Origin of the sequence: Streptomyces zaomyceticus (assembly GCF_014656215.1) — a bacterium.
Lineage (GTDB): Bacteria > Actinomycetota > Actinomycetes > Streptomycetales > Streptomycetaceae > Streptomyces > Streptomyces zaomyceticus.
The window spans coordinates 57,672-115,342 of the sequence record NZ_BNBZ01000011.1; the positions used below are offsets into that span (position 1 = coordinate 57,672).

44 protein-coding genes and 1 riboswitch (1 of these 45 only partly in view) are annotated in these 57,671 nt (G+C 71.4%); of the genes, 32 read left to right on the forward strand and 12 right to left on the reverse strand.

Annotated features, from left to right (window positions below; all coding sequences use genetic code 11):
* Window positions 1–488: the 5' portion of a trypsin-like serine peptidase gene (locus tag IE311_RS16625; RefSeq protein ID WP_189832462.1), read on the reverse strand. Its footprint begins 691 nt before the window's first position; the window shows 488 of its 1,179 coding nt (coding positions 1–488); its start codon is at window positions 486–488; its stop codon lies beyond the left edge, outside the window.
* 595 nt (window positions 489–1,083) lie between these two features.
* Between IE311_RS16625 and IE311_RS16630 the strand changes: the two genes are divergently transcribed.
* The 5 genes from IE311_RS16630 (at window position 1,084) to IE311_RS16650 (ending at window position 9,698) form a co-directional block, all read left to right on the forward strand.
* Window positions 1,084–2,442, forward strand: a complete 1,359-nt coding sequence (locus IE311_RS16630; RefSeq protein ID WP_229901971.1) for a diaminobutyrate--2-oxoglutarate transaminase family protein — start codon at window positions 1,084–1,086, stop codon at window positions 2,440–2,442.
* Window positions 2,443–3,064: 622 nt separating this feature from the next.
* Window positions 3,065–4,942, forward strand: a complete 1,878-nt coding sequence (locus IE311_RS16635) for an IucA/IucC family protein (protein WP_189832585.1) — start codon at window positions 3,065–3,067, stop codon at window positions 4,940–4,942.
* A 55-nt stretch (window positions 4,943–4,997) separates the two neighbouring features.
* Window positions 4,998–5,684, forward strand: coding sequence for a GNAT family N-acetyltransferase (locus IE311_RS16640; protein ID WP_189832463.1), 687 nt, complete (start codon window positions 4,998–5,000; stop codon window positions 5,682–5,684).
* Between the two features lie 67 nt (window positions 5,685–5,751).
* Window positions 5,752–7,674, forward strand: coding sequence for an IucA/IucC family protein (locus tag IE311_RS16645; RefSeq protein ID WP_229901959.1), 1,923 nt, complete (start codon window positions 5,752–5,754; stop codon window positions 7,672–7,674).
* A gap of 50 nt (window positions 7,675–7,724) precedes the next feature.
* Complete coding sequence (locus IE311_RS16650) at window positions 7,725–9,698, forward strand: ATP-dependent DNA helicase (RefSeq protein ID WP_189832464.1); 1,974 nt, start codon at window positions 7,725–7,727, stop codon at window positions 9,696–9,698.
* 110 nt (window positions 9,699–9,808) lie between these two features.
* Here the strand turns inward: IE311_RS16650 and lexA are convergent, their stop codons facing one another.
* Window positions 9,809–10,597, reverse strand: coding sequence for a transcriptional repressor LexA (gene lexA / locus IE311_RS16655; RefSeq protein WP_030325322.1), 789 nt, complete (start codon window positions 10,595–10,597; stop codon window positions 9,809–9,811).
* 439 nt (window positions 10,598–11,036) lie between these two features.
* Between lexA and nrdR the strand changes: the two genes are divergently transcribed.
* Together nrdR and IE311_RS16665 are read left to right on the forward strand one after the other, a co-directional pair.
* On the forward strand, window positions 11,037–11,546 hold the full coding sequence (nrdR, locus tag IE311_RS16660; protein WP_189832465.1) for a transcriptional regulator NrdR: 510 nt from the start codon (window positions 11,037–11,039) through the stop codon (window positions 11,544–11,546).
* Between the two features lie 173 nt (window positions 11,547–11,719).
* Window positions 11,720–14,614 (forward strand): vitamin B12-dependent ribonucleotide reductase, encoded by a 2,895-nt coding sequence (locus tag IE311_RS16665; RefSeq protein WP_189832466.1) that lies wholly within the window; start codon window positions 11,720–11,722, stop codon window positions 14,612–14,614.
* Between the two features lie 166 nt (window positions 14,615–14,780).
* Here the strand turns inward: IE311_RS16665 and IE311_RS16670 are convergent, their stop codons facing one another.
* On the reverse strand, window positions 14,781–15,311 hold the full coding sequence (locus tag IE311_RS16670; RefSeq protein ID WP_189832467.1) for a TerD family protein: 531 nt from the start codon (window positions 15,309–15,311) through the stop codon (window positions 14,781–14,783).
* Window positions 15,312–15,453: 142 nt separating this feature from the next.
* On the opposite strand from IE311_RS16670, the gene IE311_RS16675 reads away from it, so the two are divergent.
* Window positions 15,454–16,284: an arylamine N-acetyltransferase family protein gene (locus tag IE311_RS16675; protein ID WP_229901960.1), complete on the forward strand. Its 831-nt coding sequence runs from the start codon at window positions 15,454–15,456 to the stop codon at window positions 16,282–16,284.
* A gap of 42 nt (window positions 16,285–16,326) precedes the next feature.
* Window positions 16,327–16,932 (forward strand): YdbC family protein, encoded by a 606-nt coding sequence (locus IE311_RS16680; protein ID WP_189832469.1) that lies wholly within the window; start codon window positions 16,327–16,329, stop codon window positions 16,930–16,932.
* A 39-nt stretch (window positions 16,933–16,971) separates the two neighbouring features.
* Here IE311_RS16680 and IE311_RS16685 read toward each other — a convergent pair whose 3' ends face one another.
* Window positions 16,972–17,601 carry a TetR/AcrR family transcriptional regulator gene (locus tag IE311_RS16685; protein ID WP_189832470.1) on the reverse strand — a complete coding sequence of 210 codons (630 nt, stop codon included), beginning with the start codon at window positions 17,599–17,601 and terminating at the stop codon, window positions 16,972–16,974.
* Window positions 17,602–17,695: 94 nt separating this feature from the next.
* On the opposite strand from IE311_RS16685, the gene IE311_RS16690 reads away from it, so the two are divergent.
* From IE311_RS16690 to IE311_RS16700, 3 genes are read left to right on the forward strand one after another with little or no spacing between them, the layout of a single operon-like run.
* Window positions 17,696–19,306, forward strand: coding sequence for an ABC-F family ATP-binding cassette domain-containing protein (locus IE311_RS16690; protein WP_189832471.1), 1,611 nt, complete (start codon window positions 17,696–17,698; stop codon window positions 19,304–19,306).
* 33 nt (window positions 19,307–19,339) lie between these two features.
* The gene (locus IE311_RS16695) at window positions 19,340–19,999 is read left to right on the forward strand and encodes a histidine phosphatase family protein (protein WP_189832472.1); all 660 of its coding nucleotides are present in this window, start codon (window positions 19,340–19,342) and stop codon (window positions 19,997–19,999) included.
* 12 nt (window positions 20,000–20,011) lie between these two features.
* A complete protein-coding gene (locus tag IE311_RS16700) occupies window positions 20,012–20,920 on the forward strand; it encodes an ADP-ribosylglycohydrolase family protein (protein WP_189832473.1) in 909 nt (302 codons plus the stop codon).
* A gap of 54 nt (window positions 20,921–20,974) precedes the next feature.
* On the opposite strand, the gene IE311_RS16705 is transcribed toward IE311_RS16700, so the two are convergent.
* Window positions 20,975–22,528, reverse strand: coding sequence for an MFS transporter (locus IE311_RS16705; protein ID WP_189832474.1), 1,554 nt, complete (start codon window positions 22,526–22,528; stop codon window positions 20,975–20,977).
* A 133-nt stretch (window positions 22,529–22,661) separates the two neighbouring features.
* On the opposite strand from IE311_RS16705, the gene IE311_RS16710 reads away from it, so the two are divergent.
* The 3 genes from IE311_RS16710 (at window position 22,662) to IE311_RS16720 (ending at window position 24,845) form a co-directional block, all read left to right on the forward strand.
* Complete coding sequence (locus IE311_RS16710) at window positions 22,662–23,279, forward strand: TetR/AcrR family transcriptional regulator (protein WP_189832475.1); 618 nt, start codon at window positions 22,662–22,664, stop codon at window positions 23,277–23,279.
* A gap of 128 nt (window positions 23,280–23,407) precedes the next feature.
* Window positions 23,408–24,118, forward strand: a complete 711-nt coding sequence (locus tag IE311_RS16715) for a ribonuclease HII (RefSeq protein ID WP_189832476.1) — start codon at window positions 23,408–23,410, stop codon at window positions 24,116–24,118.
* Window positions 24,119–24,224: 106 nt separating this feature from the next.
* Window positions 24,225–24,845, forward strand: a complete 621-nt coding sequence (locus tag IE311_RS16720; RefSeq protein WP_189832477.1) for a hypothetical protein — start codon at window positions 24,225–24,227, stop codon at window positions 24,843–24,845.
* 58 nt (window positions 24,846–24,903) lie between these two features.
* On the opposite strand, the gene IE311_RS16725 is transcribed toward IE311_RS16720, so the two are convergent.
* The gene (locus IE311_RS16725) at window positions 24,904–25,533 is read right to left on the reverse strand and encodes a hypothetical protein (RefSeq protein ID WP_189832478.1); all 630 of its coding nucleotides are present in this window, start codon (window positions 25,531–25,533) and stop codon (window positions 24,904–24,906) included.
* Between the two features lie 228 nt (window positions 25,534–25,761).
* Entirely contained in the window at window positions 25,762–27,945 is a 2,184-nt protein-coding gene (locus IE311_RS16730) for a RecQ family ATP-dependent DNA helicase (protein ID WP_189832479.1), read from the reverse strand.
* A 141-nt stretch (window positions 27,946–28,086) separates the two neighbouring features.
* Between IE311_RS16730 and IE311_RS16735 the strand changes: the two genes are divergently transcribed.
* The 7 genes from IE311_RS16735 to IE311_RS16765 all read left to right on the forward strand — a co-directional run bounded on the left by IE311_RS16735 (window position 28,087) and on the right by IE311_RS16765 (window position 38,511).
* The gene (locus tag IE311_RS16735; protein WP_189832480.1) at window positions 28,087–29,565 is read left to right on the forward strand and encodes a DUF4192 domain-containing protein; all 1,479 of its coding nucleotides are present in this window, start codon (window positions 28,087–28,089) and stop codon (window positions 29,563–29,565) included.
* A 115-nt stretch (window positions 29,566–29,680) separates the two neighbouring features.
* Window positions 29,681–31,759, forward strand: coding sequence for an amylo-alpha-1,6-glucosidase (locus IE311_RS16740; RefSeq protein WP_189832481.1), 2,079 nt, complete (start codon window positions 29,681–29,683; stop codon window positions 31,757–31,759).
* A gap of 109 nt (window positions 31,760–31,868) precedes the next feature.
* On the forward strand, window positions 31,869–32,684 hold the full coding sequence (locus IE311_RS16745; protein ID WP_189832482.1) for an NUDIX hydrolase: 816 nt from the start codon (window positions 31,869–31,871) through the stop codon (window positions 32,682–32,684).
* A 122-nt stretch (window positions 32,685–32,806) separates the two neighbouring features.
* Window positions 32,807–34,564, forward strand: coding sequence for an ABC transporter ATP-binding protein (locus IE311_RS16750; RefSeq protein ID WP_189832483.1), 1,758 nt, complete (start codon window positions 32,807–32,809; stop codon window positions 34,562–34,564).
* Between the two features lie 160 nt (window positions 34,565–34,724).
* On the forward strand, window positions 34,725–35,612 hold the full coding sequence (locus IE311_RS16755; protein WP_189832484.1) for a FadR/GntR family transcriptional regulator: 888 nt from the start codon (window positions 34,725–34,727) through the stop codon (window positions 35,610–35,612).
* 378 nt (window positions 35,613–35,990) lie between these two features.
* The gene (locus tag IE311_RS16760) at window positions 35,991–37,538 is read left to right on the forward strand and encodes an RNA polymerase sigma factor (protein WP_189832485.1); all 1,548 of its coding nucleotides are present in this window, start codon (window positions 35,991–35,993) and stop codon (window positions 37,536–37,538) included.
* 154 nt (window positions 37,539–37,692) lie between these two features.
* On the forward strand, window positions 37,693–38,511 hold the full coding sequence (locus IE311_RS16765) for a serine protease (RefSeq protein WP_189832486.1): 819 nt from the start codon (window positions 37,693–37,695) through the stop codon (window positions 38,509–38,511).
* Between the two features lie 173 nt (window positions 38,512–38,684).
* Here IE311_RS16765 and IE311_RS16770 read toward each other — a convergent pair whose 3' ends face one another.
* A complete protein-coding gene (locus tag IE311_RS16770) occupies window positions 38,685–38,915 on the reverse strand; it encodes a DUF7455 domain-containing protein (protein WP_189832487.1) in 231 nt (76 codons plus the stop codon).
* Window positions 38,916–39,348: 433 nt separating this feature from the next.
* On the opposite strand from IE311_RS16770, the gene IE311_RS16775 reads away from it, so the two are divergent.
* The 5 genes from IE311_RS16775 (at window position 39,349) to IE311_RS16795 (ending at window position 45,850) form a co-directional block, all read left to right on the forward strand.
* Window positions 39,349–41,466 carry a DNA gyrase/topoisomerase IV subunit B gene (locus IE311_RS16775; RefSeq protein ID WP_189832488.1) on the forward strand — a complete coding sequence of 706 codons (2,118 nt, stop codon included), beginning with the start codon at window positions 39,349–39,351 and terminating at the stop codon, window positions 41,464–41,466.
* Between the two features lie 190 nt (window positions 41,467–41,656).
* A complete protein-coding gene (locus IE311_RS16780; protein ID WP_373313883.1) occupies window positions 41,657–42,778 on the forward strand; it encodes a sensor histidine kinase in 1,122 nt (373 codons plus the stop codon).
* Window positions 42,775–43,677 carry a response regulator transcription factor gene (locus IE311_RS16785; RefSeq protein WP_229901961.1) on the forward strand — a complete coding sequence of 301 codons (903 nt, stop codon included), beginning with the start codon at window positions 42,775–42,777 and terminating at the stop codon, window positions 43,675–43,677. Before IE311_RS16780 ends, IE311_RS16785 begins: the two co-directional genes overlap by 4 nt.
* Window positions 43,678–43,775: 98 nt before the next feature.
* On the forward strand, window positions 43,776–44,261 hold the full coding sequence (locus IE311_RS16790; RefSeq protein ID WP_189832490.1) for a DUF485 domain-containing protein: 486 nt from the start codon (window positions 43,776–43,778) through the stop codon (window positions 44,259–44,261).
* The gene (locus IE311_RS16795) at window positions 44,258–45,850 is read left to right on the forward strand and encodes a solute symporter family protein (RefSeq protein ID WP_189832491.1); all 1,593 of its coding nucleotides are present in this window, start codon (window positions 44,258–44,260) and stop codon (window positions 45,848–45,850) included. Before IE311_RS16790 ends, IE311_RS16795 begins: the two co-directional genes overlap by 4 nt.
* Window positions 45,851–45,963: 113 nt before the next feature.
* On the opposite strand, the gene IE311_RS16800 is transcribed toward IE311_RS16795, so the two are convergent.
* Window positions 45,964–46,653, reverse strand: coding sequence for a DUF7342 family protein (locus IE311_RS16800; protein WP_189832492.1), 690 nt, complete (start codon window positions 46,651–46,653; stop codon window positions 45,964–45,966).
* On the reverse strand, window positions 46,650–48,374 hold the full coding sequence (locus IE311_RS16805) for a sensor histidine kinase (RefSeq protein WP_189832493.1): 1,725 nt from the start codon (window positions 48,372–48,374) through the stop codon (window positions 46,650–46,652). The genes IE311_RS16800 and IE311_RS16805 overlap by 4 nt, the downstream gene beginning before the upstream one ends.
* Before the next feature lie 123 nt (window positions 48,375–48,497).
* On the opposite strand from IE311_RS16805, the gene IE311_RS16810 reads away from it, so the two are divergent.
* Window positions 48,498–49,568 (forward strand): CobW family GTP-binding protein, encoded by a 1,071-nt coding sequence (locus IE311_RS16810; RefSeq protein WP_189832494.1) that lies wholly within the window; start codon window positions 48,498–48,500, stop codon window positions 49,566–49,568.
* Between the two features lie 173 nt (window positions 49,569–49,741).
* Here IE311_RS16810 and IE311_RS16815 read toward each other — a convergent pair whose 3' ends face one another.
* Window positions 49,742–52,201, reverse strand: a complete 2,460-nt coding sequence (locus IE311_RS16815; protein WP_189832495.1) for a DNA gyrase/topoisomerase IV subunit A — start codon at window positions 52,199–52,201, stop codon at window positions 49,742–49,744.
* A 181-nt stretch (window positions 52,202–52,382) separates the two neighbouring features.
* Between IE311_RS16815 and IE311_RS16820 the strand changes: the two genes are divergently transcribed.
* The 4 genes from IE311_RS16820 (at window position 52,383) to IE311_RS16835 (ending at window position 57,223) form a co-directional block, all read left to right on the forward strand.
* Entirely contained in the window at window positions 52,383–53,729 is a 1,347-nt protein-coding gene (locus IE311_RS16820) for a M16 family metallopeptidase (protein WP_189832496.1), read from the forward strand.
* Between the two features lie 26 nt (window positions 53,730–53,755).
* On the forward strand, window positions 53,756–55,123 hold the full coding sequence (locus IE311_RS16825) for a M16 family metallopeptidase (protein WP_189832588.1): 1,368 nt from the start codon (window positions 53,756–53,758) through the stop codon (window positions 55,121–55,123).
* Between the two features lie 243 nt (window positions 55,124–55,366).
* Window positions 55,367–55,532, forward strand: a riboswitch (cyclic di-AMP (ydaO/yuaA leader).
* A gap of 12 nt (window positions 55,533–55,544) precedes the next feature.
* The gene (locus tag IE311_RS16830; protein ID WP_189832497.1) at window positions 55,545–56,315 is read left to right on the forward strand and encodes a M23 family metallopeptidase; all 771 of its coding nucleotides are present in this window, start codon (window positions 55,545–55,547) and stop codon (window positions 56,313–56,315) included.
* 224 nt (window positions 56,316–56,539) lie between these two features.
* The gene (locus tag IE311_RS16835) at window positions 56,540–57,223 is read left to right on the forward strand and encodes a GntR family transcriptional regulator (RefSeq protein WP_189832498.1); all 684 of its coding nucleotides are present in this window, start codon (window positions 56,540–56,542) and stop codon (window positions 57,221–57,223) included.
* 154 nt (window positions 57,224–57,377) lie between these two features.
* Here IE311_RS16835 and IE311_RS16840 read toward each other — a convergent pair whose 3' ends face one another.
* Window positions 57,378–57,659: an HPr family phosphocarrier protein gene (locus IE311_RS16840; RefSeq protein WP_189832499.1), complete on the reverse strand. Its 282-nt coding sequence runs from the start codon at window positions 57,657–57,659 to the stop codon at window positions 57,378–57,380.
* Window positions 57,660–57,671 lie beyond the last annotated feature (12 nt).

Here is a 57,671-nt window from a genome sequence, read left to right on the forward strand (position 1 = left end):
GCCGAGCAGACCATCGAACCCTCGGGGCCGTCGAAGAAGACCTTCCCGGACTCCGGGGCGTTGTCGTGGTACTTCGCCCCCACCGCCTTCGCCCGCACCGGGTCCGGCGTCGGGTCGGTCACGCCCTTGTCGCCCGAGATGTCCTCTTCCTCGACCGGCTTGTCGGGACGCTCGGCGTCCCGCATCCGGTCCGGGTCCCAGAGGTCCTCGATGATCGGGTTGACGAAGTCCTTGGCCTCACGCAGCCACTTGTCGTGGTCCCAGTTCTTCCACTCGCCGTCGCGCCACTTGTCGATGTCGATCCCGTGTTCCTTCAGGCGGTCCTTCAGGTCCTCCGGAATCTTGATCTTGTCGGCCGGGTTCTGGGCGGTCGCGGGCGCGCTGGGCTTGTCTCCCGCGTTCTCCTCGCTCGGCCCGCAGGCCGTAACGGTGAGCGTCAGCGCCGCGACGGCGGAAGCAGCCGTCAGCAGCGGACGAATCGATCGCATCTCGTGATCCCCCTGGGACTACGTCAACTGGTGCATGGACAGCGGCCGTGCCCGTAAGGACAGCGGCCGACGGCCCCCACTATGCCGGTGCCGGAGGGGACGGTACGCGGCCGGTCGGCGGTTCCGGTCATGGTTCTTCCGTTGCCGTGACGTGATCCGGGACACGCCAAGTTCTTGCCTCCGGCCCGTGATCCCCGGCAGTTCGCGTCGTTGGTACGTACGGGGGACACAACGGTGGCGCTCAGGGCGGCCCTTGCGGCGGCTTGACGACGCCCCGATGTGCAACGCAACTGTTACAGCGGGAGGACACCGAGCCGTGGCCGTGACCGAATCAGCTCCGGCCGTCCCACCGGCCGCGCGGACGCAGACCCGGACGCCCGACGGGAGCCACAGCGGACCGCAGGACGGGACGACCACCGAGGCACACGACCCGACGGTCCGAGGCGCCCCGGACCGAGAAGTCCCGGACCGAGAGGCTCCGGACCGAGAGGCCCCGGACCGAGGGAGCCCGGAGCGATCGGATCCGGATCGAACCCGTCCGGAGCGACCGGGTTCGGACCAGGGCGGTGGCGGCGGCGGTGGCGGGTACGAGGGCATCCTGCGCCGTCAGTCCCTGCGCGAATCCGCCGCCCGCACCTACGCCCGCTCGCTGCCGATCGTCCCGGTGCGCGCGCGGGGACTGACCATCGAGGGCGCCGACGGCCGCCGCTACCTGGACTGCCTGTCCGGCGCCGGGACCCTCGCGCTCGGCCACAACCACCCCGTGGTCCTCGAAGCCATCAGGGAGGTCCTCGAATCGGGCGCACCGCTCCACGTCCTCGACCTCGCCACCCCCTTGAAGGACGCCTTCACCTCCGAGCTGTTCGCCACCCTGCCGGGCGAACTCGCCGAAAACGCCCGCATCCAGTTCTGCGGACCGGCCGGCACGGACGCCGTGGAGGCGGCCCTCAAACTCGTCCGCACCGCCACCGGCCGCAGCGGCCTCCTCGCCTTCACCGGCGCCTACCACGGCATGACGTCCGGCGCCCTCGACGCCTCCGGCGGGGCCACCGACGTCCGCGTCACCCGGCTGCCCTACCCGCAGCAGTACCGCTGCCCCTTCGGCGTGGGCGGCGCCCCCGGTGCCCAACTCGCCGCCCGCTGGACCGAGAACCTCCTCGACGACCCCAAGAGCGGCGTCACCACCCCCGCCGGCATGATCGTCGAAGCCGTCCAGGGCGAGGGCGGGGTCATCCCCGCCCCGGACGACTGGATGCGCCGGATGCGCCACATCACCGCCGAGCGTTCCATCCCCCTGGTCGTCGACGAGGTGCAGACCGGTGTCGGCCGCACCGGTGCCTTCTGGGCCGTCGAGCACAGCGGCGTCGTACCCGACGTGATGGTCCTCTCCAAGGCCATCGGCGGCTCCCTTCCCCTCGCCGTCATCGTCTACAGGTCCGAACTCGACGCCTGGGAACCCGGCGCCCACGCGGGCACCTTCCGCGGCAACCAGCTCGCCATGGCCGCGGGCACGGCCACCCTCGCGTACGTCCGCGAGAACAAGCTCGCCGAGCGGGCCGGCACGCTCGGCGACCGCATCCTCGGCCAACTCCGTGGCCTCGCAGCCGCCCACCCCTGCGTCGGCGACGTCCGCGGCCGCGGCCTCATGATCGGCGTCGAACTCGTCGACCCCGACGCCGCGGGACCGGACGACCTCGTACCCCCCGCCGCCCCCGCCCTGGCCCTCGCCGTCCAGCAGGAGTGCCTCGCTCGCGGACTCATCGTGGAACTCGGCGGCCGCCACTCCGCGGTGGTCCGGCTCCTGCCCCCGCTCACTCTCACCGACGAGCAGGCCACCGCCGTCCTGGACCGCTTCGCCGACGCCCTGGCCGCGGCCGAACGGGCCCACATCCCCCAGCTGCCCGCCGCCCGCCGGGCCACGGCCCCCCGGACCGCCCTCGGGCCGACCCACTGACCCGGACCGCCCCCGGCCCCACCCCAAGGAAGTCCCCGTGAACGCCACGCCCCCCTCTCCGGCGCCCGAGACCGAGGCCCCCCTCGCCGTCCAGCAGCTCGCCTCCCAGCTCCTCACCCCCGAGCCCCTCGCCCCCTCCCTCCTGCCTTCCGAGCCCCTCACCCCCGAGGCACACACCCCCGAGCCCCTCACCTCCGAGGCCCTCGCCACCGCCCTCCTCCCGCCCGACGCCCTCACCTCCGAGGGTTCCCCCTCGCAGGGAACCTCCCCCGAGGCCCCCGGCCACCCCACCCCCGGCCCCGAGGCACCAGCCACCGAATCCTTCAGCCGCCCGACCCCAGGCACCGAAGCCTTCAGCCGCTCCGCGCCCGGCATCCAAGCACCAGGCGCCCCCGCCACCGCCCCCGGCCCCACCACCCCCAGCGCCACGGCACCCCGCAGCGAGGTTCCCCACACCGAAGTCCCGGACCGCACCGCCTCCGGCAGCGCGTCTCTGCGCGCCACCGCCTCCGGCCGCACCACCCCCGGCGCCACGGAATTCGATGCCGCCGACCCCCGAGTCACCGACCTCCATGTCACCGGCCCCCATGCCACCACCCCCCATGTCTCGGGTCCCGAGGCCATCAACCCCGGTGTCACCAACCCCGCTTTCACCAACCCCGGTGTCACCAACCCCTCTGTCACCGGAACCGGGGCCGCCACAGCCGGTCCCGCCGACCCCACCGTCCCGCGGCAGCACGCCGGCCCCCTCGACCCCCGTCCGCACCGGCCGGTCACCGCAGTCGACCCGCTGGACGATGTGGACCCCCAGCGCGCCGCCGACGCGGCCGCCGTGGAGAACCTGCTCCGCTGCTGGGTCCGGGAGAAGAACCTGCCCACCCCCGGCTCCACCACCCTGCGCGTCCCCCTCGACGCCAGCGGCACCGCTCTCCTCGTCCCGGTCCTCTACTGGTCGCCCACCGGCTGGCACCGCTTCGGCGCCCCCGCCCTCGAAGGCCTCCCGGCCACGGCTCCCACCGTCGACGCCGTGACCGTGGCCGCCCTGCTCAGCCGGGAGACCGGCCGTCCCGAAGGCACCGAACTCGTCGGCCGGGTCGCCGATTCCGCCCGCCGTACCGCCGACTTCCTCACCGAGCGCCGCCACCGGCCCCAGCCGCACCCGGACGCCGACCTCTTCCTCGCCGCCGAACAGTCCCTGCTGCTCGGCCACCCCCTCCACCCCACACCGAAGAGCCGCGAAGGCCTCTCCGACGCCGAGGCCCGGCTCTACTCACCCGAACTGCACGGCTCCTTCCCGCTCCACTGGCTGGCCGTCGACTCCTCTCTCCTGGCGGCCGACTCCGCATGGACCGAACAGGGCCGTCCCGTCACCGCGGAGCAACTCGCCGCCGGTCTCGCCGAAGGCCTCCCGCTCCCGGCCGGCACCGTGCCCCTGCCCGCCCACCCCTGGCAGGCCCGCGAGCTCCTGCACCGCCCGGACATCCGCGCCCTCGTCGACGACGGTCTCCTCCACGACCTCGGTACCCACGGCAGTCCCTGGCACCCCACCTCCTCCGTCCGTACCGTGCACCGCCCCGGCGCGCGGGCCATGCTCAAGCTCTCCCTCGGACTGCGCATCACCAACTCGCGCCGAGAGAACCTCCGTAAGGAACTCCACCGAGGCGTCGAGGTCCACCGGCTGCTCCGCACCGGCCTCGTCGACGAGTGGCAGGCCGCCCACCCGTGCTTCGACATCGTCCGCGACCCTGCCTGGCTCGGTGTCGACGCCCCTGACGGCACCCCCGTCCCCGGACTCGACGTCATGATCCGCCACAACCCCTTCGGGCCGGGCGACGACGCCGTCTGCATCGCCTCCCTCACCACCCCCCGACCCTGGCCGGGCGCCTCCGTCATGCGCTCCCGCCTCGCCGACGTCATCGGCCGCCTCGCCGCCCGCACCGGCCGCCCCACCACGGCCGTCTCCGCCGAGTGGTTCCTCCGCTACCTCGACCAGGTCGTCCGCCCCGTTCTCTGGCTCGACGGACACGCCGGCATCGCCCTGGAGGCCCACCAGCAGAACACCCTGGTGCTCCTCGACCCCGACGGCTGGCCGGTCGGCGGACGCTACCGGGACAACCAGGGCTACTACTTCCGCGAGTCCCACCGGAGCGAACTGGAGAGCCGTCTCCCCGGCATCGGTGCCGAAAGCGACACCTTCGTCTCCGACCAGGTCACCGACGAGCGCTTCGCCTACTACCTCGGCATCAACAACGTCCTCGGCCTGATCGGCGCCTTCGGCGCCCAGCACCTCGCCGACGAGCGCGTCCTGCTCGCCGCCTTCCGCAGCTTCCTGACCTCCGCGACCAGCCTCGGCTCACCCCTGCCGCACCGCCTCCTGGAGGCCGCGACCCTCCGCAGCAAGGCCAACCTCCTCACCCGGCTGCACGGCATGGACGAACTCGTCGGCCCCGTCGACACCCAGTCCGTCTACGTCACCGTCACCAACCCCCTCCGCACCTGAGGCCGCCTTTCAAGAACCCACGCCCCTGCCGCACCGCCGAGAGGAGAGCGACACCGTGTCACCCCACCGCCCACCGGCCGACCCGCCCGGCGACGACACCCTCGACCTGAGGCTCGACGAGCTCGTCGCTCTCCTCGAAGGCGGCCACGCCGACGCCGAACTCCTCGACGGCGATCTCCTGGACTCCGTCGGCTCCTGGGCCCCGGCCGACACCCCCGTCGGCGTCTTCCGGCTCGTCCCCGTCCGGCTCGAACGGGATCTGGCCCTCCTCACCCGGTGGATGAACGACCCCGCCGTGGCAGCCTTCTGGGAACTGTCCGGACCCGAGACCGTGACCGCAGAACACCTCCGCGCCCAGATCGAGGGAGACGGCCGGAGCGTGCCGTGCCTCGGCGTGCTCGACGCCATGCCCATGAGCTACTTCGAGATCTACCGCGCCGACCTCGACCCGCTCGCCCGGCACTACCCGGCGCGTCCCCACGACACCGGTATCCATCTGCTGATCGGAGGCGTCACCGACCGGGGGCGCGGCGTCGGCGCCACACTTCTGCGCGCCGTCGCCGATCTCGTCCTCGACCACCGTCCCCGCTGTACCCGCGTCGTCGCCGAACCCGACATCCGTAACACCCCCTCCGTCTCGGCCTTCCTCAGCGGCGGCTTCCGCTATGCGGCGGAAGTCGACCTCCCTGACAAACAAGCGGCGATCATGATGCGTGACCGCGCTCTCCGTCACGCTCTGTGAACAACCCTCTGCCTTCTATACACCGCTCGACCCACAGCGGTTCCCACTTCGAGGAGTCCTCGTGTCGATGTCCCCTGCACCCCACGACTCCGCTCAGCCCGTACCTCCTGCCCAGCCCGCGTTTCCCGGCCCGTCCGCCACGGCCGAACCGGAACCTGCCCCCGAACTGCTCGCGCCCCCCGAGCTGACCGCCGCCGCCTGGACCCGCGCCTCTTCCCGCCTCCTCGCCAAAGCCCTCGCCGAGTTCGCCTATGAGGAGATCGTCGAACCCGCCCCCGTGGCGGACACGGACCTCGCGCCCACCGTCGGCCCCGCCGCAGCCGCCGCCGCGGACCTCGGGTCCGCCGCCGACTCGGCACCCGGTCTCCACGCACTGCGCCTGGACGACGGCACGACCCTCACGTTCCGTGCCCGGCGAGGCGCCTACGGCAGCTGGTACATCGCCGCCGACACCATCACCCACGAGGGCCGGCCCATGACCGATCCCCTCGACTTCCTGGTCCGGGCCCGGCGTCTCCTCCGGCTCGACGGCGCCACCCTCGGCCACCTCATCCGCGAGCTCTCCGCCACCCTCGCCGCCGACGCCCGCCTCGACCACACGGCCCTCCCCGCCACCCGGCTCGCCGACCTCTCCTATGCGGAACTCGAAGGCCACCAGACGGGCCACCCCTGGCTCGTCCTCAACAAGGGCCGCATCGGCTTCTCCGCCACCGACGCCAGCCGCTGGGCGCCCGAAGCCCGTCGCGCGAGCCGGTTGCCATGGATCGCCGTCAGCAACCGCCTCGCCGCGTACCGAGGAGTGCCGGGCCTCGAAACACCCGATCGTCTCTACGCCCAGGAGCTCGACCCCGAGGTCCACGCCGCCTTCCGTGCCGAACTGACCGCCCGCGGCCACGAACCCGACGGCTACCTCCTGCTGCCGGTCCACCCCTGGCAGTGGGACGAGGTGCTGCTCCCGCTCTACGCCCCCGCGGTGGCCGCCGGGACCGTCGTTCCGCTCCGCGCGGACCCGGACCTCCGGCTTCCGCAGCAGTCGGTCCGGACCTTCCTCAACACCAGCCGCCCCGACCGGCACACCGTCAAGCTCCCGCTGTCGGTGCTCAACACCCTTGTCTGGCGGGGCCTGCCCACCGAACGGACCCTCGCCGCGCCCGCCGTCACCGCCTGGGTGCACGGCCTGCGCGACGCCGACCCCTTCCTGCGGGACGAGTGCGGGGTGGTCCTCCTCGGCGAGGTCGCCTCCGTGACCGTCGAGCACCCCCTGTACGACCGGCTGCCCGAAGTCCCGTACCAGTACAAGGAACTCCTCGGCGCGATCTGGCGCGAGCCGCTGCGGCTGCCCCCGGGGGAACGGGCCCGTACCCTCGCCTCCCTGCTCCACACGGACGCCGAAGGGCGGGCGTTCGCCGCCGAGCTCGTGGAGCGCTCCGGACTCGCCCCCGTCGTCTGGCTCCAGCGCCTCTTCGCCGCCCTGCTGCCGCCCTTGCTGCACTTCCTCTACCGGTACGGCACGGTCTTCTCGCCGCACGGCGAGAACGCCATCGTCGTCTACGACGACCAGGACGTCCCCGTCCGTCTGGCGATCAAGGACTTCGTCGACGACGTGAACATCAGCGCCCAGCCGCTTCCCGAGCACGACACCCTGCCGGACGACGTGCGCGCCGTCCTGCTGACCGAGGAACCCGAGTTCCTCGTCCAGTTCATCCATTCGGGGCTCTTCGTCGGTGTCTTCCGCTATCTGGCGCCGCTCTGCGAGGAACAACTCGGTGTTCCCGAGCAGGACTTCTGGTCACTCGTCCGGGCCGAGATCCTTCGCCACCAGGCGCGATTCCCCGAGCTGAAGGAACGGTTCGAGCTCTTCGACCTCCTCACTCCACGGATCGAGCGGCTCTGCCTCAACCGCAACCGTCTGCACCTGGACGGTTACCGGGACCGGCCCGAGCGCCCTCATGCGGCCGTACACGGAACCGTCCCCAACCCGCTCGCGTGATCCGCGCGCGTGCCCTGACTGTCGGTGGCGCCCCTTAGGCTAGACCAGCTATGACGAAGCCATCCCTCCCCGACCTCCTCCACGCCGCCGTCTCCGCCGTCGGCGGCACGGAGCGACCCGGCCAGGTCACCATGGCCGAGGCCGTGGCCGAGGCCATCGACGACAACTCCCACCTTCTCGTCCAGGCCGGTACCGGCACGGGCAAGTCGCTCGGCTACCTGGTGCCCGCGCTGGCCCAGGGGGAGCGGGTGGTGGTGGCCACGGCCACCCTGGCGCTGCAGCGCCAGCTCGTCGAGCGCGACCTTCCGCGGACGGTCGACGCACTGCATCCGCAGCTGCGTCGCCGCCCGCAGTTCGCCATGCTCAAGGGCAGGTCGAACTATCTCTGTCTGCACCGGCTCCACGAGGGCGTCCCGCAGGACGAGGAGGACGGCCTCTTCGACCCCTTCGAGGCCGCCGCGCCCACCAGCAAGCTGGGCCAGGACCTGATGCGGCTCCGGGACTGGTCGGACGAGACGGAGACCGGGGACCGGGACGACCTGACGCCGGGTGTCTCCGACAAGGCCTGGGCCCAGGTCTCGGTCTCCTCCCGGGAGTGTCTCGGCGCGAGCAAGTGCGCGTACGGGGCGGAGTGCTTCGCCGAGGCGGCCCGTGAGCGGGCGAAGCTCGCCGATGTCGTCGTCACCAACCACGCGCTGCTCGCCATCGACGCCATCGAGGGCGCCCCGGTGCTGCCGCAGCACGAGGTGCTGATCGTCGACGAGGCCCACGAGCTGGTCTCCCGGGTCACCGGGGTCGCCACCGGCGAGCTCACCCCCGGCCAGGTCAACCGCGCCGTGCGCCGGTCGGCGAAGCTGGTCGACGAGAAGGTCGCGGACCAGCTCCAGACCGCCGCCGAGGGCTTCGAGCGGGTCATGGAGCTGGCTCTGCCGGGGCGCCTGGAGGAGATCCCGGAGGACCTCGCGTACGCCCTGATGGCGCTGCGGGACGCGGCCCGCGCGGTGATCACGGCCCTGGGTTCGACCCGGGACCGGTCCGTGCAGGACGAGGACGCCGTGCGCAAGCAGGCCATGGCCTTCGTGGAGAACGTCCACGGTGTCGCGGAGCGGATCACCCAGGGGTCGGAGTACGACGTCGTCTGGTACGAGCGGCATGACCGTTTCGGTGCCTCGGTGCGGGTCGCGCCGCTCAGTGTCTCGGGCCTGCTGCGGGAGAAGCTGTTCACGGAGCGTTCCGTTGTCCTGGCCTCGGCCACGCTCAAGCTGGGCGGCGATTTCAACGGCGTCGGCGCCTCGCTGGGGCTGGCTCCCGAGGGCACCACGGGCGACGACCTGCCGGTCTGGAAGGGGATCGACGTCGGTTCCCCGTTCGACTACCCCAAGCAGGGCATTCTCTATGTCGCCAAGCACCTCTCCCGCCCCGCGCGGGACGGGGACCGGGGCGACATGCTCGACGAGCTGACCGAGCTGATGCAGTCGGCCGGCGGGCGGACCCTCGGTCTGTTCTCCTCCATGCGTGCGGCGCAGCAGGCCGCGGAGGAGCTGCGGACCCGGGTTCCGGAGCTGCCGATCCTGCTCCAGGGCGAGGACACGCTGGGTGAGCTGATCAAGAACTTCGCGGCCGATCCCCGGACCTGTCTTTTCGGCACGCTGTCGCTCTGGCAGGGCGTGGACGTCCCCGGGGCCAGCTGCCAGCTGGTCGTCATGGACAAGATCCCGTTCCCGCGCCCGGACGATCCGCTGATGAGTGCCCGGCAGAAGGCCGTGGAGGAGGCCGGGGGCAATGGCTTCATGGCGGTCGCGGCGACCCACGCCGCCCTGCTGATGGCTCAGGGCGCCGGGCGACTGGTGCGGGCCACGGGTGACCGGGGCGTCGTGGCGGTTCTCGACCCCCGACTGGCCACGGCCCGGTACGGCAGCTATCTGAAGGCCTCACTGCCCGATTTCTGGTACACGACCGACCGCAACCAGGTGCGGAAGTCGCTCGCCGCCATCGACGCCGCGTCGAAGGCGGCGGGTTCCTGAGGCTCATGCCCGACGGAGCCCCGGTGTGTGCCGGGGCTCCCTTCGGACACGGCAGGGCCCCGGGACCGGCGCAGTGGGTCCCGGGGCCCGGTCAGAGCCGGCGAGGTGTGTCACACCCGCCGAAGCACCGCCACGACCTTGCCGAGGATGGTCGCCTCGTCGCCGGGGATCGGCTGGTACGCCGCGTTGTGCGGGAGGAGCCAGACATGGCCGTCCTCGCGCTTGAAGCGCTTGACCGTCGCCTCGCCGTCCAGCATGGCCGCGACGATGTCGCCGTTCTCGGCGACGGGCTGGCGGCGGACGGTGACCCAGTCGCCGTCGCAGATGGCGGCCTCGATCATCGAGTCGCCGACGACCTTGAGGACGAACAGCTCGCCGTCGCCGACCAGCTGCCGGGGGAGGGGGAAGACGTCCTCGACGGACTCCTCGGCGAGGATCGGGCCGCCGGCCGCGATCCGGCCGACCAGGGGCACGTACGACGCGGCGGGCTTGCCCGTGGTGTCGGTCGGCTGAGTGCTCGGCTGGTCGGAGCCGCGCACCTCGTACGCCCGGGGGCGGTGCGGGTCGCGACGGAGGAAGCCCTTGCGCTCGAGCGCCATGAGCTGGTGCGCCACCGAAGAGGTGCTGGAGAGGCCGACCGCCTGCCCGATCTCACGCATCGACGGCGGGTAGCCGCGCCGCTGGACGGAGTCGCGGATGACCTCGATGACCCTGCGCTGCCGGTCGGTGAGACCGGAACTGTCGGCTCGGATGCCCGGAGGTCGCCCGGGGAGGGCGCGGGCGGGCCGCCCGGGGTCCTCGCCGTTCATGCTTGTGTCGTTCATGGCGTGCACCGGCTCGAGTCGGCCCTGGGAGCGGTCCTGGGCGGTGATGGTGGCACTGTCTGCGGTGGTGGTCACGTCGTCGGCCCCTCTCGAATGGCATCCCTCGCTGGCACAACGGTAGTGGCTTTCGAAAGGTTGCGCCAAACACACGTTCGAGTGAAAATTCGCAGATTGCCTTACGCCTGTGCACATGCGGGTGTATGAGCACTCTCACGCCGCCGTCCCGATTCGGTCGTCACGGTAGCCTTCGCCGATGGGCCGCGAGTGTCCGGTGCGCCCTCCCAGTGTCGCACCCCGAGGGGCGGAATCCCGGGAGCCTGCGCGCTGCGACACGCAGGGGGCCCGGAAGCGCCCCCAACCCAAGATCTAGTGGTTGGATGGCATTGGCCACCCAGGGGTAGTGGTCCTCGGTCTGCCGGGGCCGCTCACATCGCCTATGCTGGTGGTCGCTTCGCAGGGCCTCGAGGGGTCGTGCGAGGTTCACCAGTCGTGCCGTGAGGGAGGGTCGGAACCAATGCACTGCCCCTTCTGCAGGCACCCCGACAGCCGTGTTGTCGACAGTCGCACCACCGACGACGGGACGTCGATCCGACGCCGTCGCCAGTGCCCCGACTGCTCCCGTCGTTTCACGACGGTGGAGACGTGTTCGCTCATGGTCGTGAAGCGGTCCGGTGTCACGGAGCCCTTCAGCCGCACCAAGGTCATCTCCGGGGTGCGCAAGGCGTGCCAGGGGCGACCGGTCACCGAGGACGCCCTCGCCAAGCTCGGCCAGCGGGTCGAGGAGGCGGTGCGCGCCACCGGCAGCGCCGAGCTGACCACCCACGACGTGGGTCTGGCCATCCTCGGCCCGTTGCAGGAGCTCGACGTCGTCGCGTACCTGCGCTTCGCGTCCGTGTACAAGGCTTTCGACAGCCTCGAAGACTTCGAGGCCGCCATCGTGGAACTCCGCGTGCGGCCTCCCGGTGAGAACCGCGGTACCGGTGCGGCCCCCGAGGTCCCCGTTCCCGCCACCGCCGCCGACTGACTGGCGGTCCGGGCCCGCAGTGCCCGGCGACCGGCCGCCGCGAGCGGCCCGGCAGACGTGCCCCGAGCGACCCCTGTGTCGTTCGTGGCAGCAGTACAGAACGACGTACAGAAGACGGTGCCCTGGGACTATCTGGGCGCCAAAGTGTGTTTTGCCCGTATATGGGAGGCGGCATGACAGAGACGGCGAGCGGTCCGGCAGCACGTGGTTCTCGTTCCAAGGGAGCCAAGGCGAGCAAGGGCCTGCGTATCGAGCGCATCCACACCACCCCCGGCGTGCATCCGTACGACGAGGTGGCGTGGGAGCGCCGTGACGTCGTCATGACCAACTGGCGCGACGGCTCGATCAACTTCGAGCAGCGTGGCGTCGAGTTCCCCGACTTCTGGTCGGTGAACGCGGTCAACATCGTCACCAGCAAGTACTTCCGCGGGGCCGTCGGCACCCCGCAGCGCGAGACCGGTCTCAAGCAGCTCATCGACCGGATCGTGAAGACGTACACGAAGGCCGGCGAGGAGTACGGCTACTTCGCCTCGCCCGCCGACGCCGAGATCTTCGAGCACGAGCTGGCCTACGCCCTCCTGCACCAGATCTTCAGCTTCAACTCGCCGGTCTGGTTCAACGTCGGCACCCCCCAGCCCCAGCAGGTCTCCGCCTGCTTCATCCTGTCCGTCGACGACTCCATGGAGTCCATCCTCGACTGGTACAAGGAAGAGGGCATGATCTTCAAGGGCGGCTCCGGCGCCGGCCTGAACCTCTCCCGCATCCGCTCCTCCAAGGAGCTGCTCTCCTCCGGCGGCAACGCCTCCGGCCCGGTCTCCTTCATGCGCGGTGCCGACGCCTCCGCGGGAACCATCAAGTCGGGCGGCGCGACCCGCCGTGCGGCCAAGATGGTCATCCTCGACGTCGACCACCCCGACATCGAGAACTTCATCGAGACCAAGGTCAAGGAGGAGGAGAAGATCCGCGCCCTCCGTGACGCGGGCTTCGACATGGACCTGGGCGGCGACGACATCACGTCCGTCCAGTACCAGAACGCCAACAACTCCGTCCGCGTGAACGACACGTTCATGAAGGCCGTCGAGTCCGGTGGCAAGTTCGGCCTCACCTCCCGCATGACGGGCGAGGTCATCGAGGAGGTCGACGCCAAGTCGCTCTTCCGCAAGATGGCCGAGGCCGCCTGGGCCTGTGCCGACCCCGGCATCCAGTACGACGACACGATCAACCACTGGCACACCTGCCCCGAGTCCGGCCGCATCAACGGCTCGAACCCGTGCAGCGAGTACATGCACCTGGACAACACGTCCTGCAACCTCGCCTCGCTGAACCTCATGAAGTTCCTCAAGGACGACGGCAAGGGCAACCAGTCCTTCGAGGTCGAGCGCTTCGCCAAGGTCGTCGAGCTCGTCATCACGGCGATGGACATCTCCATCTGCTTCGCCGACTTCCCGACCGAGAAGATCGGCGAGAACACCCGCGCCTTCCGCCAGCTCGGCATCGGCTACGCCAACCTCGGCGCCCTGCTGATGGCGACCGGCCACGCGTACGACTCCGACGGCGGCCGCGCCCTCGCCGGTGCCATCTCCTCCCTGATGACCGGCACCTCGTACAGGCGCTCCGCCGAGCTCGCCGCGGTCGTCGGCGCCTACGACGGCTACGCCCGCAACGCCGAGCCGCACCAGCGCGTCATGCAGCAGCACGCCGACGAGAACACCAAGGCCGTCCGCGTGGACGACCTGGACTCGCCGATCTGGGCCGCCGCGACGGAGGCCTGGCAGGACGTGATCCGCCTCGGCGCCAAGAACGGCTTCCGCAACGCCCAGGCCTCGGTCATCGCCCCGACCGGCACCATCGGTCTCGCGATGTCCTGCGACACCACCGGCCTCGAGCCCGACCTCGCCCTGGTCAAGTTCAAGAAGCTCGTCGGCGGCGGCTCGATGCAGATCGTCAACGGCACCGTCCCGCAGGCCCTGCGCCGCCTGGGCTACCAGGAGGAGCAGATCGAGGCGATCGTCGCCCACATCGCCGAGAACGGCAATGTGATCGACGCCCCCGGTCTGAAGGCCGAGCACTACGAGGTCTTCGACTGCGCCATGGGTGAGCGTTCCATCTCCGCGATGGGCCACGTCCGCATGATGGCCGCCATCCAGCCGTGGATCTCGGGCGCCCTCTCCAAGACCGTGAACCTGCCGGAGACGGCCACGGTCGAGGACGTCGAGGAGGTCTACTTCGAGGCCTGGAAGATGGGCGTCAAGGCGCTCGCGATCTACCGCGACAACTGCAAGGTCGGCCAGCCGCTCTCCGCGAAGAAGAAGGAGGACGAGAAGGCCGAGGTCACCGCGAAGTCCGAGGCGACGATCCGCGAGGCCGTCGAGAAGGTCGTCGAGTACCGCCCGGTCCGCAAGCGTCTGCCCAAGGGCCGCCCGGGGATCACCACCTCCTTCACCGTCGGTGGCGCCGAGGGCTACATGACCGCCAACTCCTACCCGGACGACGGTCTCGGCGAGGTCTTCCTCAAGATGTCCAAGCAGGGTTCGACGCTCGCGGGCATGATGGACGCCTTCTCCATCGCCGTCTCCGTCGGTCTGCAGTACGGCGTCCCGCTGGAGACGTACGTCTCGAAGTTCACCAACATGCGCTTCGAGCCGGCCGGCATGACGGACGACCCGGACGTGCGGATGGCGCAGTCGATCGTCGACTACATCTTCCGCCGCCTGGCGCTGGACTTCCTGCCCTTCGAGACCCGCTCGGCCCTCGGCATCCACTCGGCCGAGGAGCGTCAGCGTCACCTGGACACCGGCTCGTACGAGCAGTCCGAGGAGGATGACGTCGACGTCGAGGGGCTCGCCCAGTCCGCCCCCCGCGCCCAGGAACTGAAGGCCGTCGCGGCCCCGGCTCCGAAGACCGAGATCCCGGCCCCGAAGCAGGCCCACACCTCGGCGGAGCTCGTCGAGATGCAGCTCGGCATCAGCGCCGACGCCCCGCTCTGCTTCTCCTGCGGTACGAAGATGCAGCGCGCCGGCTCCTGCTACATCTGCGAGGGCTGCGGCTCGACCAGCGGCTGCAGCTGACACCCCGCGGGGCGCGTCGGACGTGATGTCCGACGCGGTCCGCGCGGGTGACCGGCCAGTCTCGACGCGTCAGGGTACGGCGAAGGGGACCCGTCTCGTGCGGGTCCCCTTCGCCGTACCCTGACGCGTCGATGCCCTGCTGCCGCGGGCGGCGTGTTCCCGTGTCTCAGGGGCGGGCGGAGCCGAGCAGCGTGGCGAACGTCCGGGGGTCGGCGTCGAAGCCGTGGAGGAGGGGGCGGTACGCCCAGCCGTCGGCGCCGTCGCGAGTGAACTCCACGACCGTCGCGGAAAGGGCGTCCCGCACGTCCGCGAAGTCGTGGACCAGCAGGTCCGTATAGCCTTCGCGGACCCGTATGCCCGTGTTCGCTATGTCACCGAAGGCGAGCCGCCCACCGGCCTGCTGGATCGCGACGCCCACCACCACGCGCGCGTACGTCGGTGCCAGCCGGTCCAGCTCCAGGGTCATGGCCTCGTCGTAGCCGAATCCCTGGCCCGTACGGCTGTCGCGGTGAAGCGTGATCGTGCCGTCGGGGGAACGACTGCCGAAGTGCACCAGATGGACCGGTGCACCGTGCGGATCGTCCGTGGTGAAGACACCGGCGACGAGGTCCAGGTCATGGACCGGTGCGCCGCTCCGGGCAGGGTCCCACTTGAGCGTGACCTCGACCCGGCCCACCCCTTTGTTGAGTCCGCTCATGGTGCTTCCCCTCTCCGCGCACGCCCCCGCGCACGCCTCTCGTCGTACCGTCGACCCGCTCAAAAGCCCGTGGTCGTGGGCCGATTGCTCATGGTGTCATGGGGCTACGACAGCGGACCCGAGGGATGAGGGGGAGAGCGGTTTGTGGAGCGGTGAGGAGCTGGATCTCGACGCATATCTGGCTCGAATCGGATACGAGACAGGGCGGGAAGGGGAACTCACCCCCGATCTGCGGACATTGACGGCCCTCCACCGGGCACACATCCGGGCCTTTCCGTTCGAGAACCTCGACGTCGCTCTCGGGCGGCGGGTCCCCCTCGACCTGAAGAGCCTTCAGGCCAAGCTCGTCGAGCGCCGCCGCGGCGGCTACTGCTACGAGCAGAACTCCCTGCTCGCGGCGGTTCTCGAACGGATCGGCTTCGCGGTGACCGGGCGCGGAGCCCGTAACCGTTCGCGGGGCGCGGCTCTGCCACCCGTCACGCACGCACTCCTCGTCGTCGTGATCGACGACGAACAGTGGCTCGCCGACGTCGGATTCGGCTGGCAGGGGCCGCTGGAACCGGTGCCCCTGCGGGACGGGGCGCACGTCGAGCAGAGCGGCTGGACGTTCGGGATCGGAGTCGAGGCGGAGGGCATCCATGTCCTGCGCTCCCTGCGACCGCAGGGCTGGACCGACCTCTACGCCTTCTCCCCGCAGACGCTCTACCCCGGTGACTTCACCGTCATGAACCACTACAGCTCCAGTCATCCGGACTCGCGATTCCTCGGTCAGGTCGTGGCGCAGAGGCCCGGTGGCGACGTGCGCAGGGCGCTGGTGCGCGACAGGCTTTCGACGATGGGGAAGGACGGCGTCGCCGAGGAACGGATCGTGAACGCCGACGAGTTGATCGCGGTCCTGGAAGGCGACTTCGGGATCGAACTGGACGACGAGGAGCGCACGGGTCTGGAGCGAATGCACCCCGCGGGTCCCTGACGAGGTCTGCCGGGGCGGTCGCCGGGCCCGTACGATGGCGCGGTGCTGGTCAAGTGGATTCGCTGCACCGTGTTGGACCGTCGAGGGTTCGAGCGGGGGCAGCGGAAATGGGCGGGGCTGCTCGGTGAGCCGGGCTTCCGGGGGCAGGGCGGCGGGTGGAGCCGGACTCGACCGGACGTCGCCCATATCTTCGCGTTCTGGGAGAGCCGGGCTTTCTACGACTCGTTCATGGCGCGCTCGCACGACCGTCTGGCGGCCGCGCAGGTGGGCACGTTCAAGGACATCCAGGTCAAGCTGTTCGACCACCGCTTCGATGTGAAGACGGGGTTCGAGCCGCGTTTCTCCGACGCCGATGTGGCGCGGGTGGCGCACTGCCGTGTCCACGAGGATCGGGCCGAACACTTCGCGCTCATGCAGGAGAAGGTGTGGAACCCGGCCATGGCCGGGTCCCCCGGCATGCTGCGGGGGCTGTTCGGGGAGGCGCCCGGAAGCGAGTTCCTGGTGCTGTCGATGTGGCAGTCCGCCGCCGAGCACGGCAAGTACCGGGTGGAACGGATCGAGCGGCTCGGACTGCGCGCCAAGACGGCCGCCGACGTGGCGGCGCTGGCCGGCGACGTGGTGCAGCTCGAGTCGGCCTGGACGGTCTGACAAAGGCCCGGGTGAGCCGCCTCGGCCGGCCGGCCCGATCTACTCCGGGACGAAAGATCCCGCTTCCACCGCCGCCAGCACCGCCTGAGCCGCCTGGCCGGCGATCGCGCCGTCGATCGGTTCTCGGGTGACGAAGAGCCTCAGGAACAAGGGCGCCGAGACCGCCCGGACGACCGCGCCCGCGTCGGTGCCCCGCGGCGCCTCACCGCGGGCCACGGCCCGGACGACGACGTCCTCGCAGCGGCGGAACCGCTCGGCGTAGAAGGCGTGCAGGGCCTCGGCCGCCCGTGGTGACTGGAAAGCAGCGCCGACGAACGCGGTCGGGGCGGCGCCCGTGGCGGGGTCGCCGAAGGCCTCGACGACCTCGTGCGCGAGTGTGCGCAGATCCCCGGAGAGGCTTCCCGTGTCCGGTGGCGTCCAGGCGTCCTCGCCGGCCAGGTCGAGCGCGTCGGCGAGGAGGCCTTCGACGCTGCCCCAGCGGCGGTAGAGCGTCGTCTTGTGCACGCCCGAGTGTTCTGCCACGTACTCGACGGTCAGGGCCGGGTATCCGTGCTCGGACAGACCGGTCAGGACGGCGTCGCGGACGGCAGCCCGGGTGCGGGCGGTGCGTCCGCCGGGCCGCAGGCTCCCGGGTGCGGGGGCCGCGTGTTCCTCGATCGAATCATTCAACTGCTACTCCCGTTGCATTAGGAGGTTCGAGTGTGCCACACTCGCCTTAATGCGATCCAGGTTGCATTTGACCCTTCTACTCGCGGAGGCGCCCTTGCCCACTCAGATCTCGCTGCACGACGTCGTCGTGACCCGTGGCGAACGACTGCTTCTCGACCAGGTCTCGCTCTCCGTGCGCTCCGGGGAGCGGATCGGGATCGTGGGGGAGAACGGCGCGGGGAAGTCGACCCTGCTGCGTCTCCTCGCCGGGGCGGAGCACCCCGACGAGGGCAGGGTCGTCACCGTCGCCGACGGCGGCATGAGAATGCTCGCCCAGACCCCTCGACTGCAGCCCGGGGCCACTGTCGGCGACGCCGTGGACGCGGCCCTCGCCGACCTTCGCGCCATGGAACGGCGGCTGCGCGCCCTCGAAGCCCGGCTCGACTCCGCGGACCGGGCGGAGCTCGACACATACGGTGAGCTCCTCACCGCCTACGAGTTCCGGGGCGGGTACGAGGCGGACGCCCGGGTCGACAAGGCCCTGTACGGACTCGGTCTCGCCGGCACGGGACGCGGGCGACGGCTCGACAGTCTCTCGGGTGGCGAGCTGGCCCGGCTCGGCATCGCCTGCGCGTTCGCCGTCGGCCCCGAGGTACTCCTGCTCGACGAGCCGACCAACCACCTCGACGCACAGGCACTCGACTGGCTGGAGGAGGCACTCCTCGGGCACCGCGGCACCGTCGTGGCCGTCTCCCACGACCGGGCCTTTCTGGAGAGGGTCGCCACGGCGATCGTCGAGGTGGACGCCGACAGACGGGCGCTCGTGCGGTACGGCGAGGGATACGCCGGATACCGCACGGCACGGGAAGCGGCCCGACGGCGCTGGGAGGGGGCGTACGAGGAGTGGTGCGAGGAGACGGCACGGCTTGAGGCGTACGCATCGACGACGGCGCGCGGTGTCGCGCCCGGGAGGGAGATGAAGGACAACAACAAGATGGCGTTCGACCGGGCGGCCGGCCGCGTCCAGGCCTCCGTCTCGGGCCGCGTGCGCAACGCCCGGGAGCGGCTGAGACGACTCCGGGAAGAGCCCGTGCCGCAGCCGCCACCGCCTCTCGCCTTCACCGCCCGGCCCCTGGCAGGCGCGGCCGAGGGGGCGCTCGTGACGCTGAGCGGAGTGCGTGTCGCGGACCGTCTCGCCGTCGGCGAGCTCACCGTCCGGGCGGGGGACCGGCTGCTCGTCCACGGCGGCAACGGTGCGGGGAAGTCCACCCTGCTACGGGTCATGGCCGGGGTCGTCGACCCGGACTCGGGCGAGGTCCGGCGTGCCGGACGGATCGGGTACCTCGCCCAGGACATCGCCGTCCGGCGCCGGGAGGAACGGCTGCTCGCCTGCTTCGGGCGGGGGCTCGCCCTGCCCGAGGACGAGCGGGCCGAACTGCTTCTGTCGTACGGACTGTTCCGCCCGGCCGACCTGACGGTTCCGGTCGGCGCGCTCTCCGCCGGCCAGCTCCGTCGGCTGGCGCTCGCCCGGCTGCTGGCCCGGCCCGCCGATCTCCTTCTGCTCGACGAGCCCGGCAACCACCTGGCCCTCGGGCTCGTGGAGGAACTGGAGCAGGCCTTGGAGCAGTGGAAGGGAGCCCTTGTGGTGGTCTCGCACGACCGCGCGCTGCGGCGCCGTTTCACCGGAGACATACGCCGGATGGACTCCGGCCGCCTCCTCGGCTGAGCCTTCCGGGGAACGGCGATCTAGGGTCGGGGTATGGCAAGACCGCGGCGCATCGTTCTCGTACGGCACGGAGAGTCCGAGGGCAATGTCGATGACACGGTGTACGAACGGGAGCCCGACCATGCGCTGAGACTCACGGAGACCGGGCTGCGACAGGCGGAGGAGACGGGGGCGAGGCTGAGGGGACTCTTCGGCCGTGAGACGGTCAGCGTCTACGTATCGCCGTACCGGCGCACCCATGAGACCCTCCGCGCCTTCCGGCTGCCTCCGGAGCAGGTCCGGGTGCGGGAGGAGCCGCGCCTGCGGGAGCAGGACTGGGGCAACTGGCAGGAGAGGGATGACGTACGACTGCAGAAGGCGTACCGGGACGCGTACGGGCACTTCTTCTACCGATTCGCCCAGGGGGAGTCGGGAGCGGACGTCTACGACCGGGTCGGGGCGTTCCTGGAGAGCCTGTACCGCAGTTTCGAGGCGCCCGACCATCCGCCCAACGTCCTGCTGGTCACCCACGGGCTGACCATGCGCCTGTTCTGTATGCGCTGGTTCCACTGGACGGTCGCGGACTTCGAGTCGCTGTCGAATCCAGGCAACGCCGAGACCCGTACGCTCCTGCTCGACGAGGACGGCCGATACCGTCTGGACAGGCCGTTCGAACGCTGGCGCACCCCGGAACCGTACGGCCCCACCGGATAGAGTGGCAGACCGATGACCGCTGACTCCGCATTCGACCGGCGCTTCGACCGCGCCCTGGCCAGCCTGCGCGGGCTGTCCGTGGGAGACGCCCTGGGCTCCCAGTTCTTCGTACCCGCCAACTATCCCCTGCTCAAGCGGCGCGAGCTGCCCGACGGCCCCTGGCAGTGGACCGACGACACCGAGATGGCCTGCTCAGTCCTGGCCGTCCTCGCCCACCACGAACGCATCGACCAGGACGCCCTGGCGATGTCCTTCGCCCAGCACCACGACTTCGACCGGGGCTACGGCCCGGCCGTGAACCGGATGCTCCGGCTCATCAGGGAGGGGGGCGACTGGCGGGAGCTGGCCGCCGCGCTCTTCCAGGGGCAGGGGTCGTGGGGCAACGGCGCCGCGATGCGGATCGCCCCGCTCGGAGCCTGGTACGCGGAAGATCCCGAGCAGGCGACGCACCAGGCCGAGATCTCCGCGTACACGACCCATCAGCACCGAGAGGCCGTGGTGGGCGCGATGGCCGTCGCCGCCGCGGCGGCACTGGCCGCCGACCCGGCGGGACCGCCCACCCCCGAAGCGCTGCTCGACGGGGTCATCGCCCTGGTGCCCCGCAGCGCGGTCGGGGCGGGGCTGCGCCGGGCCCGCGACATGCTCGACTACGGCGACGCGGGCACGGTGGCCGCGGTGCTCGGCAGCGGGCGTCGGACGAGCGCGCACGACACGGTTCCGTTCGCGCTCTGGTCGGCGGCGCGTGGCCTCGGCGATTTCGAGGGCGTGTTCTGGACGACCGCGCAGGTCGGTGGCGACGTCGACACCACCTGCGCCATCGCCGGAGGCGTGGTGGCCGCCGCGGCGGCCGGAGCGCCTCCGGAGCAGTGGCTTCGGCAGACCGAGGACCTCCCGGAGTGGGTTCCGGTCGCGACGTCCTGAGACGCCACGACGGCCCCCGGACCCGGCCGGGGTCCGGGGGCCGTCGGTGTGTCCTCAGGCCACCGGCCCGGCGGCCTCCGCGCGTCCGCTGAGCGCTTCCAGGTCGCTCTTGCGGACCCGGATCACCAGAACGGCCGTGACCAGCGCGATCAGGACCATCGCGACGGCGGCCGTGAAGGCCGAGGAGATGCCAGAGGTCAGCACCTCATGGCCCCACGGCGGGGGAAGCTCCTTCGTCTTCATCGCCTCGGCCTGCTGCTCGGGCGTCGAGTTCGCGAGGAAGTTCGGCAGCTGCTTCTCGCCTTCCTCCCGGCTGGCCGTGCCGAAGACCGTGACCAGGATGGACAGGCCGAGCGAACCGCCCACCTGCTGCGTGGCGTTGAGCAGTCCTGACGCGGCGCCCGCCTCGTGCTGGGCCACTCCGGAGACGGCCGTGAGCGTGAGCGTCACGAAGTTGAGTCCCATGCCGAAGCCGAACAGGACCATGGGGCCGAGTACACCGCCGACGTAGCTGCTGTCCGAGTCGATGAACGTCAGCCAGAAGAGGCCCGCGCCCGTGATCGCCGAACCGCTCACCATGAACGGCTTGGGCCCGAGCGCCGGCAGCAGGCGCTGCGCGAGACCCGCACCGGTGCCGATCGCGACCGTGACGGGAAGGAAGGCGAGCCCGGACTGGATCGGGCTGTAGCCCAGCACTCCCTGGACCCAGAGCACGATGAAGAAGAACATGCCGAACATGGCGGCCGCCAGGCTGAGCATGATGATGTACGTGCCCGAGCGGTTGCGGTCCGCGAACATCCGGAGCGGGGTGATCGGCTCCTTGGCACGGGACTCCACGAGCGCGAAGGCCACGAGCAGGATGACCGCGGAGACGAAGGAGCCGATGGTCAGCGCGTCCTTCCAGCCCTCCTCGGATGCCCGGATGAACCCGTAGACCAGTGCGGCCATGCCGAGTGTCGAGGTCGTGGCGCCCGCGATGTCGAACCGGCCCGGGTGGCGCTCGGACTCCGCGATGTAGCGCGGGGCGAGGAAGGCGATCAGCAGGCCGATCGGGACGTTGACGAAGAGGACCCAGCGCCAGTCCAGCCACTCCGTCAGCATGCCGCCGGCGAGCAGACCGATCGCGCCACCGCCTGCGGAGACGGCGGCGAAGACGCCGAACGCCCGGTTGCGTTCCGGCCCTTCGGGGAAGGTCGTGGTGATCAGGGCGAGCGAGGTGGGTGAGGCGATGGCGCCTCCCACTCCCTGCAGGGCCCGCGCGGCGAGCAGGTGCCAGGGCTCCTGGGCGAAGCCTCCGAGGAGTGAGGCGAAGGTGAAGAGCAGGATGCCGGCGATGAACACCCGGCGACGTCCCAGGATGTCTCCCGCTCGCCCGCCGAGGAGCAGCAGGCCGCCGAAGGTGAGCGTGTAGGCGCTGAGTACCCACGACAGGTCGGTCGTCGAGAAGGAGAGCGCGTCCTGGATGTGCGGCAGTGCGATGTTCACGATGGTGGCGTCGAGGACGACCATCAGCTGGCAGGCGGCGATGACGGTCAAGGCGATGCCAGGCCGGCCTCCGGCGCGTGCAGGCCCGTCCTTGGTCTGTGTGTCCACCGGAGAAGTTGTCACTATGGATCCCCCACGGAAGAATTAGTGAACGCACCCGTTCACTGTCGACCACGGTAGTGAGTCCCCCTCAGTGAACGCAACCGTTCACTGGGCGCTGCCGAAGAACTGATATCGCCTCAACGGAGAGATCCTGATGGTTACTTCGCGTTCCACGGCCGCCGCCCGGCCGGACGGGGCATCGCTCCGGCGCCGCGGGCCCGTCCTTGAACGGGCCATCCTGGAAGCCGCGCTCGATCAGCTGAGCAGCGTCGGCTGGAACGGCCTGACGATGGAGGGTGTCGCGGTCGGCGCGCAGACGGGCAAAGCCGCGGTGTACCGCCGCTGGCCGTCGAAGGAAGACCTCGTCGCCGACGCCCTCCAGGCCGGACTGCCGACGCTCGACGAGGCACCGGACCTCGGCCAGGTGCGCGACGACCTGTACGAGCTGTGTCTCCGAGTCCGGGACATCATGTACTCCAAGCCCGGCTTCGCCCTGCGCGCTGTGCTTCACGAATGCGATGCCGGGTCCGCCGAACGGTTCCACGTTCTGATCACCACGGGAGTGGTCGAGCCCTCGGCCCGCCTTGTCCGTGACGTGCTGCGGCGAGGAATCGCGCGGGGCGAGGTGCGGGCCGACGCGAACGACGATCTGGTGGTCGACGTCATTCCCGCCATGATGATGTACCGCTCCAAGGTGTGCGCAAGCGAATGGAGCGACGGCGAGATCGCCGATCTGATCGACCGGATCATGGTGCCGCTGCTGCGCCCCTGACATGGACGGGACAGCCTCCGAGGGGTGGCGCGCCCCGGCCCGGACGGGCCGGTGCGGAGCCCCCTCGGGTGCTCGGCGGGAATCCGGGTATCGCACCCGGCGCCGAGCGGCGTAACCTGTCAGGCGCCATGCCGTATGAACCACCCACCCACACTGTCGAGCGATCGCTCCGTGCCACCACCGGTGCCAAGATCGTCGCCGGAGTCGACGAGGTCGGACGCGGAGCGTGGGCCGGCCCCGTCACCGTGTGCGCGGCCGTCACCGGCCTGCGCCGGGCGCCCGAGGGGCTCACCGACTCCAAACTGCTCACCCCCAAGCGCCGTACCGCGCTCGCCGCGGAGCTGGAGGGGTGGGTCACGGCGTACGCGCTCGGCGACGCCACCCCGCAGGAGATAGACGAGCTCGGCATGACCGCCGCACTGCGTCTGGCGGCGGTCCGGGCACTCGAAGGGCTCCCCGTGCGACCCGACGCGGTGATCCTTGACGGCAAGCACGACTATCTCGGCAGCCCCTGGCAGGTCCGCACGGTGATCAAGGGCGACCAGTCCTGCATCGCAGTGGCCGCCGCCTCCGTCATCGCCAAGGTCCGGCGGGACGCCGTCATGGCGGAGCTGGAGACCGGGGCCGAGGGGTACGCGGCGTACGCCTTCGGTGCCAACGCGGGCTACCCTTCGCCGGTCCACAAAGCGGCGCTCGAAGAGCTGGGGCCCACCCCTCACCACCGACTCTCCTGGTCGTACCTGGACGCGATGCCCAGGTGGCGCCACCTCAAAAAGGTCCGCCTCTCCGCCGAGGCGGCCGCGCTGGAAAGCGGGGGCCAACTCGGCTTCGACTTCTGAACTTCCGGTCGCGGAGCCCCTTCTCAGGGGCTCCCACGCGGCCGGGGCGCACCTGTGCGCCCACCCGCCGGTGCTTCTCGCAGCGGCGTTTGATAGACATCCACTCATGCCTCTCATCCCCGAGGAGCCTCAGATTCACGAGAGCGCCCAGGGTCCCCGCGCCACCGCGTCGACCCCCCGTCCCGTACCCGGCCCGCGTTCCGCGGCCTCACCGCGTCCCGGACGTCCTGTTCCGGGACCCCCCAGGCCCGCTGCCCCGGCGCAGCGTCCGCACCCCGGTGCCGCGCCTGCTCCGGCGAACACCCCGGAGAATCGTTCCGAACAGCGATCCACGCCGCAGCTCCAGCTGATCCCGGCTCCCGTCGACGGTGCGCTCGACGCCGCCGAAGAGGCCCTGGACCTGCTCCTGGAGAACGGCCGGGCACCGGGCGAGGTCCTGGTGCTCACCACCGGCGACCCGCACCCGTGGACCACGCACGAGCTGTCCTTCGGCGAGGCGCCCTACTGGGCCCAGCAGGCCACCGGTGACGACGTGTTCTTCGCGCACGCCGCCTCCGTGGAAAAGGTCACCGCCCGTCCCGTGGTCATCGTCGCCGTCAACGGCGGAGACGACGAGACCGCCGCCAAGGTCCTGCCGTCGGCGCTGGCCCGTGCCGGCGCGCTGCTCGTCGTGTGTGGTGACCCGCAGCGCGTCACCACGCTCCTCGGGGCAGGCGCCGGAGTCTGACCGACCGCCCCTCCGCCGGGCCGAACCGGGCCCGGCGGGGGCCGTCGCCGTTCACGATTCAGCGTGCGGCGGCCCGGCGCAGGGGTTCGGTCGCACCGCTCGCGGTGCGAGGAGTCAGCAGCCCCAGCTCCGCCGGCGCGTCGTCGAGCGGCAGCGGGGGCGAGTCGGAGCTCGGCCGTCGGCCGCCCCGCCCCTCACCGAGCACCTGCCAGCCCGCGCGGGTCAACGTGATGTACGCGCCGCAGCGGAGCCCGTGCAGGGTGCAGGCGTCCCGGAGCCCCCACATCCAGGCTCCGTCCTCCTCCGTCCAGCGCTCGTCACCCTCACGGCAGTAGAGCAGGACCGCGGTCCGTACGGGCGTGCGCCTGCGGAGGTCGTGCGGAATGACCCGCCGCAGATGCGCGAGCAGCGCGTTGCGGAAGTCCCAGCCGTCCGCCGGGGAGGGGCGCCGGACGAACGAGGCGCTGGCGGCCAGTCGTTCCTCGTGGTCCAGGACGGCGAGGACCGCCATCGAGGGCGTGGGTGTGTGACGCGAGTGCAGGCCGCTGACGACCTCTCGCGGATTGCGCAGCAGCGGGATCCCCGCCGCGGACCACTCGGCCGGTTCGAGTATCCGAGCGAGGCGGTTGGCGGACTCGGACGAAGATCTGAGCGAGGTGGCTGTGGGCGGAGCGAATCCGAGGGTCACGGTCCTCCCTTCGGATACACGCCCGCTAGGCGGGCAAGGTCGGGTGAGGGCGCACCACGGCACAGTCCTTCCGGGCCGCTGACGGGCCGTGCGGGGCGGTCTCCCAATTCTTGCTGGCCCGTGCGCGAGCGGCAACGAGCAATTGAGGCCGCTGACGGGAATGAGTCGGAATGCCTCTCATATCCCTGCCCAGTTGCCCATTGTTCACTCCCCGTTTGCTCTCCTGTCTCACCCCTGGACGGCGAGCACCAGCGGAAACACCCCTTCCGCTCCGGCCCGCCGCAGCAACCTCGCCGCGACCGCCAGGGTCCACCCGCTGTCGGACAGGTCGTCCACGAGGAGAACCGGCCCGCCGGCTTCGGCCAGCCGGCCCGCCAGCTCGGCGGAGACCGTCAGGGTCCGCTGCAACCCGACCACGCGCTGGGCGCTGTTGGTCCGGGACAGGCGCAGCTCCTCCGCCTCGGGCGCGTACTCCACCGCACCGAGCAGGGGCAACCTGCCGATCTCGGCGATCCGCTGCCCGAGCGAACCCACCAGTCGCGGCCTGCGCTGGGAGGCGACCGTGACCACACCGGCCGGCCGGGCCGGGGCGTCCGACGCCCCGGAGGCCCAACCTCCCGGCCCCTTGGCCCAGTCGGCGAGCACATGCACCACCGCCTGCACGACGTCGTCCGGTACCGCACCGTCCGGAGCGGTGTCGGCCAGCAGCGGACGCAGCCGGTTGCCCCAGCCGATGTCCGAGAGCCGCCCCAGCGCCCGGCCGCCGAACGCCTGCTCGCCGAGTGGGATACGGCCCTTCAGATCGACCCCGACCGCGGCGAGACCCGTCGGCCACATCTTCCGCGGTTCCACCTCCACGCCCGGCCGGCCCAACTCGCCCTTGGCGGCGTCCAGTGCCGCGTCGGACACCTTCGGATCGAAGCGGTTCCCCGCGCAGTTGTCGCAGCGGCCGCACGGAGCGGCCTCCTCGTCGTCCAGCTGGCGCCGCAGGAACTCCATGCGGCACCCCGTCGCCGCCGCGTAGTCGCGCATCGCCTGCTGCTCGGCAGCCCGCTGCCGCGCCACCCACGCGTACCGCTCCGTGTCGTAGACCCAGGGCCGGCCGGTGCTCTCCCAGCCGCCCTTCACCCGGTGCACCGCGCCGTCCACGTCGAGCACCTTGAGCATCGTCTCCAGCCGGGTCCTGCGCAGCTCCACCAAGGGCTCGAGCGCGGGCAGGGACAGCGGCCGGCCCGCCTGCGCGAGCACGTCGATCGTGCGGCGCACCTGCTCCTCCGGAGGGAAGGCGACCGAGGCGAAGTAGCGCCAGATCGCCTCGTCCTCCTGCCCGGGAAGCAGAAGCACCTCCGCGTGCTCCACACCTCGCCCGGCCCGGCCGACCTGCTGGTAGTACGCGATCGGGGAGGAGGGCGATCCGAGATGCACCACGAAGCCCAGGTCGGGCTTGTCGAACCCCATGCCCAGGGCCGAGGTCGCCACGAGGGCCTTGACCCGGTTGGCCTGGAGATCGTCCTCCGCCTGCTGCCGGTCGGCGTTCTCCGTACGGCCCGTGTACGAGGAGACCGTGTGCCCGCACTGGCGCAGATAGGCCGTGACCTCGTCGGCCGCGGCGACCGTCAGGGTGTAGATGATCCCGGAGCCGGGCAGCTCGTGGAGGTGATCGGCGAGCCAGGCCAGCCGATGGGCCGCGTCCGGCAGCCGGACCACTCCCAGACTCAGGCTCTCCCGGTCCAGCGGCCCGCGCAGCACCAGGGCGTCCGTGCCGGCCCCCGTACCCAGCTGCTCGGCCACGTCCGCCGTCACCCGGGCGTTCGCCGTGGCGGTGGTGGCCAGGACCGGAACCCCGGACGGCAGGTCGGCCAGCATGGTGCGCAACCTGCGGTAGTCCGGCCGGAAGTCGTGTCCCCAGTCCGAGATGCAGTGTGCCTCGTCGACCACGAGCAGGCCGGTGGCGGCCGCGAGCCGGGGGAGCACCTGGTCGCGGAAGTCGGGATTGTTGAGCCGCTCCGGGCTCACCAGGAGCACGTCCACCTCGCCGGCGGACACCTCCTCCTGGACCGTGTCCCACTCCTCCGTGTTCGACGAGTTGATCGTCCGGGCGCGAATGCCCGCCCGCGCGGCCGCCTCCACCTGGTTGCGCATCAGCGCGAGCAGCGGAGAGACGATGACGGTGGGGCCGCTGCCGCGCTCGCGGAGCAGCGAGGTCGCGACGAAGTACACGGCCGACTTGCCCCAGCCGGTCCGCTGCACCACCAGGGCCCGCCGGTGGTCGGCGACCAGGGCCTCGATGGCCCGCCACTGGTCCTCGCGCAGTCTCGCGCGGCCGGTCGGGTCCGAGACGAGACGGGCGAGCACGGCATCGGCGGCGGTCCGGAGCGCGGCGCGGTCTTCCAGCGGGTCTGCGTGGGTCATGCCTCCATGCAACCCGATGCCTCGGACATCGCGCGAATGAGCACCGAACCTGTGGACAACTCGACGAGGGACGGAAGGCCCGTTCCGGGAGTTATCCACAGGGGTTTCGGAATTCGGGAGATCACGAGACCGTCCTGACCCATGAACGCGAATCAGCACGAATCCAGCGGACTCTCCCGTACCCAGCAGATCACCCTGCGCGGCCCGGCGGAACTGGCGGACGCCCTGCCCTTCATGCTGGGCTTCCACCCCACCGACTCCGTGGTCCTGGTCGCCCTGCACGGCGAGCGCGGACGCTTCGGCGGCCGGGTCAGGCTCGGCATTCCGCGCTCACCACGTGAATGGGCGTCCACCGCCGACCATCTCGCCGAATGCCTCGTCGAGGGCGGCAGCAGGAGCGGCACCCGACCGGACGGCATCGTCGTCTTCCTCTGCCAGGACCCCGCGGCGGGGGAGACGGGTCGCAGGGTCATGGAACGCCTGCGCCCCTTCGCGCAGCGGCTTCGTACGGCCTGCGGCGCCCTCGACATCCCGGTCTACGAAGCCCTCTGCATCTCCGACGGTCTCTACTTCTCCTACTGCTGCCCCGACGCGCGGTGCTGCCCGCCCGACGGCACTCCGCTCGCCCTCAGCGGTACGTCGGTGATGGCGGCGGCCGCGGCGTACGCCGGAGTCCGGCTCCGGGGCTCCCTGCGGGACATGGAGGGCCGGTTCAAGCCCACCGGTGGCCCCGGGGAGGAGGAGCAGCGGGCGGCACTGGACACGACCGCCGCCTCGATCGTTCCCCGGATCCTCGAGGACGCCGAAGGCAAGGGACGGGAGGAGGTGCGCGAGACGACGCTGCGACTCGCCCGCGGGATCCTCCGCCGGTTCGTCGACGCCAAGGGCAAGGAGAGCCCGGAGGCCCCGACCGGCCAGGCCACCCCGACCGGTCCGCATCACGCGACCGGCGGTGGCACCGCTCCGACCACGCGGACGAACGCACCGACGAACGCGCGGAGGAACCCCGTCGGAACGGCCGAGGGCGACGCGGCCGACGACGCCCTGGTCGAGGCCGGCGAAGCCGCCGCGCTGATCCTCGGCCTCCAGGACCGGGTCACCCGGGACCGTGCCGCCGAATGGATGGAGGGCTGGGAGGCCACGGCGGCCCTGCGGCTCTGGCGCGTACTGGCCAGGCGCTGCGTCAAGCCCTACCAGGAGCACGCCGCCGCGCCCCTCGCCCTCGCGGGCTGGGTCGCCTGGTCCACCGGCGACGAGCCGACCGCCCGGGTCGCTCTCGGGCTCGCGCTCGACGCCGACCCCGAATACGTCTTCGCGCGGCTGCTGCACCAGGCGTGCAACGAAGGGCTCGACCCCGAGTCGCTCCGCTCCTGCCTGCGGGCCGAGCGGGACACCAGGACCACCCCCGAGCAGGCCGCCCTCTCCGCCACCCGACAGGTCCGGATGCGTACCGCCCGCCCGCAGGGCACCCGGCAGACCCTCCGGAAGCCCGGCCGTCGTACGGGTGGCGGGGAGCGCCGGTCGACGGCAGGAGTCCGGCCCGGCGGGCCCGCCGCGGGGAAGCCGGGAAGCGGAGCCCCGAAGAGCGGAGGGCAGCGCGGGACCAGGAGCGGACGGTGACGGCCGTGACCCCGCCGCCCGCCGACGCGTTCAGCTCTCTGGCGGCATCGTCCGAACCGTGCCGCCGACACCCCGCCGGCCGCCCGGTCCGCACAGAGAGCACCCCGTACCCGCCATGGCCCTCAGCCCTGTTCCGGCCCCCGGCCGCCCCACCGGACCTTCCGCCGGTCCCGTCCCCGGCCGCCCGTCCGGACCGGTCCGCGCCGCGCCCCCGCGCGCGGCGCGGCCCGGGGAGCTCCCCTCGGTGCACGGCGCGCTCCTCTGCGTCGCCCTTCCCGCCCTCGCCATCTGCGCCGAGCACGGCCAGCTCACCGGTGAGGGACCCGAGGGGGTGTACACGACGGGGCGACGGCTGCTGTCCCGTTGCGTTCTGCGGGTGGCGGGGCGAGAGCCCGTCGCCCTCCAGGGCCGCATGGCGAGCGCCGACCGGGCCGTGTTCCTCGGAGTCCTCCGGGTCCCCGGAGACATGGGCCCCGATCCCGGTCTCACCGTCGAGCGCACACGGAGTGCCGACGGAACCGAACGGATCACCCTGCGTAGTGCCGTCGCCCGCCCCCTCCGGATCCCCGTGGAAATCTCTCTGGGCACGGATCTCGCGGACCTGCGCGCGGTGGCGTCCGGCCGGTCCGGGCCGGAGCTCACCGCGAGCGTCCACGGCACCGGCCTGCGCTGGACGGACGGCGCCGGACGGTCCGTCGCCGTCACGGCGGACCCTCCGCCCATGGACGCCCTGGCGGCGGCCGGAGTACTGCGCTGGGAGGTCGACCTGGGGCCGGGCGCCGCGTTCACGGTGCGGCTGCAGGTACGTGACGGCTCGGCCGGCCGGCCGATCGGCTCCTCGGGTGCGGGCGCCGGACGGCCCGGTGGCCACATCCTCGCCGAAGCCCTCGCCGAGGGCGACGACCCACGCCCGGGAGAGCTGCTGCGGGCGTCTGTCGAGGATCTGCGGGCCCTGCTCCAGCGAGACCCGGAGCACCCCGCTGACGTCCACCTCGCCGCCGGCGTCCCCTGGCGCTGCGGACCGGCCACCGCCGAGGCGCTCTGGGCGGCCCGCATGGCCCTTCCCCTCGGCACCCGGCTCGCCGTCACCACCCTGCGCGCCCTCGGCCGCACCCAACTCTGCGGCGAAGGACCCGACTCCGGACGGATCCCGGGACCCCTCAGGGACTCGGGCCCGCACCTTCCACCACGCTGTACCGGTATCGAGGCCACCCTCGCCTTTCCTGTCGTGCTCGCCGAGGCCCACCGCTGGGGGCTCCCGGCGAAGGACCTGGAGGAACTCCTCCCCGTCGCGGAGCGCTGCCTCGGCTGGCTGCGCCGGGCGATCGGTGGGAGCGGCCTCGTGCCGGACCCGGGGCCCGCCGGACCCTGGCGGGCGGAGACACAGGCACACGCGCATCGAGCCGCCCTGCTCGGAGCGGACCTGCTGGACACCTGCGGGAGATCCGGGGGAGAGGCACTGCGCGAAGCGGCGCGGAGCCTGCGCGAGCGTTTCCGGCGGGAGTTCTGGCTCGACGACCCCGCGGGGGGACGGCCCGCCGTCGCCCGCGGACCGGACGGCCGGGTGTGGCCCCAGCTGGGCGGCTGGGCCGCACACCTCCTCGACACGGGGCTTTCGGGTGGCGGACGTCCCGCGCAAGGCCTGTTGGACAGGACCGAGACCGAACAGGTGGCGAGGCTGCTCGGCACCCCGGCCCTCGACTCGGGCTGGGGGCTGCGCAGTCTGGGTGCCAAGGAGCCGGGACACAACCCGTTCGGCCACCGCGCGGGCGCGGTGCGGGTGCACGAGACGGCGGTCGCCGTGGCCGGACTCGCCACCCTCGGCCACGAGAAGGAGGCCGCCTCCCTCCTGCGCGGTCTGCTCGACGCGTCGGAGGCCTTCAGGTACCGGCTGCCCGAGATGTACGCGGGGGAGCAGCGGACGGCGGGCGGGAGCCCGGTGCCGCACCCGGCCGCCTGCCGACCGGCGGCGGTCGCGGCGGCCGGAGCCGTGCACGCCCTGCTTGCCCTCGCCGGAATCCGGCCGGACGCACCGGGGCGCTCCGTGTCGACGCACCCGTTGCGGTCGGCGCCGCTCGGGGCGATCCGGTTCTCGGGGCTCGTGGTCGCCGGTGGGCCGTTCGCCGTGCGAGTCGGCAGGCTCGGTCTCGGTATGGTCGAGGAGGCCGCCGAAGGCCTTCAGCTGGGGGTGTGACGGGATGCCGGGTACAGACACGCGGGAAGACTCGCGGCAGGGCGAGGAAGTCGTCGCCGATGCTTCCGAGGGGCGTGTTTATCGTCAGGAAGACGACTATGATCGCGGCATGCCTCCCTACGACCCGTCGGCCTATCCGCCCTTCGCCGTCACCGTCGATCTGGTCGTGCTCACCGTGCGCCGCCATGCGCTCTGCACCCTGGTCGTACGGCGGGGAGAATCGCCGTACCAGGGGCGTTGGGCGCTGCCCGGCGGCTTCGTGCGGGCCGAGGAGGACCTCGGTGCCGCGGCCGCGCGCGAGCTGGTCGAGGAGACGGGTCTCTGCGCCCACGATCCGGCCGCCCCGCCGCCCGTACCGAGCAACGGCGCGCACCTGGAACAGCTGGCGACGTACGGGGCGCCCGACCGCGACCCGCGCATGCGAGTGGTCAGCGTGGCGCATCTGGCCCTGGCCCCCGACCTTCCCGCACCGAGGGCCGGCGGGGACGCGAACAGCGCACGCTGGGCCCCGGTCGAGGAGCTGCTCGGCGAGGACGCACTCGCCGGGAAGGCCGAGGCCGCCGCGGCGGCGGCCGGGGAGGCCGGGAGCGAGGAGAAGGAGGGGGGCCCGGAGGCGCTCGCCTTCGACCATGCCCGGATCCTCGCCGACGGCGTGGAGCGTGCCCGCTCCAAGATCGAGTACTCCTCCCTGGCCACCGCCTTCTGTCCGCCGGAGTTCACGGTCGGAGAGCTTCGGCGCGTCTACGAGGCGGTCTGGGGCGTGTCCCTGGACCCGCGCAACTTCCACCGGAAGGTGACCGGCACGCCCGGCTTCCTGGTCCCGGTCGGCGGCACCACGACCCGTCAGGGCGGGCGCCCCGCCCAGCTCTTCAGGGCAGGTGGGGCCACGCTCCTCAACCCGCCCATGCTGCGGCCCGAGGTCTGACGGACGGGCCCGTCCGGCGCCCCGGGGCGCCAACCCTGCGCTGAAAGTCCGAAATGTAGCGTTATCTTGCTGCGGTAGCGCCGCCCTGCCGCGGAGCGGTGTCACCTACCGCGAGAGAAGCGATGCTCCAGGCAATCGGACTGACCAGCACGCCCCGCCGCGATCGCCCGCCCGCCGTGGACGATCTGACCTTCGAGGCCCGGCCGGGTGCCGTGACCGCTCTCCTCGGCTCCCCGGGCGCCGGGAAGACCACCGCGCTCCGGCTCATGCTCGAACTCGAGCCGGGCCGTGGGATCACCTACTTCCGCGGCCGGCCGCTGCACCGCATCGCCCACCCTCCGCGCGAGGTCGGTGTGCTCCTCGGTGACATCCCCGGACATCCCTCCCGCACGCTCCGGGGCCAGCTGCGAATGCTCTGTGCGGCCACGGGGGTTCCGGCCGTACGTGCCGATGAGCTGACGCGGGCCGTGGGCCTGGCCGGCCTGGAGCGCCGACGGATCGGGACTCTTCCGATCGGGGCGGATCGCCGACTCGGCCTCGCCTCGGCCCTGTTGGGTGACCCCCACACCCTGCTGCTCGACGAGCCGTGCGCCGGGCTCTCCGTGGCCGAGAGCGCGTGGCTGTACGAGCTCCTGCGGGCGCACGCGGACGAGGGCGGGACCGTGCTGTACACCACGGAGGATCCCAAGGACGCGGCCCGCAACGCCGACCGGGTCGTCACGCTCGACCGCGGGCGGCTCGTCGCCGACCAGGACGTCGCCGAGTTCGCCCGTACCCGACTGCGGCCCCGGGTCGCCGTCCGCACTCCGCAGGCCGCGCGACTGGCCGCGGTGGTGACCCAGGAGGCGAGGGCGGCCCGCCGTTCCGTCGAGGTCGTCGCCGAGGACGGCAACCGTCTGTCCGTCTACGGGAGCGACTGCGCGGCCGTCGGCGACACGGCGTTCCGCCACGGTGTGCCGATCCATCGACTCACCGCCGAGACCGGCGACACCGGACCCGTTGCGCGCGCTCCGGGAAGCGAGGCGCCCCGCCGGTCCGACTCCGAACGGCATGCCACCGCGCCCCGTGAGGCACCGACCGGGGAGCCGGGTGGTGCACGGAGGCCTGCCCGCTCGCCCCTGCGCCCGCTGCGGTACGAGATCCATCGACTCATGGGCGTGCCGTCCACCCCGCTCGTCGTGGCGGCCGTCCTCCTCGGCTCCCTGGCACTCGCCGTGCTCCTCGGGCGTACCGGTCACGCCGCCCTCCCCGCAGTGCTGGCCGGCTGGCCCGCGATCTCCCCACTGCCGCCCGCCGCCCTGGGGGCCGGACTGCTCGGCGCCTTCTCCTTCGGCGAGGAGTACCGCTATCCGGCGCTCACGTCGGGCCGGGGCGCCGTGCCCCGACGGCCGGGTCTGCTGCTCGCGAAGCTCGCCGTGGCGGCGGCCGTCGCCCTCGCGCTGGGGGCGGCCGTGGTGGTGGCCGACCTGGAGGTTCTGCGGTTCGTCTACGGCGACGAGTTGATCGTCGTACCGGAGAACTGGCCCACTCTGTGCGCGAGTTGGCTCGGGCTGCTCGTCGGCTGCGCCTGGGCCGGGGTGCTCGGGGCCGGGGTGTTCAGGGCCGCGGCGGCCGGGGTGGCTGCGGTCCTGGCGGTGCCGGTCGCCTTCGTCCCCTTGCTGCAGAAGGTGCTGACCGGGCCGTCGGTGCGGTCGGCCGCCGGACTCCCGGCGCGGTTGCGCGAGTTCGCCGGTCCGCAGTGGGCCCCGGCGGCGGACCGCTGGCTGACGGGGGCGCTGCGAGTGCTCGGTCAGCCCGCAGGGGTGGCTCTCTCGCTGACGTTGACCGGCTTGCTCTGCGCCTATGTGTTCACCGGCCTTCGACGCAAGGCCCGTTGGTGATCACTTCCGGATCGAAAGCCTCCGGTTAGCAGCCAACTCCCTTAAAACCTGACCGATATGTCCGATTAATCGTCAATTGTGTAGGGGGTGCCGATCACCCTTTCGTGTGCTTTTCACCAAAGACCTCAAGGGTCACGGAGGCAACGCCGACAAAGGATGCGTGAGTACCCTTGCGCACACAATGATGACCGCCGCCCGCTCCGTAGACTCCGGTCTCGGCACCCCGGGCGATCTCGACCGCTACCCCTACGCGGAGGCGCCCGCCGCCGGCCGCGTGGGCCCGCCCTCCTGGGAGGGGGTGGACACCGACCTGGGCCGCGTCGGCCGCCGCGGCACCGGCAACCGGGGGCGCGGGCTGCACGGCCAGCTGGTCCAGCAGCTCGGCCAGATGATCGTCTCGGGCGACCTGGGGGCCGACCGCCCGCTCGTCCCCGAGGAGATCGGCCAGCGGTTCGAGGTCTCACGCACCGTCGTACGCGAGTCGCTGCGCGTGCTGGAGGCCAAGGGGCTCGTCAGCGCCCGCCCCAACGTCGGCACCCGCGTCAGGCCCGTCAGTGACTGGAACCTCCTCGACCCCGACATCATCGAGTGGCGCGCCTTCGGCCCGCAGCGCGACGACCAGCGCCGGGAGCTGAACGAGCTGCGCTGGACCATCGAGCCCCTGGCCGCCCGCCTCGCCGCCGGACACGGCCGCGAGGACGTCCAGCAGCGGCTGGCCGACATGGTCGAGATCATGGGCCACGCGTTCGCCCAGGGGGACGGCATCACCTTCTCCCGCGCCGACACCGAGTTCCACTCGCTCCTCATCCAGCTCGCCGGGAACCGCATGCTGGAGCACCTCTCCGGCATCGTCTCTGCCGCGCTCCAGGTGTCCGGCGGTCCCGTCACGGGCTGCGACCGTCCGAGCGAGGCCTGCCTCTCGCACCACGCCCGGATCGTGGACGCGCTCGCCGCGGGCGACGCCCACGGCGCCGAGACGGCCATGCGGGCGCTGCTCACGGTCCACCCCGAGGTGGAGCGGGTCGTCCCCGCCCCCCGCGAACACTGACGCGCGGGCCGTGGCCGGGAACGCGGAGGTGCGGGCATCACGTGCCGCCGGGTCCGAGCGTCACCCGGGGATCCTGGAAGGGGTTCCCCGGGTGACGCCAGGATTTCGGCGGCGCGAATGTACCCTTATTTACTCCTCTGCGTTTTTTGTCGCACATGAGGTGTGACTCGGGCCACGAAGATTGGGCGTAACACTCCTCCGAGCCGTGCGATGACCTAAGAGGTGACAGCCGAGGAAGGAATACAGCAGCCGTTGGAGGCGCTGTGCAGTTCCCCGGTCCAGCCCGCGCCGTCGGCACATTCCCCGTCGACGGTCGTCGGCTCCAGCCCGATCCAGGGCGGGGCCGGAAGCCGTTTCCATCGTTCCGAGAGGTTGTTCGTGTCGGCCAGCACATCCCGTACGCTCCCGCCGGAGATCGCCGAGTCCGAGTCTGTGATGGCGCTCATCGAGCGGGGAAAGGCTGATGGGCAGATCGCCGGCGATGACGTGCGTCGGGCCTTCGAGGCTGACCAGATTCCGCCAACCCAGTGGAAGAATGTTCTGCGCAGCCTCAATCAGATCCTCGAGGAAGAGGGTGTGACGCTGATGGTCAGTGCAGCGGAGTCGCCGAAGCGCGCCCGCAAGAGCGTCGCCGCGAAGAGCCCGGCCAAGCGCACCGCCACCAAGACCGTCACCGCCAGGACCACCGTGACGAAGACGACCGTCACGTCGGCCGCGGCCTCCGCGGCCGAGGGCGCGGACCCGGCCGACGAGGCCGGATCCGCCGCCAAGAAGGCGGCCGCGAAGAAGACCGTCGCGAAGAAGACGGTGGCCAAGAAGACCGTCGCCAAGAAGACGGCGGCCAAGAAGACCACGTCCAAGAAGGACGCCGACGACCTCGCCGAGGGCGAAGAGATCCTCGAGGACGTCGCGCCCGGTAAGGGCGAGGAGGAGGAGACCGAGGGCGAGAGCAAGGGCTTCGTCCTGTCCGACGACGACGAGGACGACGCTCCGGCGCAGCAGGTCGCCGTCGCCGGTGCCACCGCCGACCCGGTCAAGGACTACCTGAAGCAGATCGGTAAGGTCCCGCTGCTCAACGCCGAGCAGGAGGTCGAGCTCGCCAAGCGCATCGAGGCCGGCCTGTTCGCCGAGGACAAGCTCGCGAACTCGGACAAGCTCGCGCCGAAGCTCAAGCGCGAGCTGGAGATCATCGCCGAGGACGGCCGCCGCGCCAAGAACCACCTCCTGGAGGCCAACCTCCGCCTGGTGGTCTCGCTGGCCAAGCGTTACACCGGCCGCGGCATGCTCTTCCTGGACCTGATCCAGGAGGGCAACCTGGGTCTGATCCGCGCGGTCGAGAAGTTCGACTACACCAAGGGCTACAAGTTCTCCACGTACGCCACCTGGTGGATCCGTCAGGCGATCACCCGCGCCATGGCCGACCAGGCCCGCACCATCCGTATCCCGGTGCACATGGTCGAGGTCATCAACAAGCTCGCGCGTGTGCAGCGTCAGATGCTCCAGGACCTGGGCCGTGAGCCCACCCCGGAGGAGCTGGCCAAGGAGCTCGACATGACCCCTGAGAAGGTCATCGAGGTCCAGAAGTACGGCCGTGAGCCGATCTCCCTCCACACCCCGCTGGGTGAGGACGGCGACAGTGAGTTCGGCGACCTGATCGAGGACTCCGAGGCGGTCGTTCCGGCCGACGCGGTGAGCTTCACGCTCCTCCAGGAGCAGCTGCACTCGGTGCTCGACACGCTCTCCGAGCGTGAGGCCGGTGTCGTCTCGATGCGCTTCGGTCTCACCGACGGCCAGCCGAAGACGCTGGACGAGATCGGCAAGGTCTACGGCGTGACCCGTGAGCGGATCCGTCAGATCGAGTCCAAGACGATGTCGAAGCTGCGCCACCCGTCGCGCTCGCAGGTGCTGCGCGACTACCTCGACTGATCCGTACGAGCCTCGGACACGAGGTACGGAGCGGTACGCGGAAGGGCCCGGTTCCCCGAAAGGGAGCCGGGCCCTCCGGCTGTGCGCGGGTGCACGGCGCGGTCGCGTGCTGGACTCTGGGTGAACCGACATCACCGGAGAGTCAGGAGGCTCCATGCGTGGTTCTCTCACCCGTGCATTGACGGGTGCTCTGGGCCTGATCGCCGCAGCGGCGGGGCAGGTCGCCACCGCCGCACCCGTGGCCGCCGACAGCGTCGTGGTGGGCGGCCGTCAGGCCCAGATCGCGGATGCGCCGTGGGTCGTGGCGCTGTCCAGCCGTGACCGGTTCGGTGGTACGCGCGCGGGTCAGTTCTGCGGGGGCGTGATCGTGGCGCCGACCAAGGTGCTCACGGCGGCCCACTGCCTGGGCAGGGAGGTCCTCGGCGGCGAGCCGTGGGAGGTGCGCGATTTCGTGGTCATCGCGGGCCGGGCGGCGCTGCGCGGGCAGGGTGGGCAGGAGGTGCGAATCTCCGACACCTGGGTCAATCCCGACTACGACCCGACGACCAATTCGGGCGATCTCGCGGTACTGACGCTCGTGAACCCGCTGCCGCAGTCGTACGTGATCGGCGTCGCGCCCGCCGGAGACGCGGCGTACACGCCCGGAACGGAGGCCGACGTCTACGGCTGGGGCGACACGACCGGCAACGGTACGTACGCCTCCACGCTGCGGACGGCGCGGGTGCAGGTGCTGCCGGACAGCTCGTGCGAGCGGGCGTATCCGGGCGGCTTCGGCGTCGCCTACCGGGCCGACACGATGCTGTGCGGCGGCGACCCGGGGGGTGGCAAGGACGCGTGCCAGGGGGACAGCGGAGGCCCGCTCGTGGCGAAGGGGCTTCTCGTCGGCCTGGTGTCCTGGGGCAGCGGCTGCGGGCAGGCGCAGAACCCAGGGGTGTACACACGGGTCTCGGCGGTACTGCCGGCGACCTTCTGACCGGAATCGAGTGCGGCGCCCGGTCGACGGCGCCGACGGTGCGGGCCGGGCCCTTGGTCGGGGCCCGGCCCGCCGTGGGTACGAGAACGGGCGGCCGCCCCCTGTGAATGCGGGGATGGCCGCCCACCCGTCCGGTCAGTGGCCGGATCTGAGCTCGTCGTGGATGCGAGGCGTCAGTGGTCGTCGCCCATCGTGCGGGCCGGCACGTCCGTCAGGCGGTCCGTCTCATCCTGTATCTCAACGGCGATCTTCTTGAGTTCCGGCTCGAACTTACGTCCGTGGTGGGCGCAGAAGAGCAAGTCACCTCCGCTGGTCAGGACGACGCGCAGGTACGCCTGGGCGCCGCAGCGGTCGCAGCGGTCAGCGGCCGTCAGGGGGCTCGCGGGGGTCAGAACAGTAGTCACGTCGCCTCTTCTCTAGCTCGACGAGCTGTCGTACCAGGGTCAACATCCAACCAGGCCGAAAACGTTCCCGCTCGTGCCTTTTCCTTGAAACTTCTTCCCAAGGTGGCTGTCTGCTGCCGGTTGGCGGCGAATGAGCCGTATTGCGTCGCTCTACGGATTTCGCGTTGCTTGTGTCGGTTAGCCCTCCCGGCGTGGTTGCCGGTTGTTGATGAGGACGTGCCCGGAGCCTAAATGGTTCATGCCTGGAAGGGAACGTGATGTTCGCGTCACCCCATCGAGGGATCGAACATCCATGCGACGCTGGACTAGCATGAGGAAACGGGGAGGGTGGCGTTACAACGGCTCTACCAGGCATCGGTACCCTCTGACGCGTGACCGACGCCGGGCCTTACCCCATCGGGCCAGATTTCAAATTCAGCGAGGAGCGAACCGCGTGACCGCCGAAACGTCCGTGCCGTCCAGTGCGCTGCTGACCGCAGACCGTGACGGTTCCAACTACACCGCGCGGCACCTGCTCGTACTCGAAGGGCTCGAAGCGGTCCGCAAGCGCCCCGGTATGTACATCGGGTCCACCGACAGCCGCGGCCTGATGCACTGCATCTGGGAGATCATCGACAACTCCGTCGACGAGGCTCTCGGTGGCTACTGCGACCACATCGAGGTCATCCTTCACGACGACGGCTCCGTCGAGGTGCGGGACAACGGCCGAGGCATTCCGGTCGACGTCGAGCCGAAGACCGGACTCTCCGGGGTCGAGGTCGTCATGACCAAGCTGCACGCCGGCGGAAAGTTCGGCGGCGGATCGTACGCCGCGTCCGGCGGTCTGCACGGCGTCGGCGCCTCCGTGGTCAACGCCCTGTCGGCCCGACTCGACGTCGAGGTCGACCGGAACAGTGCCACGCACTCGATCAGCTTCCGGCGGGGCGTCCCCGGCATCTTCACGGAGCAGGGTCCGGACAGCCCCTTCGATCCGGGCAACGGCCTCCGCAAGGGCAAGCGGGTTCCCAAGATCCGCACCGGTACGCGCGTCCGCTACTGGGCCGACCGGCAGATCTTCCTCAAGGACGCCAAGCTCTCCCTGGAGACGCTGCACCAGCGTGCCCGGCAGACGGCCTTCCTCGTGCCCGGTCTCACCATCGTCGTCCGCGACGAGCGGGACCTGGCGGGGATCGGCAAGAGCGAGGAGACGTTCCGCTTCGACGGCGGCATCAGCGAGTTCTGCGAGTACCTCGCGCAGGACAAGGCCGTCTGCGACATCCAGCGCCTGACCGGCCAGGGCACCTTCAAGGAGACCGTCCCGGTCCTCGACGAACGCGGCCACATGACCCCGACCGAGGTCACCCGCGAGCTCGCCGTCGACGTCGCCCTGCGCTGGGGCACCGGATACGACGCGACGGTCAAGTCCTTCGTCAACATCATCGCCACCCCCAAGGGCGGCACCCATGTGTCCGGCTTCGAGCAGGCCATCACCAAGACGGTGAACGAGGTGCTGCGCTCGGCGAAGATGCTGCGCGTCGCCGAGGACGACATCGTCAAGGACGACGCCCTCGAAGGGCTCACCGCCGTCGTGACGGTCCGCCTCGCCGAGCCGCAGTTCGAGGGACAGACCAAGGAGGTCCTCGGAACGTCCGCCGCCCGCCGCATCGTGGCGAACGTGGTCGCCAAGGAGCTCAAGGCCTTCCTCACCTCGACCAAGCGGGACGCCAAGGCACAGGCGCGCGCCGTCCTGGAGAAGGCCGTCGCCGCGGCCCGCACCCGGATCGCGGCCCGCCAGCACAAGGACGCGCAGCGCAGGAAGACCGCGCTCGAGTCCTCCTCGCTGCCGGCCAAGCTGGCCGACTGCCGCAGCGACGACGTGGAGCGCAGCGAGCTCTTCATCGTCGAGGGAGACTCGGCCCTCGGTACGGCCAAGCTCGCCCGCAACAGCGAGTTCCAGGCCCTGCTGCCGATCCGAGGAAAGATCCTCAACGTTCAGAAGTCGTCCGTGACGGACATGCTGAAGAACGCCGAGTGCGGCGCGATCATCCAGGTCATAGGAGCGGGCTCGGGCCGTACCTTCGACATCGACGCAGCCCGCTACGGGAAGATCGTCCTGCTGGTCGACGCCGACGTCGACGGCGCCCACATCCGGTGTCTGCTGCTGACCCTCTTCCAGCGCTACATGCGGCCCATGGTCGAGGCGGGGCGGGTCTTCGCCGCCGTGCCTCCGCTGCACCGGATCGAGCTCGTCCAGCCCAAGAAGGGGCAGGACAAGTACGTCTACACGTACTCGGACAACGAGCTGCGCCAGACCCTGCTGGAGTTCCAGCGCAAGGGGGTCCGCTACAAGGACGCCATCCAGCGCTACAAGGGTCTGGGCGAGATGGACGCCGACCAGCTGGCGGAGACCACGATGGACCCGCGCCACCGCACCCTGCGCCGGATCAACATCGGCGACCTGGACGCGGCCGAGCAGGTCTTCGACCTCCTGATGGGCAACGACGTGGCGCCCCGCAAGGAGTTCATCACGGGCTCCGCGGCGACCCTCGACCGTTCGCGCATCGACGCCTGAGGCGTTCCACCCGTGGGTGGAGCCGGAAGCTCCACCCACGGGCCGATCACACGGTCGCCGACTCTCCGTAGCATTCTCGTGACGGAGGGGGACAGGCGTGGACGAGAAGCGCGACCGGGCGTTCAGGAGGAGCGGCGTGACCCAGGAGAGCTCCTGGAGCGCCTGGCCCTCGAGGGAGGCGCTCACCCGCATGGGGGTGCCCCGGGGCAGGGTCGTCCTCGACTACGTCATGGTCACGGCCCTGAGCGGCTGGGTCCTGGCCGGCTGCTACACCTCAGGGGCGTTCGAGGGCTGGTACACGCCCTTGCCTCCGCTCGGGTTCGGGCTCTGTCTGGCGGCGGCGCTGGGTTTTCATCACGCGACCGTCGACCACCGGCCCGCGCTGTCGATGGGGCTCCTCGGGGTGATCGCGCTCTGTGGCCTCGGGGCCTACGCGGCCGGAGCGCCGACGTCCGCCACCGTCCTCTGGATAGTCGTCTCGATCATGGCCATGGAGAGGCTGCCGCTTCCCATGAGCCTGGGCACCGTGGCGGTTCTCGTGCCCGGATTCATGGAGGCCGACGAGACCGGGATGCTGGGGGCCGGACTCACCACCGGGGCCGTCCTGCTCGCCGGCTACTCGCTCCGGCTGGACGCCCAGGCGCGGGGAGCCGGGTTCCAGCTGGCCGCGCAGGAGCGGCTCGCGCGGGAGGCCGAGGCGGCGTCGGCCGCGCTCGCGGAGCGGGCCAGGATCGCCCGCGAGATACATGACGTGCTCGCTCACAGCCTCTCCGCCCAGATGGTGCACCTGGAGGTCGCACGGCTCCAGGTCGAGGCCGGAGCGGATCGGGCGGAGATCCTCAAGCTGGTGACCTCGGCGCGCTCCATGGCCAGGGAGGGCCTCGCCGAGACCCGGCACGCGCTGGCGGCGCTGCGCGGTGACACGGTTCCCGTCGAGGACTATCTGCGGGAGCTGGCACGGGTGGACCGTGCCGAGGTCGATGTCGCCGGCGATCGTCGGAACCTGCCGGCCGAGGCCTCCCAGGCGGTGCGGCGGGTCGCACAGGAGGCGCTGACGAACGTACGCAAGCACGCCCCGGGTGCCCGGACCCGGATCCGCTTCGTCTACGAGGTGGACGGGGTCTGTCTGGAGATACGCGACTCCGGACCACCGCCGAAGCCCGACGGCGGGTTCGAAGGGAGCGGGCTCGGTTCCTCCGGTGGGGGGTACGGGCTGCTCGGCATGAGAGAGCGGGCCGAACTGCTCGGCGGCAGCCTGGACGCGGGGCCCGAGGGTCCGGGGTTCGCGGTGCGGCTGCGGGTGCCGGCATGAGCGCGGGGGAGAAGGTGGACGGCCGGGAGAGCCTGTCCACGGGTGAGGACGCCCGTGGCTCCGAGGGGAATCGTGTGGTGCGGGTGGTGGTCGCCGACGACCAGGCGGTGGTCCGGGAAGGGATCGTGATGCTGCTCGGTCTGCTGCCCGGGGTCGAGGTCGTCGGGGCGGCCCGGGACGGGGAGGAGGCGGTCGCGCTGGCCGCGGAGCTCGCGCCGGACGTGGTCCTGATGGATCTGCGGATGCCTCGTTGCGACGGTGTCGAAGCCACGCGTCGGATCCGTGAGGGGCACCCGGGGACGGAGATCGTCGTGCTCACCACGTACGCCGACGACGACTCGCTGTTTCCGGCACTGCAGGCGGGAGCGCGGGGGTACCTCACCAAGGATGCCTCCGGGGAGGAAATCGTACGGGCGCTGCGGGATGTGACCGACGGGCGGGCGGGGCTTTCGCCCTCCGTGCAGCGGCGGCTCCTCGAACAGTTGCTGGAGCGGAACGAGCGGGCTGGGTGGAGCGGGCGCTCAGAGCCTCCCGGGCGCCCGGGAGATGTCGAGGGAGCGGCTGGGGCGATGGTCGGGGGGCCGAGGGGTGGAGTGGAGAGTCCCGCCGGTTCGGGCCACCCCGGCGGCCACGGCGGCCACGGCGACCCCGGCCATCCTGGCGGCCTCGGCGGCCCGGCGGACGACGGGCTCACCGAGCGGGAGACGGAGGTGCTCGTGCTCGTCGCGGACGGGCTCTCCAACCAGGAGATCGCCGGGCGACTTCGGATCTCCACGGCCACGGTGAAGACCCATATCAACAATCTCTTCGCCAAGACGGGAGTGCGTGACCGGGCGCAGGCCGTGCGATACGCATATCAGCACGGTCTGGTCAGGGCGCCTGGGAGGAGAGTCACCTGATGGGGTGAATCAAGGGAGGAGAAGAGTCCGGGATCTTCCCGCTCTGTCCATCCTTGGGCACGCGGCCGAAACGGTTCGCTGTCAAGGAGAGTTGGCCGGTGGACCAGGTGGACAAGCAGGAGGGGCTCGGCGCTTCGGCGAAGCCGGTCGACGACCCGTGGTACGAGGCGACGGCTTCCGGCTGGGGCGAGGGGGCGGAGACCGGAGCACCCGGCGACGCCCACCCGGACGCGGTGCCGCGACAGCGCGTCCACGGCGCGGCGGAGATCTATCTGGAAGTGCAGCGGAGTCCCGCCTTCCAGGAAGTGCGCGGCCGCTACCGCCGGTTCGTCTTCCCGGCCGCCCTCGCCTTCCTCCTCTGGTACCTCGCCTATGTCGTCGCGGCGACCGCCGCACCCGGGCTCATGGCCCGGCCGGTCGCCGGGGTGGTGAACGTGGCGATGGTCGCGGGGCTGGGGCAGTTCCTCACCACCTTCCTACTGACCTGGGCCTATGCGCGGCACGCGCGGCTGCGCAGGGATCGGGCCGCGCTCGAACTGCGCTGGGACACGCAGGAGATGACCCGAGGGGTGGTGCAGCCGTGAGTGGAGACCACCAGACCCTGGCGCTCGTGCTGTTCAGCGTCTTCATCGCCGTCACCCTGGGGATCACCACCTGGGTGAGCCGCAACCGGCACGGTTCGGCGGAGGAGTTCTATGCCGGGGGGCGGCTGTTCTCGCCCCTGGAGAACGGTTTCGCCATCGCCGGCGACTACATGTCGGCGGCCTCGTTCCTGGGCATCTCCGGTCTGATCGCCCTCTACGGCTACGACGGCATGCTGTACTCCGTCGGATTCCTCGTCGCCTGGCTGGTCGTGCTGCTGCTCGTGGCGGAACTGGTCCGCAACTGCGGACGGTTCACGCTGGCCGATGTCGTCGCGGCGCGGATGGCCGAGCGCCCGGTGCGGATCGCCGCCGGTACGTCCTCCGTGGCGGTCTCCGTGCTGTATCTCGTGGCCCAGATGGTGGGCGCCGGAAGTCTGGTGGCCCTGCTGCTCGGTGGTACCGGCGAGGCGGCCCGCTCGTGGACGGTGGTCGGCGTCGGTGCGCTGATGGTGATCTATGTGTCGCTCGGCGGTATGCGGGCCACCACCTGGATCCAGATCGTCAAGGCGGTCCTGCTCATGGCGGGCACGATCACACTCACGGTTCTGGTTCTGCTCCGCTTCCACGGCGATGTGAACAGCCTGCTCTCCTCCGCCGCGGAACGCAGCGGCCGCGGAAAGGACTTCCTCGCCCCCGGGCTCCGCTACGGCGGGGACTGGACGGCCCGCCTCGACTTCATCAGCCTCGGCATCGCCCTGGTCCTGGGCACGGCGGGACTGCCTCACATCCTGTCGCGCTTCTACACCGTGCCGACCGCCCGTGCCGCCCGCCGCTCCGTCGTCTGGGCCATCGGGCTCATCGGCAGCTTCTACCTGATGACCATCGTGCTCGGCTTCGGCGCGGCCGCCCTGATCGGGCCCGGCGAAGTCCGCGCCTCCAACGCGTCGGGGAACACCGCCGTACCGCTGCTCGCCCTCGACCTCGGCGGGGGAGCGGGTTCCACCGGAGGCACCGTGCTCTTCGCCGTCGTCGCCGCCGTCGCGTTCGCGACCATCCTGGCCGTCGTCGCGGGGATCACCCTCGCCTCATCGGCCTCCGTCGCCCACGACCTGTACGCCTCGCTGCGACATCGGCACGCCAAGCAGTACAGCGAGGTGACCGTGGCCCGGATCGCGGCGGCGGTGATCGGCGCGGCGGCCATCGGGCTCGGGCTGCTCGCACGCGACCTCAATGTGGCCTTCCTCGTCGGCCTGGCGTTCGCGGTCGCGGCCTCGGCCAATCTGCCGGTGCTGCTCTATTCGCTGTTCTGGCGGAAGTTCACCACTCGGGGCGCGGTCTGGGCGGTCTACGGGGGTCTGATCCCGGCGGTGCTGCTCGTGCTGGTCTCGCCGGTCGTCTCCGGCAGCCCCGAGGCACTGTTCCCCGGTGTCGACTTCCACCTCTTCCCGCTGCAGAACCCGGGAGTGGTCTCCATTCCGCTCGGCTTCTTCGCGGGCTGGATCGGTACGGTCACCTCGACCGAGCCGCCCGACGAGGCGCGGCACGCCGAGACCGAGGTCCGGGCGCTGACCGGAGCGGGCGCCGCCTGACGGCTGCGCCGCCCGCCCGCCGTCCGACGGTGCCGCCATGCCATCCGACGGTGCTGCCGAGCCGCCCGAGGATGCCGAAGAGCCGCCCAATGGCGCCGACGCCGGGACGTGCCTCAGCCGGTGTGCGGGGAGGGCGCCCAGGTGTAGCGGTGCTCGGGGCGGCCCGTCTCGCCGTATCGGAGCGAGAGCCGGACCCGGTCGGTGCGTTCGAGGAGTTTGAGGTAGCGCTGGGCCGTCTGGCGGCTGACACCGGCCCGCTCGGCGATCTCCTGTGCGGACAGCGGCCCGTCGGCGGCGAGCAGCACCTGCCGGACCAGCTCGGCGGTCGTGGGGGAGTGCCCCTTGGGCAGGTCGGGGGCGACGGCGCCGGCCGCCAGGACTCCGAAGATCCGGTCGACCTCGGCCTGTTCCGCCTCGCCCCCGTTCGCCAGGGTTTCCCGGAGCGTCGCGTAGGCCTCCAGCTTGGCGCGAAGACCGGCGAAATTGAACGGCTTGACCAGGTACTGGAGCGCGCCGTGCCGCATCGCCGCCTGCACCGTGGCCACGTCCCGGGCGGCCGTCACCATCATGACGTCGCACTGGTGACCGCGGGCCCGGACCTCCCGTACGGCAGCGAGCCCGTTCTCGTCCGGGAGGTAGTGGTCGAGGAGGATCAGATCCACCGGCTGTCGGTCCAGCACGGCGAGGGCCTCGGCGGTCGAGTGGGCGGTGGCCGCGACGCGGAAGCCGGGCACCTTGGCGACGTAGGCGGCGTTGATCCGCGCGACCAGCACGTCGTCGTCCACGACGAGGACGTCGATCATCGAGCCTCCTCGACGGTCTCCGGGAACGTGCCCGGCCTCGGAGCACCGAGGGGGGCGCCGGTATGCGCGCCGGTGGGAGCGTCGGTCTCCGGGTCCGGCTCGGCCAGGGCGTCCGGGAGGACCGCGGTGAACTCGGCACCCCCGTCCGGCCCTCCTGCCACGCGCGCGGTGCCGCCCCGGCGCTCGGCGAGCCTGCGGACAAGGGCGAGACCGAGCCCGCGCTTTCCGTGGGACGGCAGGGCCTTCGTCGACCAGCCCTCGGCGAAGATCAGTTCGCGGTGCTCCTCGGGAACCCCCGGGCCGCTGTCCGTGACCCGCAGCACCGCCGTGCGGCCCTCGGCGCGCAAGGAGACGTCGATCCGGGCGCCGGGAGTGCCGGCGGCGGCGTCCAGGGCGTTGTCGACCAGGTTGCCGACGACGGTGACCAGCTCACGCGGGTCGACGAGCCGGTCCGGCAGCAGTGAGTCCGGGGTGATCCGCAGCGAGACGCCCCGCTCGGCGGCGACGGTGGCCTTGCCGACCAGGAGCGCCGCGAGCAGCGGATCGTGGACCTTCTCCGTGACCTGCTCGGCGGTGGCCCGGTGCACGCCGACGACCTCGGTGACGAACTCGACCGCCTCCTCGTGCATCTCCAGCTCCAGGAGCCCCAGGAGGGTGTGCATCCGGTTGGCGTGCTCGTGGTCCTGGGCGCGCAGGGCGTCGATCAGGCCCCGGGTGGAGTCCAGCTCGCGCCCGAGCCGTTCCAGCTCGGTGCGATCGCGGAGGGTCGCCACGGCGCCGCCGTCGTCGGTCGGCATCCGGTTGGCGATCAGCACCCGGTGCCCTCGGACGGTGACCAGGTCGTCGCCGGTCACCCGGCCCGCGAGCACATCGGCGGTACGGCCCTCGCCGAGGACCTCGTCGAGCGGCCGGCCCGCCGCTTCGGGGCCGACGCCCAGGAGGCGCTGTGCCTCGTCGTTCATGAGCCGGACGGACCCGTTGCGGTCCAGGGCCACGACACCCTCACGGATGCCGTGCAGCATCGCCTCGCGTTCGGCGAGCAGCGCGGAGATGTCGGAGAAGGCCAGGTCGTGGGTCTGCCGCTGCAGACGCCGGGAGATCAGATACGCGGCCAGGGCCCCGGCGGCGAGCGCCCCGCCCGCGTAGGCGAGGAGGCCGGGGATCGCGGCGAGGAGCCGGTCGCGGACGCTGTCGTACTCGATGCCGACCGACACCGCGCCGACGATCCGCCCGTCCGCGTCCCGCAGGGGCATCTTGCCCCGCGCCGAACGGCCCAGGGTCCCGCTGTCGATCTCCATCACCTCGCGCCCGGCGAGGACGTCGGTCGGATCGGTGGAGACGCGTCTGCCGATCTGCGCGGGATCGGGGTGCGACCAGCGCACCCCGCGGGTGTCCATGACCACGATGTACTCGGCGCCCGTCGACGTCCGGATCCGCTCGGCCTCCGTCTGCACGGGACCCCGCGCGGAGAAGGGCGTGGCGGTGAGGTCCGCGGCCAGCCGTGGCGAGGCGGTGGTCCCGGCGATGGCCAGCGCCCGCCGCATGGCCTGGTCGTCGAGCTGGGCGCTGAGCGGGGCCAGGAAGAGCCCGGTGGCGAGCCCCGTCACACCGGTCGCGATGGCCAGCTGCATCAGCAGGACCTGCGAGAACACCCGCTGGGGCCACCCGAACCGCCGACGGCGCGCGGGGCGGCGCGAAGGGCTGGTCTGTGCGGGGTTCATGCCGGCAAAGGTAAGCGGCCTCGCCCCGGGACCGGAAATGTCGACGGAACGGGCGCGGGCGCGGGTGCCTATTCTGGGGGTTTCCCACGGCCGTGGGACCCGAAGGAACCGGAGGCACGTCCCTTGACCACGCAGCAGATCCCCGTCGTCGTCCTGGCCGGGTTTCTCGGAGCCGGGAAGACCACGCTCCTCAACAACCTGCTGCGCGGCGCCCGGGGCACCCGTATCGGCGTCATGGTCAACGACTTCGGTGACATCGGCATCGACGCGATGAGCGTCGCCGGGCAGGTCGGCTCCACCGTCTCCCTCGGCAACGGCTGCCTGTGCTGCGCCGTCGACGCGAGCGAGCTCGACGAGTACCTGGAGGTCCTCACCCGCCCGGATTCCCGGCTCGACGTGATCGTGATCGAGGCGAGCGGTCTCGCCGAGCCGCAGGAACTGGTCCGCATGGTGCTCGCCAGCGAGAACCCGCGGATCGTGTACGGAGGGCTCGTGCAGGTCGTCGACGCGGCCGAGTTCTCCGCCACCCGGCAGCGGCACCCCGAGACCGACCGGCACCTCCCGATCGCGGACCTCGTGGTCGTGAACAAGGCGGACAGGGTCTCCGAGGCCGAGCTGCTCGCCGTCCACGAGACCGTGGGAGCGCTGGCCGGGAAGGCCGTCGTGGTCGACGCCACGTACGGGCGGATCGACCCGGAGCTGCTCTTCGACCGGGTGGTCCCCGAGGGCGAGATCGAGGGGCAGATGTCCATCGAGGACATCCTGTACGGGGAGGACGGCGAGGACGACCCGCGGGCCCACGTCCACACCTCGTACGAGACCGTCTCCCTGACGGCCGCGAGGCCGCTCCATCCGCGGCGGCTGATGGCCTTCCTCGACTCGCGGCCCGAGGGCCTCTACCGGATCAAGGGCTTCGTCGACTTCGGCGTCGCGGACCCGGACAACCGGTACACGGTGCACGCCGTCGGCCGTTTCCTGCGGTTCTACCCGGAGCGGTGGCCCGAGGGGGAGGAGCGGCTCACCCAGCTCGTCCTGATCGGCTCCGGCGTCGACGCGGCCGCCCTGCGCAAGGAGCTCGCGGCCTGCGAGCAGAGCGGGCCGCAGGACACCCCGGACGATCACAGCATGTGGGGCGTCCTGCGCTACGTACCGCAGACGGAGGAGGAGCCGGAGCAGGCGGACGTATCGGCCTGACCGTCGGAGCAGGTGGACGTCCCCGTCCCACCACACCTGCGGGAAGACGTGGTGGATGTCGATCGACTCGTCGAAGTACTCGGTGACCACTGCCTTCACACCGATGCGTCAGGACAGGAGGAGACCCCGTGCGACGGGCGAGCCGCCTGTCGCACGGGGTCTCTTGCTGCCCGTCAGACCGCCGGGCTCGCCACCACGTCCACCGGGTGGGGGAGCGGGGTGCCCGAGCCGTCCCGGCGCGGGTCCACCTCCGGGAGTTCCACGGGAGTGCCGGTCTTCTGGGCGGCGCGGGCCGGTGTGGTGCCCGCCCAGGCCAGGATCAGGACGTCCTCGCCCTTCAGGAAGCGCTGGCAGCGGACACCGCCGGTCGCGCGGCCCTTGCGCGGGTACTGGTCGAAGGGCGTCAGCTTCGCCGACGTGCCCGCCGAGGAGTCCAGGGTGCCCGTGGAGCCCGCGACGGTGAAGACGACGGCGTCCGCCGCCGGGTCGACCGCCGTGAACGAGATCACGTCGGCGCCCGCAGTGAGCTTGACGCCCGCCATGCCGCCGGCCGGGCGGCCCTGGGGCCGCACCTGCGAGGCCGGGTAGCGGAGCAGCTGGGCGTCGGAGGTGATGAAGACCAGGTCCTCCTCGCCCGTCCGCAGCTCGGTCGCGCCGACGATCCGGTCACCGTCCTTGAGGGTGATGACCTCCAGCTCGTCCTTGTTCGCCGGATAGTCCGGGACGACGCGCTTGACCACACCCTGGAGCGTGCCGAGGGCGAGCCCCTGCGAGGCCTCGTCGAGCGTCGTGAGGCAGACCACGGTCTCGTCCGCCTCCAGCGTGAGGAACTCGGACAGGGGTGCGCCGCCCGCCAGGTTCGGTGCGCTCGCGGTGTCCGGGAGCTGCGGCAGGTCGATCACCGCGATCCGCAGCAGCCGCCCGGAGGAGGTCACCGCGCCGATGTCGCCGCGCTGGGTGGCGGCCACCGCCGACAGGATCACGTCGTGCTTGGCGCGGGTCGCGTCCGGGTCGACCGGGGGCAGCTCCGCCGTCGCCGTACGGGCCAGCAGGCCGGTGGAGGAGAGCAGCACGCGGCACGGGTCGTCCGCGACCTCCAGGGAGACGGCCGCGACGGGCGCGCCCGCCGATTCGAGCAGCACCGTCCGCCGGTCCGTGGCGAACTTCTTGGCGACCGCCGCCAGTTCCGCCGAGACCAGCTTGCGCAGCTCCGCGTCGGAGTCCAGGATCCCGGTCAGCTCGTCGATCTCGCCGTTGAGCCGGTCGCTCTCGGTCTCCAGCTCGATCCGGTCGAACTTGGTGAGGCGGCGCAGCGGGGTGTCCAGGATGTACTGCGTCTGGATCTCGCTCAGCGAGAAGCGCTCGATCAGCCGCTCCTTCGCCTGCGCCGAGTTCTCGCTCTCGCGGATCAGCCGGATGACCTCGTCGATGTCGAGCAGGGCGACGAGCAGGCCCTCCACGAGGTGGAGCCGGTCCCGCTTCTTGGTGCGGCGGAACTCGGAGCGCCGGCGGACGACCTCGAAGCGGTGGTCGAGGTAGACCTCCAGGAGCTCCTTGAGGCCGAGCGTGAGCGGCTGGCCGTCGACCAGTGCCACGTTGTTGATGCCGAAGGACTCCTCCATCGGCGTCAGCTTGTAGAGCTGCTCCAGGACGGCCTCGGGCACGAAGCCGTTCTTGATCTCGATGACCAGGCGCAGGCCGTGGTTGCGGTCGGTGAGGTCCTTGACGTCCGCGATGCCCTGGAGCTTCTTGGAACCGACCAGGTCCTTGATCTTGGAGATGACCTTCTCGGGGCCCACCGTGAACGGCAGCTCCGTGACGACGATGCCCTTGCGGCGGGCCGTCACCGTCTCCACGCTCGTCGTGGCGCGGATCTTGAAGGAGCCGCGGCCCGACTCGTAGGCGTCCTTGATGCCGGAGAGGCCGACGATCCGGCCGCCCGTCGGCAGGTCGGGGCCGGGCACGAAGCGCATCAGCGTCTCGAGGTCGGCGCCCGGGTGGCGGATCAGATGGCGGGCGGCCGCGATGACCTCGCCGAGGTTGTGCGGGGGCATGTTGGTCGCCATGCCGACCGCGATGCCCGAGGCGCCGTTGACCAGCAGGTTCGGGTAGGCGGCGGGCAATGCCACCGGCTCCCGCTCCTGGCCGTCGTAGTTCGGCGAGAAGTCGACCGTGTCCTCGTCGATGGACTCGGTCATGAGCAGCGCGGCCGGGGCCATCCGCGACTCGGTGTACCGCATGGCGGCGGGCGGGTCGTCGTTGCCCAGCGAACCGAAGTTCCCGTGGCCGTCGACGAGGGGCAGGCGCATGGAGAAGGGCTGGGCCATGCGGACCATCGCGTCGTAGATCGACGCGTCGCCGTGCGGGTGGAGCTTGCCCATGACCTCGCCGACGACGCGGGCGCACTTGACGAAGCCCCGGTCGGGCCGGAGCCCCATCTCGCCCATCTGGTAGACGATGCGCCGCTGGACCGGCTTCATGCCGTCGCGGGCGTCCGGGAGGGCACGCGAGTAGATCACCGAGTACGCGTACTCGAGGAAGGAGCCCTGCATCTCGTCGACAACGTCGATGTCGAGGATTCGCTCCTCGAACGCGTCGTCCGGCGGCGGTGTCTTCGTGCTGCGGCGGGCCATCGCGGCTGCGGCTCCTTCACCAACAAGGTTGATCTGACGCGGACCATTGTGGACCGTGCCACCGACAACGCCGACCGCGACCCGGAAGAGGGACATCTCGAACGGGCGGGAACTTCGCCAGGTGTCGGCGCGCTTGCATACAGTGGCAGGACTTTTTCACATCGCGATCGAAGGGACGTACATGCCCATGGGTCACACGGCCACGGCCGAGGCCGGCTCCGGCGGCCTGACAGCGACCGAGCACCGGTTGGCGAACGGCCTGCGTGTGGTGCTCTCGGAGGACCACCTGACCCCGGTCGCCGCGGTCTGCCTCTGGTACGACGTCGGCTCGCGTCACGAGGTACCGGGCCGCACGGGCCTCGCCCACCTCTTCGAGCACCTGATGTTCCAGGGCTCGAAGCAGGTCCACGGGAACGGGCACTTCGAGCTGGTGCAGGGCGCCGGCGGCTCGCTCAACGGCACGACGAGCTTCGAGCGCACCAACTACTTCGAGACCATGCCCACCCACCAGCTGGAGCTCGCGCTCTGGCTGGAGGCCGACCGCATGGGCTCGCTGCTCGCCGCCCTGGACGACGAGTCCATGGAGAACCAGCGGGACGTCGTCAAGAACGAGCGCCGCCAGCGCTACGACAACGTGCCGTACGGCACGGCCTTCGAGAAGCTGACCGCCCTCGCCTACCCGGAGGGCCACCCGTACCACCACACGCCGATCGGCTCCATGGCCGACCTGGACGCGGCCACCCTGGAGGACGCGCGGAACTTCTTCCGCACGTACTACGCCCCGAACAACGCGGTGCTGTCCGTCGTCGGCGACATCGACCCGGAGCAGACCCTCGCCTGGGTCGAGAAGTACTTCGGCTCCATCCCCGGCCACGACGGCAAGCCCGCACCGCGCCCCGGCGACCTGCCCGCGGTCATCGGCGAGCAGCTGCGCGAGGTCGTCGAGGAGGACGTCCCGGCCCGCGCGCTGATGGCCGCCTACCGGCTGCCGCACGACGGCACGCGCGAGTGCGACGCCGCCGACCTGGCCCTGACCGTCCTCGGCGGCGGTGAGTCCTCGCGACTGCACAACCGTCTGGTCCGCCGCGACCGTACGGCCGTCGCCGCCGGGTTCGGCCTGCTGCGGCTCGCCGGCGCGCCCTCGCTGGGCTGGCTCGACGTCAAGACCTCCGGAGGCGTCGAGGTCCCGCAGATCGAGGCGGCCGTCGACGAGGAGCTCGCACGCTTCGCCGCCGAGGGCCCCACGCCCGAGGAGATGGAGCGCGCGCAGGCCCAGTTGGAGCGCGAGTGGCTCGACCGGCTCGGCACGGTCGCGGGCCGCGCCGACGAACTGTGCCGGTTCGCGGTGCTGTTCGGTGACCCGCAGCTCGCGCTGACGGCCGTCGACCGCGTCCTCGCGATCACCGCCGACGAGGTGCGGGAGGCCGCCGCGGCCGCGCTGCGTCCCGACAACCGCGCGGTGCTGGTCTACGAGCCCCTGGCGAGCGAACAGGGCGACAGCGACGAGGAAGAGGGAGCGGACCAGTGACCGACGCTGCCGCGTCTTTGACGAGCATGGACTTCCACCCGCAGCCGACGCCGGGCGTCGCCAGGCCGTGGGCCTTCCCGGCCCCCGACCGAGGCGCCCTGGGCAACGGTCTGACGGTGCTGACCAGCCACCGCCCCGGCCAGCAGGTCGTGGCCGTGGAGATCTTCCTCACGGCCCCGCTGGACGCCGAGCCCGCCGGGCTCGACGGGGTCGCCACCATCATGGCCCGGGCGCTCTCCGAGGGCACCGACCAGCACAGCGCCGAGGAGTTCGCGGCCGAGCTGGAGCGCTGCGGCGCCACGCTCGACGCGCACGCCGACCACCCGGGCGTACGGGTCTCCCTGGAGGTTCCGGTCTCCCGGCTGCCCAAGGCGCTCGGTCTGGTCTCCGAGGCCCTGATCGCACCGGCCTTCCTCGACACCGAGATCGAGCGTCTGGTCCGCAACCGGCTCGACGAGATCCCGCACGAGACGGCCAACCCGGCCCGTCGTGCCGCCAAGCAGCTCTCCAAGGAGCTCTTCCCGGCCGAGTCCCGGATGTCCCGGCCGCGCCAGGGCACCGAGGAGACCGTCGCGGCGATCGACGCCGCCGCGGTCCGCGCCTTCTACGAGGCGTACGTCAGGCCCGCCACCGCCACCGCCGTGGTCGTCGGCGACCTGACCGGCGTCGACCTGGACAAGGTCCTCGCCGAGACCCTGGGTGCCTGGACCGGCGAGCCCGCCGAGCCGCTCCCGATGCCGCCGATCACCGCCGACGACACCGGGCGGGTCGTCGTCGTGGACCGTCCCGGCGCGGTCCAGACCCAGTTGCTGATCGGCCGGATCGGCGCCGACCGGCACGACAGCGTCTGGGCGGCCCAGGTCCTGGGCACGTACTGCCTCGGTGGCACCCTCACCTCGCGGCTCGACCGGGTCCTGCGCGAGGAGAAGGGCTACACGTACGGCGTGCGGGCCTTCGGCCAGGTGCTCCGCTCCGACGGCAAGGGGAACGGCGCCGCGATGCTCGCCATCAGCGGTTCCGTCGACACCCCCAACACGGGACCGGCTCTCGACGACCTGTGGAAGGTGCTGCGGACGCTGGCCGCGGAGGGCCTCACGGACGCCGAGCGGGAGACGGCCGTGCAGAACCTGGTCGGGGTCGCGCCGCTCAAGTACGAGACGGCCGCCTCGGTCGCCGGGACGCTCGCCGACCAGCTCGAGCAGCGCCTCCCGGACGACTACCAGGCCCAGTTGTACGCGCGGCTGGCCGAGACGGGCACGGTCGAGGCGACCGCGGCCGTCGTCAACGCCTTCCCGGTGGACCGGCTCGTCACGGTCCTCGTGGGTGACGCGGCGCAGATCGCGGAGCCGGTGCGCGCGCTCGGCATCGGCGAAGTGACCGTCGTGACCGGCTGATTCGGCTGGTTCGCGAGGACGCGGAAAGGCTGATTCCGGAGCGCGACCGCTTCCGGTGCGGCAACAGGAGGGCCCTGACGGCATAGTTCGTCGGGGTCCTCCCGTATGTCCGTATTGGAGGCAAGGGTGATCGTATGACCTGTGGCATGTCTTACAAAAACCGCGTCCGGTTGGTGATTGGAAGATGATCCGCATAGCGTCGGTGCGGCTGTTCGTCAGTGCACGTGCCGCACCCGCGGCATCGGACAGTCATCGCCGAGTCCCCGTCAGGCGCGAGCCTGGGGAGCCGGGGACCCATGTGCAGTCCCTGGGGTGAATCGGGCGCCTTCGTCTCGTACGGAGGGGCTCGTAGGAGACCTTCCTGCTCCGAACCCGTCAGCTAACCCGGTAGGCGAGAAGGAAGGAAAGGATCAGCCACTACATGGCGTTCACCCGTGCCACCGGGAAGCATCGTGGTCCGAGCCGGATGGCGCGCCGCAGCGTGGGCATCGCCGGCGTCGCGACCCTCGCCACCACCGGCGTCATCGGAACCCTCGCTTCCCCGGCGCTCGCCGCCGACACGGACAACCGTTCCGTCGAGGACACCGGCCTCACCAAGGTGATCACCGAGGACTCCCTCGCGGACCGGGTCAGCGCCCAGGTCGCCGCGCAGGAGCAGGAGGTCTTCGAGGCCGCCGCCAAGGCGAAGGCCCAGGCCGAGGCGAAGCGCAAGGCCGAGGCCCGCGCCAAGGAGATCCGTCAGGCCGAGGAGCGCGCCGCCCGCGAGGCCGAGCGCCGCCGTCTGGCCTCCTTCCAGCTCCCCGTCGCCGGCACGTACGTGTCCACCGGCTACAAGACCAACGGCTCGCTCTGGTCCTCCGGCAGCCACTCCGGCATCGACTTCCACGCCTCCTACGGCAGCAGCGTCGTCTCCGTCGGTTCCGGCACGGTCGTCGAGGCCGGCTGGGGCGGCGCGTACGGCAACAACATCGTCGTCCGGATGCACGACGGCACGTACACCCAGTACGGCCACCTCTCGTCCATCGGGGTTCACGTCGGCCAGACCGTCGAGCCGGGTCAGCAGATCGGCATCTCGGGCTCGTCCGGCAACTCGACCGGTCCGCACCTGCACTTCGAGGCGCGCTCGACCGCCGAGTACGGCTCCGACATCAACCCGATCGCCTACCTGCGGGCCCGCGGCGTCAACGTCTGACCCCGGACACCGCCGCGACGGCACCGCGGTGCACCGCACCGCGCGGCAGCGCACGGCATCGCAAAAGCCCCGGCTCGTACTGAGCCGGGGCTTTTCGTCGATCAAAAGGCATCCATATTCCGCTGGGGCATCGGAAATTCCGGCGCGCTGCAATAGAGTCGCAGATCGGGCGCAGAACAGGCGCCGCTCGAATTGTCTCGCGCAGACCAAGGCGGAGGTCGGACATGCGCATTCCCGCGCACTCGGTATGCACGGCGATCCGGGACGACATCGTCTCCGGCGTCTTCGAGCGGGGCAGCCGGCTGACGGAGGAACAACTCGCCCGCCGGTACGGGGTCTCCCGCGTCCCGGTCCGTGAGGCCCTGCGCACCCTGGAGTCCGAGGGCTTCGTCGTCACCCGCCGCCACGCGGGCGCGCATGTCGCCGAGCCCACCGAGCAGGAGGCGGCCGATCTGCTCGACATGCGGGCGCTGCTCGAACCCCTGGGGGCCGCGCGCGCCGCGCAGCGGCGCACGGATGCCCATCTCAAGGTGCTGCGGGGCCTGGTCAGGCTGGGGCAGGAGCGGGCCAGGCGCGGCCAGGGCGAGGATCTGCGCTCGCTCGGGGGCTGGTTCCACGAGACGCTCGCTCAGGCCTCCGGCAGTCCGGCCCTGACGGCGTTGCTGACCCAGCTGCGGCACAAGATCGCCTGGATGTACGCGGTCGACCAGCCCGCCCGGCCGGTGGAGGCCTGGGCGGAGCACGGCGCGATCGTGGACGCGGTGGCGCGCGGCGACGCGGAACGGGCGCGGACGCTGACCGCGCTGCACGCGGAGCGCTCGCAGTCGCTGCACCGGCTCAAAAGGGCGGACCGCGGCCGTGTGAGGGTTTCGCAACATGCAGTCAACACGGCGAGTGCCCGGAATTAACGTGGGCGCCGTATACAAAGAATAGGAATTCAGTCCGTCGTTCTGTGCTGCCCGAAAAAAGGGGTGGTGGGGAATGCGAAAGGCCGTGACCGCCGGAATTCGGCGGTCACGGCCTTTCGGTGTACGCGGTCGGGCGTACGGGGTTCGACCCGGGTCAGACGGTCTCGGGGAGCTCGTCCAGACCCTCGGCGACCAGCTTCGCCAGACGGTCCAGAGCGGCCTCGGAGCCGTCGGCCTCCGAAGCGAGGACGATCTCCTCGCCGCCCTGGGCGCCCAGGCCGAGCACCGCGAGCATGGAGGCGGCGTTCACGGGGGTGCCGTCGGACTTGGCGATCGTCACCGGAACGCCGGAAGCCGTGGCGGCACGGACGAAGATGGACGCGGGGCGGGCGTGCAGGCCCTCGGCCCAGCCGACGTTGACGCGGCGCTCAGCCATGGTGTTGCCCTT

Excerpts from the sequence above, each read along its gene's own strand:
- IE311_RS16830 (WP_189832497.1), top strand. The coding sequence starts at position 55,545 with ATGGCGTTCACCCGTGCCACCGGGAAGCATCGTGGTCCGAGCCGGATG.
- IE311_RS16710 (WP_189832475.1), top strand. The coding sequence starts at position 22,662 with ATGGTTACTTCGCGTTCCACGGCCGCCGCCCGGCCGGACGGGGCATCG.
- IE311_RS16805 (WP_189832493.1), bottom strand. The coding sequence starts at position 48,374 with ATGAACCCCGCACAGACCAGCCCTTCGCGCCGCCCCGCGCGCCGTCGG.
- IE311_RS16740 (WP_189832481.1), top strand. The coding sequence starts at position 29,681 with ATGGCCCTCAGCCCTGTTCCGGCCCCCGGCCGCCCCACCGGACCTTCC.
- IE311_RS16835 (WP_189832498.1), top strand. The coding sequence starts at position 56,540 with ATGCGCATTCCCGCGCACTCGGTATGCACGGCGATCCGGGACGACATC.
- IE311_RS16715 (WP_189832476.1), top strand. The coding sequence starts at position 23,408 with ATGCCGTATGAACCACCCACCCACACTGTCGAGCGATCGCTCCGTGCC.
- IE311_RS16645 (WP_229901959.1), top strand. The coding sequence starts at position 5,752 with ATGTCCCCTGCACCCCACGACTCCGCTCAGCCCGTACCTCCTGCCCAG.
- IE311_RS16780 (WP_373313883.1), top strand. The coding sequence starts at position 41,657 with ATGGGGGTGCCCCGGGGCAGGGTCGTCCTCGACTACGTCATGGTCACG.
- IE311_RS16840 (WP_189832499.1), bottom strand. The coding sequence starts at position 57,659 with ATGGCTGAGCGCCGCGTCAACGTCGGCTGGGCCGAGGGCCTGCACGCC.
- nrdR (WP_189832465.1), top strand. The coding sequence starts at position 11,037 with ATGCACTGCCCCTTCTGCAGGCACCCCGACAGCCGTGTTGTCGACAGT.
- IE311_RS16765 (WP_189832486.1), top strand. The coding sequence starts at position 37,693 with ATGCGTGGTTCTCTCACCCGTGCATTGACGGGTGCTCTGGGCCTGATC.
- IE311_RS16785 (WP_229901961.1), top strand. The coding sequence starts at position 42,775 with ATGAGCGCGGGGGAGAAGGTGGACGGCCGGGAGAGCCTGTCCACGGGT.
- IE311_RS16670 (WP_189832467.1), bottom strand. The coding sequence starts at position 15,311 with ATGAGCGGACTCAACAAAGGGGTGGGCCGGGTCGAGGTCACGCTCAAG.
- IE311_RS16650 (WP_189832464.1), top strand. The coding sequence starts at position 7,725 with ATGACGAAGCCATCCCTCCCCGACCTCCTCCACGCCGCCGTCTCCGCC.
- IE311_RS16745 (WP_189832482.1), top strand. The coding sequence starts at position 31,869 with ATGCCTCCCTACGACCCGTCGGCCTATCCGCCCTTCGCCGTCACCGTC.
- IE311_RS16815 (WP_189832495.1), bottom strand. The coding sequence starts at position 52,201 with ATGGCCCGCCGCAGCACGAAGACACCGCCGCCGGACGACGCGTTCGAG.
- IE311_RS16700 (WP_189832473.1), top strand. The coding sequence starts at position 20,012 with ATGACCGCTGACTCCGCATTCGACCGGCGCTTCGACCGCGCCCTGGCC.
- IE311_RS16820 (WP_189832496.1), top strand. The coding sequence starts at position 52,383 with ATGCCCATGGGTCACACGGCCACGGCCGAGGCCGGCTCCGGCGGCCTG.
- IE311_RS16750 (WP_189832483.1), top strand. The coding sequence starts at position 32,807 with ATGCTCCAGGCAATCGGACTGACCAGCACGCCCCGCCGCGATCGCCCG.
- IE311_RS16825 (WP_189832588.1), top strand. The coding sequence starts at position 53,756 with ATGGACTTCCACCCGCAGCCGACGCCGGGCGTCGCCAGGCCGTGGGCC.
- IE311_RS16800 (WP_189832492.1), bottom strand. The coding sequence starts at position 46,653 with ATGATCGACGTCCTCGTCGTGGACGACGACGTGCTGGTCGCGCGGATC.
- IE311_RS16720 (WP_189832477.1), top strand. The coding sequence starts at position 24,225 with ATGCCTCTCATCCCCGAGGAGCCTCAGATTCACGAGAGCGCCCAGGGT.
- IE311_RS16695 (WP_189832472.1), top strand. The coding sequence starts at position 19,340 with ATGGCAAGACCGCGGCGCATCGTTCTCGTACGGCACGGAGAGTCCGAG.
- IE311_RS16735 (WP_189832480.1), top strand. The coding sequence starts at position 28,087 with ATGAACGCGAATCAGCACGAATCCAGCGGACTCTCCCGTACCCAGCAG.
- IE311_RS16665 (WP_189832466.1), top strand. The coding sequence starts at position 11,720 with ATGACAGAGACGGCGAGCGGTCCGGCAGCACGTGGTTCTCGTTCCAAG.
- IE311_RS16730 (WP_189832479.1), bottom strand. The coding sequence starts at position 27,945 with ATGACCCACGCAGACCCGCTGGAAGACCGCGCCGCGCTCCGGACCGCC.